The sequence below is a fragment of the Chryseobacterium sp. 2987 genome, assembly GCF_031456375.1.
Lineage (GTDB): Bacteria > Bacteroidota > Bacteroidia > Flavobacteriales > Weeksellaceae > Chryseobacterium > Chryseobacterium vaccae.
The window spans coordinates 57,672-115,342 of sequence record NZ_JAVDUN010000010.1 but is presented as its reverse complement, the minus strand read 5'-3'; the positions used below and the strand labels follow the sequence as shown (position 1 = coordinate 115,342).

Below are 57,671 nucleotides of genomic sequence, written 5' to 3'. Positions count from 1 at the left end.
GGCGGGTGAAAATTTTCAGACTACCGACGATCTGGGATTTGTCATTATGCATCGATGCGGCCAAAACTATCTTCTGCTCGTCTGTACATGGAGAAGTGAAAACGAACTCTGGGAAAGCGTTTATTATGACGGATCCGGAAAATTTGAGATCTGGGACCGCAATAAAACCCATCTCCCTACCTACTGTGTCTGGGAAATGGGTATCGTATACCATGAATCCCGGGCATGGAAAAGTTTTTTAGGAACAGACAGGAATGAAAACAGCAAACAGGATTATTTGAATGATTTTTTTGAAGGAGAAGTATAAATTCATAAAGTTGCCTCATGTTGGAAAACGCAAAGTCGCAAGGCTTTCTTGAATATTGCAATGTGTATTAAGGCACGAGAAAATCAAAGATTTTCAGCCAGTTAAATTCCATATTTACAATAAAAAAGCCTGTGCTATCTGAGGGATCTGTGGGAAACTTTTTTTACCACAAAAGATTTTACACTTTAGTGATTTTTTAAGTTAAAGACTTTACGCATAGAAGTTCACCTAAGTTTCTGAAAATATCCGATTTTTATTGGAATGAAAATAAATCTGCACAATCTGCGAGACAAAAAATACCAGCAAAAATTTCAACTAAAAACCGTTCAATGTAGCCCGTAGAATTTATTCAATAGAGGTAGACTTTAGTCCACCCCACACAACCTCATAAATAAACATTCATTCGGCTTTAGCCAAAATCTATCCATTTTAATTCGCCCTGTACTTCTCATCAAACTTCACATTACGGTCCGCTCCTTTTACCTTCTTGTTTCCGAAAGTATAAGTTACTGATAAAGTAAGTCTTCTTGCATCATAATAATTATTGTAATAATGAGTTCCTGTTGTATAATAAATTTCTCCCCTGCTTCTTGACTGTTTAAAAATATCTGAAACAAACAAATTCATCTGCAGACTTCTTTCCATAAGACTCAGCTTAAGCCCTGAAGTGAAATTCCCGGCAAAATCCATGTATACATTTCCGGAATTGGAAGGCAGGCGGAACCAGTAATTGAAAATAAGCTGTATTGTTTTACTTTTATTAAGCGACAGGTTGTTCTGAACATTAAAATCATAACTGGTTCCTTTACGGGAGGCAGCATCTGTAGCATAAACCTCTGTATTCATATAAGACAGATCTGCAGAATAATTGGCTTCCCAGAATTTAAAGAAGGTATCAGAATAATTTAGAGAAACTCCCATGCTGTTCTGGTTGTAAAAATTAGCAAAAGTGCTTATCCTGTTTTCACCCTGAAGATTGGCTAACTGGTCGAATGCATCTATCGTTCTCTGATAATAAGCTGATGCAGACAGTTTCCCTTTATAAACGTATGAAAGCTCAAAGTTGTGATTCACGGACGGTTTCAGGAGCGGGTTTCCCGTAAAATAAGAATTCACATTAATATACCAGCGGTAAGGATTGATGGCACGGAATCCCGGTCTGTTGATCCTTTTAGAATAATTCAGGCTAAAGGTATTATTTTCGTTGCTTTTATATGTTACATACGCCGTAGGAAAGAACTTTCCGTAAGAATTTTCAGTCTGTTGTCCGGAGGTCAAAGAATTCCCGTTGATCGTGGAATATTCATAACGAAGCCCCGCTTTAGCAGACCATTTTTCGCTGAACTCTTTTTCAAAGCTGAGGTAAGCAGCATAATTTTTTTCATTATATTCAAATACATTACTTTTTACAGGATCTTCAACATAGTTCCCGTTGAGCAGATCCAGATAGGCAATATCAGAATTGTTATCAAAATTGGTGAACTTTACTCCGGCTTCTGTCTTAGCGAACTTATAGGGTAACGTAAGATCGGCCTGCCCTGAATAAATTTTATAATCCACGGTAGAAGGTGTTCTCACAACAAAACTTTGTCCTGAACTTTCCGTAGTAATGAAATCTATTGTACTTTCCGGAATATTGGAAAAATAATTTCCTGTGAAACTCAGCTTATTATCCTGTTTTCCGAATTTAAGATCATAATAAGCGCTTACTGTCTGTTGCTTGCCTTTAGAACGATGCTCCGCGTAGGTCGTCAGAGTGTTAGTATGATTTCCATTCTGAAAATAGTCTGAACGGTTATCAATATCCATATTGGAATGCCCAACTCCATAATCATAGATAAGCCCGATGTTAGACTTTGTATTAAGCTGATAATCCAGGCTCAGATTCGCCCCCAACCCATCTCCAAAATCTCTTCTGTCATCGGAACTTTTCACCCCTTCCACTCCTTCCATTCTGTAATTTTCAAAGGAATGTTTTTCATATTTGGATTGTCTTAATTTTAGTGATGAACGAAGCTTTTCATTCTGATAATTAATGGTTGCACTGTTGGAAGTTCCGGTATAGGTCTGCTGCTGAAGGCTTGTAGTAAGGCTTCCATTCCAGCCAAGATTCTGATTTTTCTTCAGAACAATATTAATCAGTCCGCTGTTTCCCTGTGCTTCATATTTAGCAGGAGGCGTTGTGATCACCTCAATTTTTTCAATATTCTCAGATCTCAGGCTTTTAAGATAAGTTACCAGTTCGCTTCCGGAAAGGTTCAGCATTCGTTCATTAACCATCACGGCTACTCCACTTTTTCCTACAATCGAAATCCCTGAGTTGTCATCCACCTTCAGTAAAGGAGTTGTTGCCAAAGCTTCGGCACCATCCATTCCCTGTGAAGCCACAGAATTTGATACGTTAAAGATCAGACGGTCCGCTTTTCTTTCGATCATTTTTTTTCTGGCGGTGAGGGTAACTCCTTCAATCTGCTTTTCCTGCTTTTTATCAATAGAAAAGTCCTTCTTCATATCACCATTTACCGTAATATCAGATGATAACATTTCTGCTCCATCCTGTATAAGCCTGATCGTATAATTTCCATTTTCGGGAAGCTTCAGTTTAAAATTTCCTTTTTCATCTGAAATAGCGGTTTGCTTCTGTTCTCCTTTTGAAGCAATGATCTCAATATATGAAACGGTATTTCCTGTCTGGGTAATTTTTCCTGTAATCTGCTGCGAGAAAGCAAAAACCGGCAAAAGAATGAGTGCCGAAAGTAATATTTTTTTCATATATTCTATAGTAGTAATTTTTAGTAAGACAGTCTTACTCTTCCTTTTATTACATTTTGTTCTGCTGTTTTTTCAATATATTCGCTGACATAAAATTATGATATGAAAAAAAGCCTTGCTGTATTGTCTTTATTCATTGCACAGATCATTTATTCTCAGAATTATGCGCAATATGTCAACCCATTCATAGGGACGGGGGGACATGGCCATACTTTTCCCGGAGCGACGGTTCCTTTCGGAATGGTTCAGCTTTCTCCGGATACCAGAATAGATGGGAGCTGGGATGGCTGCAGCGGCTATCATTATTCAGATTCCGTGATTTATGGCTTTTCTCATACCCACCTCAACGGAACCGGAGTTTCAGATTACGGGGATATTATGCTGATACCTACGATGGGAAATCCAAGCCTAAACAATAAAGACTATTCCTCAAAATTTTCTCATAAAAATGAAAAAGCGGCGGCAGGATTTTACTCCGTTAAATTAGATAAGAACAACATTGATGTACGCCTGACCACCACCCAAAGAGTCGGCTATCACGAATATACCTTCAACAATTCAGGTAAAGCTAATATCATTCTGGATCTCAACCATCGTGACAAACTTCTGGAGGGTGAAGTGAAGATCATTGATGATAAAACCATTGAAGTCTTCAGAAGAAGTGAAGCCTGGGCAGTTAACCAATATGTATATGCCAGAATTGAATTTTCAAAACCCATGAAAATTTCAAAAAAAGAGGTTAACGGAAAACAGGAAGATCAACTTTTCACAGGAACAAAACTGGCATTGGCCTTCTCTGCTGATGTAAAAAAAGGTGAAAAGATCAATGTGAAAGTTGCGCTTTCCCCCACAGGCTATGAAGGTGCAGGAAAAAATATGCTGTCAGAAGGAAAATCCTCAGATTTTGAAGCCATAAAGAAACAGGCAGAAACAGACTGGAATAAAGAACTTTCAAAAATTGAAGTAAAATCTGATGATAAAGGTAAATTATCCGTATTCTACACCGCCATGTATCATGTTTTCACCCAACCTAATATCAATATGGATGTGGATGGAAAGTACAGGGGCAGGGACAACAAACTGTATACAGTAAAAGATTTCGGCTATTACACGGTATTCTCACTTTGGGATACCTTCAGAGGCGCGCATCCGCTGATGACTTTAATCGACAGAAAAAGAACTGCTGATTTCATCAATACCTTCATTAAACAATATGAACAGGGCGGAAAGCTTCCGGTATGGGAACTGGCTTCCAACGAAACGGAATGTATGATCGGCTACCATGCTGTTTCTGTTATTGCCGATGCTATGGCTAAAGGAATTAAAGGATTTGACTACGAGAAAGCATTCGAAGCCTCTAAAAATTCTGCCATGCTGGATATTTTCGGCCTCAATGCTTACAAACAGAACAATTATATCAGCATTGATGATGAACATGAAAGTGTTTCCAAAACGGTGGAATATGCCTATGACGACTGGTGTATCGCCCAGATGGCTAAAATTTTAGGTAAGAAAGAAGATTACCAGTATTTCATGAAACGTTCCCAGAACTGGAAAAATCTTTATAATCCTAAAACCGGTTTTATGCAGCCAAGAAAGAACGGAAACTGGCTGGAACCATTTGACCCAAGGGAAGTCAATAACAATTATACGGAAGGAAATTCATGGCATTATTCCTATTCGGTACAGCAGGATATTCCGGGACTGATTTCAGCCCATGGCGGAAAAGAAAAATTTGAACAGTTCATTGATGCTATTTTTGCAGCATCCGATAAAACGACAGGCAGAGAACAGGTGGATATTACCGGACTGATGGGACAATACGCCCAGGGAAATGAACCTAGCCACCACATCGCCTACCTGTACAATTATGTAGATAAACCTGAAAAAACAGATGCAAAGATCCGATATATCCTTGACCATTTTTATAAAAATACCCCGGACGGACTGATCGGAAATGAAGACTGCGGCCAGATGAGCGCCTGGTATATCTTAAGCTCGATGGGTATTTATTCTGTTACTCCGGGTCTTCCGGAATGGCAGACCACTACCCCTTATTTTGACGAGGTTACCATTCATCTGGAAGACGGAAGTACAAGGGTTATCAATAAAAACACAGGAAAGGCTGAGCTTAAAAAGCTGGGATTTGAGAATATCCCGCAGACAAAAGATTTTAAATATACCCAGCAGACCGCTTCTCCTGTAATATCTTCAGACAGGATCTTTGATTTTTCAGCAAAAGTAGAAATCACCCCGCTGAATCCTGAAGACAAAGTATATTATATGACTCTTGATGAAAGTGATGCCAACAAAAGAAAAACATTCTCAACCTACAAAGGTCCTTTCACCATAAGTAAAACCACCCAAGTTCAAGCCTTTGCGGAAAGAAAAGGAGAAAAAAGCTCGGTAACGACTGCCCTTTTTAACAGAAGGCCTAATTATTGGGATATTTCAATCAGTTCAACACCTACCCCACAATACGCTGCCGGCGGAAAGCTGGCATTGATTGACGGAATCAGAGGGGATGTTAACTGGAGAAAAGGCGAATGGCACGGGTATCAGGGACAGGATTTTGAAGCTGTTATCGACCTGAAATCGCCACAGCAAATTACTAAACTATCTTCAACTTATCTGCAGGACAGCAGATCATGGATTCTGATGCCTAAAAAAGTAGAATATTACGCCTCCATCAACAATAAAGATTTTATTCTTCTGAAAACGATAGACAACACTATTGATCCAAAGGATGAAAAGGTACAGACCAAAGATTTTGAAACAGAGATTCTTCCTACTGAAGCACAATACATCAAAGTAAAAGCTTATTATTTCGGGAAACTTCCGGAATGGCATCAGGGAGCAGGCGGTGAAGCTTATATTTTTATTGATGAGATTTCAGTAAAGTAGTCACAGACTTTTCCCTGTGTTAATCATAGGAATCTTTTGACAAACTTTTTAAACCATAACAGACATAAAAGATTTTGACACTTTAGTAGAATGAAGTTTACTGCATAAAAGTTCACATAAGAGCACTTTAAAAATATACGATTTCTATTTATCATAGAATAAAAAATCTGCTCAATCCGCATGATGAGCGAGACCATAAAAATCTCTTCTAAAAATGATCCCTATCAAACCTTATAGGTTTTTGAAACCTATAAGGTTTAAACAACACAATATCAAATTCCGGAGCCAAAATAGTTCGAGTATTTTCTGAATTCCGAAAGTACATTCTCTACCTTCCGGATTCTTTCTTCAAGGCTTCCTGATAACAGGATATAAGGAATATTCCGTTCTTTAAGGTCCGCAATAATCTGCTTCTGAAAGATTTCCCTTTTCTGGTCACCGCTTCTGTCCCAGGTATCATCATAAGGAATATCAATATCACACAGGAAAAAAAGATCGTATCTTTTATAATTCAGATCTGCGGTTTTTCTTAAAAAATCAGGAGCTTTTCCATGATAATCCAGAGCAAACATATAGGTGGTAATAGCATTGGTATCTACAAAAAAGTACTGATTGGCATTGGCTATTTCACGGTCTTCAATTTCGATATGTCTTTTGGCAATCACATCAAAATCTTCAAAACCGATCCTCCGGTCAACATGATGTTCCGTCCAGTATTCTCGTCCGTATTCGGGAGCGAAAGCAGTATTGAATTTCTTAGCCAGTGCTTCCGTAAGGGTAGATTTCCCTGAAGACATGGCTCCCAGGAAAACAGCTTTTGTGATCAGATCTTTGTATACAATACTGCTCACATAGTCTTTATAAGCAAAACAATTTTCCCGTATTTTCGTTGCAGAAACCGGAACAACTGTTCTCGCTTCATCCACCCTCCGGTCTACAGCATTCAGAGCTTTGCTTACATGATCTCCGTAAAATTCACTGGAATAAAAATGGGTGATTTTTCTGCCGTTAAGCATTTTGATAATGTACTCCTCTTGTATGATCTCAAACCACCTTTCATTGGAGTAGCCGTCCGGACCGTCCCAACATTCGATTACTTCAGCCTGTGGATAGAGATTTCTGATCCAGCCTGCCCGGATGTGCAAAGGAGTTTCGATGACATCGGTATCATAGATCAGTACTACCAGTTCATCTACTTCACTTAACGCAGTATCAAAAACAAACTGATGTCCTTTGTGGAACGGCGCATATTTTCCTAATGTAAGTCCTGTTTTTTTCATTGTTTTTCTTCTTTACTCCCTTTATTCCAATTGTAATACCCGTATACTGCATTGATTAAAAAGGCCGACCACATGGCTATCATCATGATTCCGCTTTCACTTCCGTCCAGGGTTCTTATAATCCAGATGATAACAGTAACAATATTTAAAATAATGTACAATAACCATTGTTCTTTATAGCGGAGAATCATCAGAATGGTAGCGGTAATTGAAATGATGGTAGACATCCCGTCCAGATAAGGAGTGTTCTGCCCTCTTACCGCAGACAGCAAATATCCCAGAACAGCGCAGCCCAAAGCTGTAAGAACGAAAACCGCCAGCAAAGATTTCAACTGAAGGGATTTCATTTCCACAATATCATTTTTTATATGCTTTTTCCACATAAAATAACCGAAAATATTCATCGGTAGGAAAAATATCAGATAAAGCCCGAGTTCTCCGAACAAACCGTTCTGATAAGCTACAAAAGCATAGGCGGCCGTATTTAAAGTTCCAATAACATAGTTCCAGATACTTCCTTTTGCAGCCAGCACTACACATAAAATTCCGGACACCAGCACAAAGAAATTAAGCCAGTTATCTTTATTAATAACGGCAATTCCGATACTGAGCAGTGAAAATGAAAGAAGCCAGATGATTTCAAATGGCTTCCATGATTTTAAAATATCGTTCATTATTTTTTATTAATTCAGTCTTTCCGACCAACGCAGTTCTTCCGGAAGTTCCATATCAGAAAATTCAATATGAATCACTCTTCGCCTCCTGCCGTCGTTAGTCCGGTTGGAGCCGTGAAGAATAAGGGGTTTCATGATCATAATTCCACCTTTTTTCACGCTGCATATCTCTTCAGTTTCTGTAGCCCAGTCAATGGTTTCCGGTCTGTAAATTCCTTTGGCATGTGATCTGGGAACAACTTTCAGAGCTCCGTTATTTTCATCGGTATCATCCAGATGAATTCTGATGGTAAAGATGTTTTCCAGAATCTTTAGAGGAGGCTGTACTGCAAACTGATTCTTTTTTGTGGTCCAGGGTCCAAATCCGTCAAGCTCCAGTTTTTTATCCACCGAAATAGTCAGATCCTGATGATAGGCTACATACCAGTTTGAAGTTTCAGGTTTATCAAAATAAATGCTTTTCACAGCAATATATTTTTCTCCGAAAATTTCTCTAATAACGGTTTTAATACGGTTATTGAAGATAAGATCCTTTACTTCGGGAACTTCTTTTAAAAACTGACGTACTGCAAAAAGATCATCCGATTTTCTAAAATTTGAATTGGAGGTATCTGTATTCAGAATTTTCTCGCTGATTTTTTCAATTTCCTCATCAGAAAACAGATCATTGATTACGGTAAAACCCTTTTCATGAACATCTTCTTTATGGCGTTGAAGCCCCATCATATCCATTACACTTCCTGCGGTGTATTTTCCAGCTGTCCTTCCCATTTGGAAACAGCAGAAGTGGCTAATGCATTTCCTAATACATTGGTCATACTTCTTCCCATATCACAGAAATGGTCGATAGGCAGGATAAGGGCAATTCCTTCAGGCGGGATTCCAAACATGGAACATGTTGCCACAATAATTACCAGAGAAGCTCTCGGAACTCCGGCAATCCCTTTTGAGGTAAGCATTAATACTAAAAGCATGGTAATCTGCTGTCCCAATTCCATTTCAATTCCGTAGATCTGGGCAATAAAGATGGAGGCAAACGTCATATACATCATACTTCCGTCCAGGTTAAATGAATATCCTAAAGGCAGAATGAAAGACACCACCCTGTTGTTACATCCGAATTTTTCAAGCTCTTCCACCAGTTTCGGGAAAACGGCTTCTGAACTTGTTGTAGAGAAAGCAATCAGCAACGGAGCCTTGATTCTTTTAATTAATTCAAAAAGACGGTTCCCAAGAATTAAGTATCCTACCAGTAAAAGTACCATCCATAGAACAGCTAATGCGAAGAAAAAGTCTCTGAGATAAATTGCATACACCTTGAATATTTCAAAACCATTCACGGCTACTACAGCAGCAATCGCTCCCAAAACCCCAAGCGGTGCAAACCACATGATGTATCCAACCATTTTCAGGATGGCGTGAGCAATAATATCAAAAAGCTTCACCACCGGCTTTGAATATTCTTCGCCCAGATTCGCAAGCGCAACTCCGAACATAATGGAGAATACTACAATCTGAAGCACTTCATTGGTAGCAAAGGCTTCAAATAAACTTTTAGGAATCATATGCTTTACAAAATCTTCCATAGAAAAACTTTTACTGCTTTTCAGAAGATCTTCTGCTGCTGCGGCATCCTGAATCGGCAGTTTAGTCACGTGTCCCGGCTCCAGCCAGTTCACAAGGACCAGTCCTATAAAAAGGGAAACCAGTGATGCTGAAATAAACCACAGCATGGCTTTCGTTCCTACTCTTCCGATCATTTTGATATCACTCATCTTGGCAATCCCTACAACAAGAGTAGTAAATACCAATGGTGCAATAATCATCTGTACCAGCCTGATGAAGACCGTTCCCAGCAGTTTTATGTTTTTGGAAAAAGGTTCGGCACTTTCAGGATACTGTATGTGTACCACACCTCCGATTCCTACTCCCAAGATAAGCGCAATAATAATGCCTATAAAAAGTTTATTTTGTCCTTTCATATATATTGTTCAATTGCCACAAATATAATAGTTTTTGAATTGGCACAAGATTTTGTTCTATGCGGGTTAAGTTTACTTTAATTTTATGATCCATTAAAATTAAATTCCTGGTTTAGAAAATATTGCAAAAAATTAATAAAACATTTATTGAGTTTTTATTCTTTTGGTACAAATTTTATTATTACATTTGATTGTATTAATAACATTAATAAATATACAATATGAAAAAAACTATCGCAATGGCTGCTTTGGCTATAGCTGTATCTTTCGGCGCAGTTTCATGTAAAAAGAAAGTTTCTGATGCTGATCTTCAGACTCAAGCTACAACAGTGGTAACTTCTAATCCCAATGCTTCTGTAGAAGTAAAAGAAGGTGTAGCCCACTTAAGCGGAACTTTCGCAGACCCGCAGTCTAAAGATGCCATGATTGCTAAATTAAAAGCCATCAACGGAATCAAGGAAGTAATGGACATGGCAACTGTAGCAGCACCTCCTGCACCGGTTGAAACAACTGCTGCTGTAGATCCTGCGGTTCAGAAAAAAGTTCAGGATGCTGTTAAAGATTTCCCTTCTGTAAAAGTAGAGGTTGTAAACGGAGAACTTACTCTTACAGGAAATGTTTCAGGCCTTCAGGCAAGAAAAATCAAAGAATCAATCGACGCTTTGAAAATCGGAAAGTATAACAATAACCTAGTTGTAAAATAATTTAAGATGAGTACATTACAAGATAAATATTCAAGCGTAGTTTCAGCAGCTCAGTCTGCAGGAATTTCAAACCTTCAGGTTCAGGAGCAGGACGGTATCCTTTATGTTTCGGGAAATGCTTCCAATACAGCAGCAAAAGATGCGGTATGGAATGCTTTAGGAGCTATTGATTCTACCTATTCAGCTTCAGATATCAATATTGACGTACAGGTTGCAGGACTGGCTTCAGGAGCATCTTTAACGGTAGCTACAGAAGAGTCTAACTTAAACATCAGACAGGAGCCGTCTACAGAGGCTGCTGTTGTAGGAAAAGCTGCAAAAGGTTCTTCCGTTACTCTTATCGAGCAGACTTCTGATGACTGGTGGAAAGTAAAAACAGATGACGGTCAGGAAGGCTATGCTTACTCAAGATATTTAAGAGCGTAATTTTAAAAAAAGTTAAACTTTAACAAATATTTGCCAAACATCTCCGAAAGGGGATGTTTTTTTTATACTTTTACGCCTTTAAAAAAAGTGATTAACCATGAAGAAATTATTATCGGTGCTGATGCTGGCATGTACGGTTCTGATTTTGCATGCTCAAAGCCTGCATATTGACGGAAAAGTATCAGATCCCGACAAAAAAGCCGTAGAAAATGCAACGGTTTATCTCCTGAAAGAAAAAGATTCATCCATTATTAATTATACGGCTACCAATAAAGAAGGTAAGTTTTCCCTGAAAACGGATGCTGTGAGCGAGCCTTCTTTTCTAAAAATTGATGCTGACAAACTTCAATCTTACTCAAAAAAACTCGAAAAAATCAGCCAATCCCTGGCATTAGGGGAAATAGAACTGGAAAAAGGCAAAGTAACGAGCATTGATGAAGTAAAAATCACCGTTTCTCCAGTAAAAATAAAAAAAGACACTATTGAGTTTAATGCTTCTGCCATCAAAGTACGTCCCGACAGTAAAATTGAGGAGCTTCTGAAGCAGATTCCCGGTGTAGAAATTAACAACGAAGGAAAAATCACGGTAAACGGAAAGGAAGTAGATCAGATCATGATCAATGGAAAACCTTTCTTTGATAAAGACGGTAAAATTGCCCTTCAGAACCTTCCCGCAGATATTATTAAAAATATCCAGTTTACCACTACCAAATCCAAAGAAGAGGAACTGAGCGGAAAGACAGCAAAATCAAATAACACGACTATTAATTTTAATATTGACGAAAAGAAGAACAAAGGCCTCATCTCCAGGCTCACTGTAGGATACGGCTCTGATAAACGATACGAAGGCAGCGCCCTTTTAAGCTACTTTAAAAAAGACACGAAAATAAGCCTACTTGCTGCTTCCAATAACATCAACTCCCAGGGATTTTCCAATGATGAGGTTTTTGACAGCATGGGACACGGCCGTAATTCATGGCTGATGCAGGGAGGATCTGTTTCCACTGTAGGAAATACCACCTATTACAGCTCGGGTGGAAATACTAAAGGGATACAGAAGTCAACGACGGTAGGATTCAATTACAGTGACAAACTCGGAAAGGATGCTGATCTGGATACGTTCAGCTTAATGTATGGAGACTCTGAACTTGAAACAAGATCTAAGGTTTCAAGAACTACCCTGCTTCCCGAATTTACGCTGAAAACCAATTCTGAAAACAGCGGCGAAAGTGAAAATAAGCAGTACAGCTTTGATACTTCAGCAAAAATCAGGCTGGATTCTCTTAGCAGTATTTACATTTCACCAAGATTTAACAGCTCCAGAACTTTCAGCTTTAACAATTCAAGATCGTCTACTTTCCAGGACAATAGTCTTCTGAACGAAAGTGACGCGTACACCAGCACGGAAACGATAAATAATTCCTTCAATCCTTATATTTATTTCTCCAGAAAATTCAGTAAAAAAGGACGTTCCCTGAGTGCTAAAATGAATAGTGCCATCTCTGAATCCAGAAGGGATAATTTTAACCGCTCAGAAACGGTATTTTTTCAAAACAGTAACGTGACCACTCCGGTGAATGACAACAGAAATCAGCTTGCAAAAAACAAGAACCAGAGCAATGAATATAATTTCGGACTGGGATATTCTGAACCGATTTCAGATTCTGCGTCCGTTAATTTTGAATTGAACTACAGCTCAAAAATAACCCGTGATCTGAGAGATGTTAATGATTTTGATGCCGCTACCGGGCAATATACAGACTATAATACTTCCCTTTCCAACAGCATGAGGCAGAAAATCAACAAGCTAACTCCTGAACTTACTTTCAGCCTCAATAAAAAGAAAGTAAATATCTGGGCTTCTCTGAACCTTGATGTTTCGGATATGAATGTTAATTCCGTTTTCAACGGACAGCAGTACAATCTTCAGAAAAGTTTTGTTCTTCCGGGCTATAATGTCAATCTTAATTATGAGCTTTCTCAAAATAAAAGGTTAAGCTTCTATCATTATGCAGATTTCAACATTCCCGGCGCAGAGCAGCTTACCCCTTATGAAGATACTTCTAATCCATTGGTGACTTATACGGGTAATCCCAACCTTAAAAATACCTGGACCAATAACAGCTACCTGTATTTCAATAATTACAATATGGTAAAAAATATGAGTTATTATCTGAATATCGGGTTTACGTACAGGGATAATGATATTATTAATTATTCAAAGTATGACAGTGCAGGGAAACAGCTTGTTACGTACGATAATATAAGTGGTAATAAAAATATCAATGCGGGAGCCGGTTTCAGCAAAAGCTTCAAATGGAAAGAGAATAAAGTGACCATCAGCCCAAGGTTCAATATGCAGTATAACTTCAATAAAGGGTTTATCAACGGACAGCTCTTTACCAGTGATTCATACAGCATCAATCCGGGGCTGAATCTTACTTATGAAATTAAAGACAAGGTGACCATTAAACCATCATACAGACTTGGATATAATTTTTCAAAATACACCAATTACAGTATCGACCAGATAAATACTACCAGCCAGGCCCTGAAGCTGGAACTGACGAATTATCTTTTCAAGAGCAGGCTGGTTTTCGGAAATGATTTTGAATACAACACCAATTCTAATATCGCTCCCGGTTTTAAAAGAGCTTTCTACTTCTGGAATACGAGTTTAGGATATTCTTTCTTCAATAAACAGTTTACGGCAAAAGTAAAGATTTATGATGTTCTGAACCAGAATCAGAGTGTAAGAAGAACGATTTCCAACGCTTATTTTGAGGACCGTGAAGATCTTATCCTGAAACGCTATGTGATGTTTTCCATCAGCATGAAACTGAATAAATTTGCAGGAAAAAAAGCACAGGGAAAATAACTCCCTTATCATATTCATTCAATGGCCGGAATTTTTCCGGCTATTTTTTTTGAATTGAGCCCTTAATTATTTTAACCACAACAGGCACGAAAGATTCTGCACTTATTTTTAAGTTAAATGCTTCCGTATATAAGCTCACTTAAGGTTCTTAAAAATCTACGATTTTATAAAAGATCTCCACTATCTGCTTGATATGCGAGATAATAAAATATCCACAAGATCTATGCGATCTGAGGAATCTGTGGGAAATTCAATTTGTATGGAAAACATTTCAATCATTAAAATTTTTGCGACTTTGCGTTAAACCAACAAAAGACATTAACAAAATATGGAAATATTTTACGATGAATTAATTTTCAAAGAAGAATTATCTGATAAAATATCAGAAAAGCATTTTTATTTCTAAATTAGCCGCAAATTTTATGTATGAAGATTCCGGTTTCAATTTTATTCATTTTTCTTTTCATTTTTGGTAATGCCCAAAACAAAGATCAGAAAGATACTTTTGTAAAAGATAATTTCACTAAAAAGGAAGTTTACATCCCTATGCGTGATGGAACGAAGCTTTTCACCGCCATCTATATTCCGAAAGATATTTCTAATAAAAATAAATATCCGTTCCTGATGCAGAGAACCTGCTATAGTATTGCTCCATACGGGGAAAATGAATATAAAGCTAAAGTGGGACCTAACTCATACCTGATGAAAGACAAATATATTTTCGTGTATCAGGATGTCCGCGGAAGATATATGAGTGAAGGAACATTCACCAATATGACCCCTCAGGTAGACCGTAAGACAAAGAAAGATGTGGATGAAAGCACAGATACCTACGACACTATTGAGTGGCTTTTGAAAAATGTAAAAGACAATAACGGTAAGGCAGGTCAATACGGAACTTCTTATCCTGGCTTTTACACTGCTGTAGGAACACTGGCGCAACACCCTGCTTTGGTTGCCTCTTCTCCTCAGGCTCCGATTTCTGATTTCTGGAATGATGATTTTCTTCATAACGGAAAGTTTATGCTGGGGTATTTCAAAACATTTCCTGTTTTCGGAGTACAGAAAACAAAGCCTGAAAATAAAGCATGGTATACATATTCTATGATTAAAGCCACTTCGGAAGACGGTCTTAAATTTTACAGAGACATGGGAACTTTAAAGGATGGGTATGAAAAGTATTATAAAGACAATTTCTTTATGACTGAGATTATGAGCCATCCCAATTATGATGAATTCTGGCAGAAAAGAGGCCTGCTTCAACATTTAAAAGATATAAAACATGCGGTAATGACTGTTGGAGGCTGGTTTGATGCAGAAGATCTTGCAGGTCCTTTAAATATTTATAAAACGATTGAAAAGACAAGTCCGAAAGCCAAAAATACCATTGTAATGGGACCTTTCTCACACGGAGGCTGGTCGCAGGAACAGGGAAAACATTTCCACCACCAGACATATTTTGGGGACAGCATTGCTACCTATTATCAAAAAAATGTTGAAACTAGGTTCTTCAGCCATTATCTGAAAGGAAATACTAAAGAAGATGCAGGACTTCCTGAGGCTTTAATGTATGATACGGGCTCCAAAGAATGGAGAGAATTTACATCTTATCCTCCAAAAAATGCTCAGAAAATCAATTTTTATTTAGCAGGAGGAACATTGAAAAAATCAGCAGGACAGGGCTATTCAGAATATTACAGCGACCCGAACAATCCTGTATTAAGCTCTGATAACCTGAAAGATTTCAACGGTTTTACCCCAAGAAATTACATGTCGGAAGACCAGAGATTTGCAGAAGGCAGACCTGATGTACTGACCTTCACAACCGATATTTTAACGGAAGATATTACTTTCGGAGGTGAGATCATGGCCAAACTGAATATTGCCTCTACTTCTACTGATGCTGACTTCGCTGTAAAGCTGATTGATGTTTATCCTGAAGATTTCAAACCGAAAGAAAAGAAAGATGGTGTAATCTACGGAAATTACCACCAGATGGTAAGAAGCGAAATTATGCCGGCAAGATTCAGAAATTCTAAGGAAAAAGGAGAAGCACTGGTTCCCAATCAGAAAACCGCTGTGAATTTCAGGCTGCAGGATGTAATGCATACCTTTAAAAAAGGCCATAGAATACAGATTCAGATCAGCAGTACTTGGTTTCCCCTGTTTGCTTTAAATCCGCAAAAGTTCCTTGAAAATCCAAATTTTGCAACAAAAGAAGATTATACGAAAGCATTCATTAAAGTCTATGATGACAGTTCTATTGAAGCTGATATTCTAAAATAAACAATTATAAAGGTGGCTGAGATTTTCAAAGCCACCTTTTTTGATCTGTTGTTAAATTTTGGCTAAAGCCAATGGATTCATTTTTATTATTTAGGCGGACTAAAGTCCACCTCTATTGAATAAATTCTACCGCCTAACATAAAAGATTTTCACTAAGAACTCGTTGGTGTTTTTTTATTGTCTCGCAGAATCCATTCCGGAGTAAATAAAAATCGTAGATTTTTAAAGAACTTAGGTGAACTTTTATGCTCTAAGCTTTTAAACTTATTGATACTAAAGCGTTAAATCTTTGTGCTGTTGTGGTAAAAAAAAATTCCCGCAGATTTCTCAGATAACACAGATCTGTATGGATATTTTTTATCACACAAATTTCACAGGTGATTGGCATTACATTGAGACAGCATCATTATTCTTCAATGGTTCTGAATGTAAGATTTACTCTTGGTGTTTTTATTTTTGTAGTGGGTGGAAGGCGGTGGAGCCAGTTTTCCTGGGTTATTCCTTTCATAACCAACAGGCTTCCGTTTTCCAGAAATATTTCTACTTTTTCCTTTGTTGTTTTATGTTTAAAGAGGAACTTCCTCTCTGCACCGAAAGTCAAAGAAGCGATGGCTCCGTGTTTTTTGAGGTCCTTCTCTCCGTCGCTGTGGTAGGCCATCCCTTCACTTCCGTCATGATATAAATTCAGGAGACAGGAATTGTAGGTTTCACCTGAAATTTCCTCACACTTTTGTTTCAGTTCCAGTAGTTCAGGAGTCCAGGGTTGGGCATATTTTGTCCGTTTGGAATAGGTATATTCAAAAGCTTTTTCACCAAACCAGGCTACTTTTCTTTTGGTTAAAATCAGTTTTCCGAAAATTACCGCTTCATCATTTTCCCATGGAATCTGGTTAAACAGATAATCGTAAAAGGCATCCGATTTTTCTTTAGAAAATACTTTTCCATAGTAATGAACTGTTCCGTCATTTGGAAGGATATTTAAGGGATATTCTGATAGTTCTTCGAACAGGTTCATCATAATTCAGGAAATTTAGTAATGGTTTAATGTATATATGATTTTTGCACCATTATTATTCATCTTCACTCTGATGATGAATATCATATTCAATAGAAACCAGGCCTTTACCATTTGTAATTTTAAAATTCATTGATCTTTACTCTAATCTGAAGATTTCCAGATTTTAAAGGTAAGATAAAATACAAATACATGGATAGTTTTCTGACAAATGAATCATCAGCAGAAATAGATTTCAGCTTGTCCAAGAATGGCTGCCAGCCCAAATTTTAATATACTTCCGGGCTACCATTTACATTCTTTCAGGTTTATAAGCCCACTGGTATTTAACTGGGTGAGAAAGCTTCTCCTCCCTATCCCTTCACAGTTAAGGGTCTCAAGTGCACTAAGGCCTGTTACATTAACTTTCCGTAAAGGATTGTCATTAAGGTTAACAGATATGAGTTGGGTAAGGGTTCTCAAATCAATTTCTTCTATCAGGTTTTTATTGAGTTTCAAATCTTTCAACTCTGGTGAACCATTGGCTTTGAAACTGGTAATTTGATTATCCCATAGCCATGCCTTAACCAACTCAGGTGTATCATTTAGATCAACCCTTTGTAACTTATTCCAGTTGATATCAATTTCTCTTAATTTTGTAAGCCCGTTTAAATCAATGGATGATAATTGATTGTTATCTAAAGCAAGAATCTCCAGGTTTGAGCATCCCTTTAATTTTATCTGGGTAATTTCATTTCTGAAACCATAAATAAATTTTAGGGTTTTCATGCCTTCAAGATCAACTGTTTTTAGTTTATTTTCGTAAAACCCAAGATCTTCCAGACTGGTAAAGTTTTTGATTCCTGCCAATGAGGTAATACCAGCCTTCCCCACATACAATTCTTTGACGTTCGCCACTTCTGATTTTTGGATGTTCCCATCTTTATTGGTATCGAGGCCTAATTCAATCAGCGCATCTTTAAAATTTTTATCCGGGAATGATATGGTTTGCGCTTTCACATCAACAGCGGCACAAACAAATACCAAATTGACAAGAACGATATATAGTAATTTCATTTTCTGCATTTTTATTAATTTTTATCTTGCCATGTTTACCTTAATTACCTTACGATCACCCGCCACCTCAACAAATTCACCTATTTCTTCTTCAACCCCCCTTGAACTATACTGTGTTTCTGTTGGTACATAACCTCCTCCCATTTGTTGTCCAAGCATATTGTAATTCGCAACAACAGGTCCGGACTGTACCTGAGAACTCGTTACTTTTTCCCAGGCAACCCAACTCACGATATAGTATTTCCCTGGTTTTAAATTAACAAATTCAAAATTGCCTTTATCATCCAAGGTTTTCGTTTCTATTTTTGCCATAACCGCTTCTTTTGTCAGAGCCGCCTGCTTTCTTTTACTGTTATATTTTTTCCGCAGTTCTAAATACTCCAAAAGATGAGGCGTTATAGGAAAGAGCAAAACCTTATCCGTATAATGCGGATAATTGGTATACCCTCGTTTTTTAAATGAAACATTCCCCTGAATAGTATTGGTTCCTTCTTCAAGCATTTTATATGCTTCCTGTTTATTGAATTCTGCTGTGGGAAGAACATATTCTATTTTCTTTTGTGCCCTGGCCATAAAGGAAAACCCAAGCAAAAAAGCAATAGTTCCCCATAAATACTTTTTTATACTGTTGTTCATGATAGTAAATTTACTGATGTTAAATTACTTAGAAATCAATCAGTAGAAAATACCTAAATTTAGCTATTTTTATATAAAATCCTCATTCTCAGATTAGAGACACATTTCTTAATTGTATGCTTTTGATTAATGGGATTGATTGTATAGGCCAGTTTGGGATAAGGTTTTCTATTTACAGAGCTTGGAAGCTGGTAGATGGAATAGATAGGTTCTGAAGGTCATCAATAATAGATTGCCATCTTTTTTAGCTAATGTGATTTTACAGAGATTATCAATAGGTATAACCATGAGTAACTTCCAGCTCCCTTTTTCCGGCCATTAATACTAGTTTTCTTAGCTCGAACTCTCAGGTTATTTCAGGAATATAGGTGTGAACTTTCCCAGCCCACAATAAGTTGTTTTCTATCACTTCCCCATTTGTAGCCTCCGATGTTTCCTGTAGACTGAATCACCCGATGACACGGAATAAGAAAGGCTACCGGATTATTGCCGATTGCTGTTCCGACTGCTCTTGAGGCTTTTGGATTTCCTATTTTCTCTGCCAAACTGCCGTAAGTAGACAGTTTTCCCATAGGAATGGTTAATAAACTTTCCCAAACCTTAAGTTGAAAATCGGTGCCTTTTAAATGGAGTTTAATGGTGTTGAGCTTTGTCCAGTCTTTATTGAAAATAGACAGAGCATTCTGCTGAAGCGCATCTTGTTTTTCAAAAAAAGAAGCATTGGGAAATGTATGTTTCAAATTCCCCAATGCTGTTTCTTTATCGTCTTCAAAAGCCATATAGCAAATCCCCTTTTCCGTAGAAGCGGTCATTACAGATCCAAAAGGACTTGGAGAAAAACTGTAATTGATGCTGAGGCTTTTTCCGCCGTTTTTATATTCTGCCGGAGACATTCCTTCTACCTTCACAAAAAGATCATGCAACCTGCTTGTGCTGGAGAAACCTGTCTCAAATGCAGTATCGAATAAACTTGCTTTTTCTTCCTTCAGTAAATTTTTAGCATGTTCAAGACTGATGAACTGCAAAAATTTTTTCGGACTTGTCCCTGCCCATTCCGTAAATATTTTCTGAAAATGAGCCGGGCTCAGGTGAACTTTCTCTGCCACTTCATCCAAATTAGGCTGAAGCCTGAAATTGCTTTGGATATATTCTATCGCTTTGGCAATTCTGTTATAATCAATCTGATTTTGTGTGGACATAATATTTTGCTTTTATTTACCTCACAAATTTCCAAAGAATATACGGCTGAAAAAATCCGATTCCTGCGGAATATTAGTTATTGTTATAAATATCGTTGTAAGCAAGCATTTTGTAATATAACTTCGCTGCCAGGAAAGCAGTTGGTTTAGCCATTGGAGAATCCATTAATTCTACAATATCAAAAGCTACCACATTACATTTTTCAAATACTTTTCTTAACAGTTCCAATGTTGGATACCATGCTAATCCACCAGGTTCAGGAGTACCTGTAGAAGGGGCAATTGAAGGATCAAAAGCATCAAGGTCAATTGTGATATACACATTCCCTGAAACTTTTTCCAACACATCATTTACCCAATTTTCATTGTTAGCAATCTCGTGAGCAAAAAATACTCTTCCTTCCGGCAGATATTGTGCTTCTTCTGCATCCATAGAACGGATTCCCACCTGCACCAGGTTATGTTTCTGATTTGCTTCAAAAACAGCACAGGCGTGGTTGGAAGTAGAACCATGGAACTCAGGACGTAAGTCTGTGTGAGCATCCAGCTGAAGAACCGTTAAATTTTCAAATTTCTCTCCTACTGCACGGATAGAACCAATAGAAACAGAGTGCTCACCACCAAAAAGAGTGAATACTTTACCTTCGTTATTCAAAAGCTCTTTTGTTTTCTGATAAACCGCCTCTGTCATCGCTTCAGGACTAGAATCTTCAGAAACTTCTCCTGCTAAATAAACTCCCTGAAGATAAGGTTCTGTCTGTGTTTCAATATCATAAAGCTCCATATTTTCAGAAGCATCTAAGAATAATTCAGGACCTTTATCTGCTCCTTTTCCCCATGTGGAAGTTCCGTCATAAGGAACCGTTACCAGCATTACTTTCGAGTTCTCTAACGTTGCGTTTTCTTCAGGAATTCCTGCGTATGTTCTCATGTTTTATTTAAAAATTTAAATGATAAAAATTGAAATATTTACCGCAAAGATACAAAGAAAAGTGATGTGTTGAAGTTCAGAATTTAAGGTTTAAGGTTCAAGGTTCAGAGTTTAATGTTTAGAGTTACAGCTTACAACCGATCTATCATCTGTTCGTCTATCATCTTTCTATCTGTCCTCCCCTTTCCTCCTACCAAATAAATACCTATTTTTGTGCAAAACTCAGAATATGTCCTTAAAAGCTGTTCTTTTCGATATGGATGGGGTGATTGTAGATACAGAACCATTGCATAGAAAAGCTTATTTCAAAACGTTTGATGAACTGGAAATCGCTGTTTCCGAAGACCTGTACACCTCTTTTACCGGAGCCTCTACCAAGAGAGTCTGTGAAACATTGATTCAGCAGTATCATTTACCTCATACCCACGAAGCCATTGCGGCCATCAAAAGGGCTCATTTTAAAGATTATTTTGATAATGATGATGAGTTTGACTTAATTCCCGGGGTAAGAGAACTGATTATGCATTACCATGAAAACGGGGTTAAACTGATTCTTGCTTCCTCGGCAACAATGACTACCATCAATATGGTTTTTGAAAAATTCGGACTTGAAAAATACTTTAGCGGAAAGATAAGCGGTGCCGATTTAAAAGAATCCAAACCTCATCCTGAAGTTTTCCTATTAGCCGCTGAAATGGCTGGTGAATCCACTGAAAGCTGTATGGTTATAGAAGACTCCACGAACGGAATTCTTGCCGCACACAGAGCAAAAATCTTCTGCTCGGCCTACAGAAGTCCCCATTCCAAAAATCAGGATTACACATTGGCTGATGTTGTGGTTTCTGATTATGAAGACCTTCAGATTGATAAAATTTCAAAATATTTTTAAGTAACCCAAGTTCGGTCAATGAATTTATTATAAATGGCTGGGAGATGGAAGAAGGAGGCTGGAAGTTACTTTTAGTTATGGCTGAAAACCTCTTCCATCTCCCAGCTTCAAAACTCTATAAATTAAAAATTCTTATTCCGAACTGAGGTTAAATAATAAAAAGCTCTCAACATTTTTGAGAGCTTTTATTTTGTATCTATTTTGGCTAAAGCCAGCTGATTTATTATTTATATCCAAGAAGTCTTAAAACGTCTTCCGGTTCCTGTTTTTCACGGAAAATTTCATACTGAAGTTCTCCGTTTTCATCTTTCTGGATCAGGACGTGTCTTGGCTGAGGCATCAGGCAGTGGTGTACTCCACCGTATCCTCCAATGGTTTCCTGATAGGCCCCTGTATGGAAAAACCCGATATAAAGAGGCTTCGTATCACTGAAAACAGGAAGATAAATGGCGTTGGTATGCTGTTCAGAGTTATAATAATCATCAGAATCACAAGTTAATCCACCTAAAAACACTCTTTCATAAGTATCTTCCCATCTGTTCAGCGGAAGCATAATGAAGTGTCTCGAAATAGCCCACGTATCAGGAAGTGTGGTCATGAATGAAGAATCAATCATATTCCATTTCTCTCTGTCGTTCTGACGCTTCTGGGAGATAATCTTGTATAGGTTCGCACCACTCTCCCCAACGGTAAAGCTTCCGAATTCCGTATAAATATTAGGTTCTTCTACCCCTTCTTCCTCACAGAATTTTTTGATCTGAGATACAATCTCTTCTACCATATACTGATAGTCATAATCAAAATTCAAAGAAGTTTTAATAGGGAAACCTCCACCAATGTTCAGGGAATCCACTTCCGGAGCAATCTTCTTAAGACGTGCATATACACGAAGACATTTATACAATTCGTTCCAATAGTAAGAAGTATCTTTGATTCCTGTATTGATGAAGAAGTGAAGCATCTTCAGTCTTGCGTTAGGATGTTCAGCAATTTTCTGGCTGTAATAAGGGATAATGTCCTTATATCCGATTCCTAATCTTGAGGTATAAAATTCGAATTTAGGTTCTTCCTCAGACGCAATTCGGATCCCGATATTAAAAGTTGAATCAATACTTTCCGTAAGTTTATCCAGTTCACGATAATTATCCAGGATCGGAGTAATGTTTTCAAAACCACTATTGATCATATCTGAAATCTTGGTCAGATAATCATCTGTTTTGAAACCGTTACAGATCACTTCAATATCTTTGTTTACCTTTCCTTTATTGTAAAGAGATTTTACGATATCCATATCGTAGGCGGAAGACGTTTCTATCGAAATATCGTTTTTCAGAGCTTCTTCAAGAACAAAATTGAAATGACTGGACTTGGTACAGTAGCAGTAGGTATAATTCTTTTTATATTCGGTTTTCTCAAAAGCTTCCTTAAACCAGCTTTTCGCCTTCTGGATATTTTGAGAAATTCTCGGCAGGTAGCTAATCTTTAGCGGAGTGCCAAATTTTTCAACGACTTCCATCAAAGGAATATCGTGAAATAACAAATTGTTCTCAGAAACATTAAATTCTTCAGTAGGAAAATATAATGTCTGATCAATAAGTTCCGAGTACTTTATTTTCATTTCTAAACAAGTGAATTAAGAAATGCAAAATTGCTAAAAAAGTTTGATTTTTAAGCGTTAAATTTATTATAATTTTCTATAATCCCCAAAACACCGTATCCCGAAAATTTCTGCTCTGAAAATCAATAGGTAAACTTCTCAATATATTTTTTTCTTTTATCTTCGGAAATACCCAGAACCTCTTTTATATACACATCCGTTGACCCATATTTTTTATTGATCTGATCAAATGCACTGTCTAAATATCTTTTTTCTACCCAGCTCAGTTTTTCCAGCACCTGAATATCCATCTTCGGATAGAGAAAATGGAGGGTATAGGCAAGATCTAATCTTTTCCTCACAAGGCTTTTCCTATAGTTATTGGATAAAAGATATTCGTTGTAAATGGTCTGTTTATCAAATTTCAAAATAGTCAGAATCAAAGCGCTAACAATTCCTGTTCTGTCTTTTCCGGCTGTACAATGATAGAGAACCGGCTGATCAGACTCCATGATTTCGGTGATGATTTTTCTGATGATTTCAGGATTTTCAGTAACGTATTCCTTGTAGAAATCCATCATTCTTTTATCTGCATCAGAACCATTCACTTTTCCTTTTAACACCAGTTTTTTGGCCTGATCCAGCTGATCGCCCTCATCTTCAAAAGCTGAATAATTTTTATAAATGATTTCATCCGGAAGATGATCTGGTTTCTGAGCAATTTCTTTGGAATTCCTGAGATCAATAACATCTTTTATTCCCAGTTTCTTAAGTTGTTCGAAAGAGTTTTTCTTAAGCTTATGAAGATGTCCGCTTCTGTATAACAGGCCTTGTTTTAAAGTTCTTCCCTCTGTATTTTTGATATTTCCGGTCGTCCTGAAATTGACGACTTTTTTTATAGTAAAACTTTTTTCAGTTCCGATAATTCCATAATCCGGGTTCTCAAAATGCTGTGTTTTACAGGAGAAAACACAGAATAATGAAACCGTGAAAACTGATATTTTGATTAATCTATTCAATAGTTTTTAATAAACTTCTTTAAGCTTTTTAGCAGGATATTAAAGTATAAAATAAGTCTGTTTAAATTCATTTTTAAGTTTAAACAGCTTTAATATATCTTTGGATAGTCTATCTCATTAATTCCCACAAAAAATAACACATCCCCTGATTCATATTCTACAGAAACCTCATCTTCAATCGCAAAATTCCGGGTTCCTATTCTTGAGGTAATACTTAAACTTCCATTAGTCAAAGGCCAGTTGAGCCCTTTGGTTGTGATATTGTTTACTAACGGAAAAGGATAAAGTGAGATCATTCTGTTTTTTACTCCTTTCAGTTTAAAGTTATTAGAAATAAAGTAATATTCCGAAAATTCATCATAAAATCGGATCTTCATCTGGTCTTTAAATGCATAGGCTACCGTAAGATTCCCAAGGAAATGATCCTGTTCTCCGCCGCTGCCTCCGAAGACATCAATCTCTGAAAAACTTTTTTCCAGGATAATTTCTAATGCCTTATGAAAATCTGTTTTGTCCTGATCCAGTGTATGGATAAATTTCCCTTCGTAAATATTTTCATCTGATCCGGAATGTGAATCAAAATCACCGGAAATAAAATCCAGCTTATCCAGAGGGAAACCCATTTTTTTCAAATAATGAAAAGCTCCGTCCGTACAGGCAATCAGCCCATAATTATTTAAGTCCGGAAAAGATTTTGGAGCGTCTCCGTTAATGAAAAGTAATGCTTTATCTTTCATTCGGGTTCCAGTATTCTTCCGGTTCGTTATTCAGTTTGGAAACATATCTCGCCAAAACAAAAAGGTAGTCTGAAAGTCTGTTCAGGTATTTGATCAGCTCAGGACGAACCTCTTCTGACTCATTTAAGAAAACAAGGGAACGTTCTGCTCTTCTGCAGATAGTTCTTGCTGCGTGTAAAAATGTTGCTGATTTTCCTCCTCCGGGAAGGATAAAATATTGAAGAGGTTCCAGTTTTTCATCAAAAGTATCCATCCATTGCTCCAGTTCTTCAATTTCTGCTTCAGAAATAATTAATGGCAGGCGCGATTTTCCGTTAGCCAGCATAAGTTTATCAACCGGTGTAGCCGCTTCTGATCCTACGGTAAAGAGATCAAACTGAATTTTCTTTAACTGCTTCAGCACTTCTTCATCCTGAATATGACTTTTAGCAATCCCTATGAATGAATTCAACTCATCTATATTTCCGTAGCTGTCCACTCTTGCACTGGCTTTGGATACTCTTGTTCCGCCGTATAAAGCGGTTTGGCCTTTATCTCCTGTTTTTGTATAAATTTTCATAGGTACTAAAATACCTTTTTTTGCAGAATGTAAAAAGGATTCGTGCAAAAAGAATGACCGGTAATCTGCCTATGCTATTGTCATCGTTATTTACTGATTTCTACGTATTGTATAACAGTCTGGTTTTTGGGATTATAGATAATGGTACTGTTGTGAGGAAACCTTTTCAGCTTATAGTATTCTATATTTTTATCATTTTTGATATCTTCAAGGAAGCTTGTATCAAAGGTATTTTCGGGAAGAAATTTAGACATAAAACTTATTTTATCAATAATGCTCTGCCCATCAATTTTACGGGCTGTTTTATCAGATTTGCTTTCATCAGTGGAAGGTCTGCTTTCCAGAAAAGGGAGCAATACTGCCAGATCTGACTTGTATTTAAAGATATAGCCTTCAGAACCGTTGGGAAATTTGAACTTCTTTCCACTGTCTTCCGTTACGATTGCTTTTTCTGCCCCGGGAAATACTTCATTGAACTTTACATCCTGCGAGTTGGTTAAAGAATTAATAGATTCATTTACCGTTTTCTTCACAGTTTCTTCTACTGCCTGCTGTGCTTTCTGCTGCACGGTTTCTGTTGTTTTCTGAACAGTCTGATCTATTTTTTCTTCTATTTTATTACAGGATACTAATAAAAAAACAGGAATAACTGACAAAATATACTTCTTCATTTTTTAATTCTAAATTGGAATTGATTTTTTTATGACTACACTTTCATACCTAACGCAAAAATCGGTCCGCATATTTTTAAAGAAAATAAAAATATTTTTCACCTTCAAAAACACTACTGACAAACTGTTGTCATAACCCTGTCTTACCTTTGTATCAACAATAACAAACAAAAACGATACAATTATGACAACTACAGCAACAGCCACAAAACAATTCATGTCATCTGAGCAATTATTAGAGCACTGGCAGGGGCACAGAAACCTGACAAGAAGAGTAATCGAAGCTTTTCCTGAAAAGGAATTATTTGAGTTTTCAGTAGGAGGAATGAGACCTTTTGCCAAATTAGCCGTAGAACTGATCAGTATTGGCGGACCTGCCCTGAAAGGAATCATTGAAAAAAATATGGAGGCTTACAACGAAGAAGGTTTCAATCCTAAAACAAAAGAAGACCTCTTAAAAAAATGGGATGAAGAAACAGAAGTAATCAACCAATATTTCAGCCAGATTACAGAAGAGCGTTTTCAGGAAACATTCAATCTGTTTGGACAGTACGAGTTCCCGGTATATCAGAACATCCTTTATTTTGTAGACAATGAAATCCACCACCGCGGACAAGGGTATGTTTACCTGAGAGCTTTAGGAATTGAACCTCCTTTCTTCTGGGAAAGATTCTAGGATCATAAAAGGGAAGGCGAAAAGTAAACGGGTTGGTAAAACTGTTTATTCTTCAATAATAATCATATCAAATTAAACTGCGACAAAACTCATTTTATGGTTCTTCCTGCCGCTTTACGATTTTGCCTTTTCCTTTTTCATCAAATATTATTCAGCTAAATCATTATTGCCTTAAACCTCAGCACCTCTGTGTTGGGGTTTTTATTGATGCTTAACCGAAATTCTGGTAACAAGATCATTTATTTTTAGTCTGAGGCTATCCGGTTCCAAAACAGTGGCATAATCGGCAAACGTGATCAGCCAGCGAGGGAATCCTTCTTCAATCCATTCTGTTTCAAAAGTCAGTTCCACTCCATCTTCTCTTTCTGCTTCTTCGGTTAGACCATAATATCTTTTTGAATTGACCAGATGTCCCATAATTTTTTTATCAACCAAAAGCTTCACTTTGGTCTTATTTCCATTTCCGTTTTTCCTGTAATCATTGATCTGGCCGTATTCCTGCAGAAATGGTGTCTGGGTTTTTAAGATCTGAAGAATCCTGTCAACACGGAACTGCCTGAAATCTTTTCTCAGCGTACAGAATGCCATAATGTACCAGTAGTTGAATTCAAAGAATACTCCTACAGCTTCAATCGTTCTGTTGGTAACCGTTGAATCTACTGTTTGATATTCAATGATCAACTGGGTTTTATCAGCAATACTTTCCAGGATCGTGGGCAGCACATTTTTAACATGATCCTCTGCCCCTGCATGATGGCTGAAGACATCGATCTGTTTTTCGATATTCTGAATCAGGTTTTTATCCGAATTTCTTAATACGGAACGTACTTTCACCATCGCTGCCTGATAATGATTCCCCAAACTCTGATGGGAAAATTTCTGCATCAGTTTTTCAGCAGTGATAAAACTTAATACCTCTTCTTTGGTAAACATAATGGGTGGAAGCTTATAGCCGTCCATCAGGGAATACCCGTTTCCGGCCTCCCCAATAATTGGAATTCCTGCATTTTCCAGAGTTTTCACATCACGGTAAATCGTTCTGATGCTGACATCGAATTTTTCAGCCAGATCCTGTGCCCGGATCATCGGCTTCGATTGTAATTGGGTGAGAATAGCTGTTACCCTGTCGAGTTTTTTAAGATAGTGATCGTTCATAATTGCTCCGGCAAATCTATTATTCTTTTTGGTCTTCAGCGGATAAAATCAGTCATTTTTTTTTAAATTTCTGATCAGGATCTGCTAATTCTCTTTATAGGTGTTCACCAGCTTATCAAGATTCAAACTTCTGGCTGATGCATCAAAAATTTCCCGGTAGGTTCCGTTGGCTATTACGAGTTCATCATGAGTACCGCTTTCCACCACTCTTCCTTTTTTCATTACATAAATTGTATCAGAATCCAGGATCTGGGAAAGTGAATGGGAAATAATGATCACAGTACGACCTTCTTTAATGGCATCCAGTGAGTTTTTGATCTGTTCTGTAGCAATGGCATCCAGACTGGCGGTAGGTTCGTCAAGAAAAATAACCGGAGGATTCTTCAGAAATAACCGGGCAATGGCAATTCTCTGCTGCTGCCCTCCTGAAAGCTGTGTTGCATCATGCTGATAACCGTCCGGAAGATCCAGAATCTGATCATGCAGGTAAGCTTTTTTAGCGGCTTCCTGAATTTCTTCAAAGCTCGCATTCATATCTCCATATCTGATGTTGTCTTCAATGCTTCCCTGAAAAATATGATTTCTCTGGAGCACCAGACCGAGATCATTCCTCAGGAAAGTATTGTTATACTCATTTAAATTCACTCCATCCAGCAGGATTTCTCCGGAATCGGGAAGGTAAAATTTACACAAAAGATTGATTACAGTTGATTTTCCTGCACCGCTCAGTCCTACCAATGCCGTAGTTTTCCCGTTTTCAAATTTCATGGAAACCTCATGCAGCGCTTTTGTACCATTCGGATAGGTGAAATCCACATTTTTTAATTCGAAAGTTCCTTTGATTTCTTTTTCTATAAAAGTTCCGTTCTGTTCAGTTTCATTATCAGCATTCAGAATGTCGAAATACCCTTCCGCATAGATCATGGCATCATTCATATCATCATAAATCCTGTGAAGCTGGCGGATTGGAGCCGAGACGTTATTGAATAACATAATGTGAAGCATGATCGCGCCGATGGTCATCTGCTGATCCAGTACCAGATACACCGTCAAAAGAATAATCAGAACCACTCCAAACTGTTCGATAAAGGTTTTTAATCCATCGTAAATAAAGTTGGTTTTCCGGGTGAACATCTGGCTTTCCATCAGTTCCATCTGAAGGTCATACTGTTTTTTACCTTCAAATTTTTCACGGACAAAACTTTTAATGACCATAATTGAGTTGATCAGATTCAGAAGTCCTGAGGTTTTCCTTTCTCTCTGATTTCTTAGCTGGCGTCTCACCCCACCCAGTTTTTTGGCCTGCAGTGAGCTAATATAAAAATAAATGGGAACAATGATGGTGGAAACCATTCCTACATAAACATTCTGCATATACATAATGATGAGGGCAATGATGGCATTGGAAAAAAGCGGGAGAATATCAATGAAGAAATTCTGAACCAGTTTTGTCAGACTTTCAATGCCGCGGTCTATCCTGATCTGAAGTTTTCCGGATTCGTGATTTTCATCATTAAAATAAGCTACCTTGTATGTAAGAATCTTATCAATCGCTGACTGTGCCAGAACAGAACTCACATTGATCCTGATTTTTTCACCATAAAATTTCTGTCCGAAATTGATGAAAATATTCAGTAACTCCTTTCCCAGTAAAATAACAGAAATCACAATAAGAATATGAATTCCTTCCGACATCGGATGGGGAAGATGGGTAAGATTGGTAACCTCATCCACCGTATATTTCAGTACAATGGGATTGACCTGTGCCGCCAAAGCTCCCAAAAAGGTAAGAAATAAAGTTCCATAGATCATTAAACGGTAAGGTCTGATGAAAGGAACAAGCTGTTTATAAATTCCGAATAAAGTAACTGTTCTGTTAAAAGGTTTTGCCATAGAATGTATGTTAACTGAAAAACGTACCGTTTCTGAGAGAAAAGGTACGTTTTATTCTATTTTTCAGCAAATGATCTACTTTTTTTAACAGTCAAATTTTATCCTTCGTAGAAATATGTGGTCAGGTAATGCAGTTCCGGTCTGCTGGCAGCTTTGGATTCTGCTTCGGCTTGTTCCAGAGAATACATGGCTGTTAATTCTTTTCTTTGGAAAACAAAAGAGTTGTTGGCATTTTTATCAACTACATCATTGAAGATATGTTCAATCTCTGAATTGCCTAATGAAGCAAAACCGATGTCTTCAAAACCATACATTAATCTTAGATCATCAAACTGGCTGAAATTGTTATCTACAAACCCCTGTAACTGGGTTTTAGAATCAAAATTTCCCGCCCAGATATTGTAAATATATTTTTTCTTCTTTGGTTTGTCCAGAATACTCTGATAGACGAAGTTTTCTCCAAGATAAGCCTCTCTTACCTGCGGATCATTGGCCAGATCTTCAGGAAGTCCTTCTTTCAGGATCTTGCCTTCAAACATAATGTAGGTTTTATTTGTAATGGCCAGGGTCTGCTGTACATTGTGGTCGGTAATAAGAATTCCGATATTTTTATCTACGAGACTTCTTACGATCTTCTGAATATCTTCCACTGCAATGGGGTCAACCCCTGCGAAAGGTTCATCAAGAAGAATAAAGTTCGGGCTTGTAGCGAGACATCTTGCAATCTCGGTACGGCGTCTTTCTCCTCCGGAAAGAAGATCTCCGCGGTTTTTACGAACGTGCTGCAATGAAAATTCTTCAATCAGCTCATCACATTTGACCTGCTGTTCCCGCTTTGAAAGCTTGGTCAGCTGTAAAACGCCCATGATATTTTCTTCTACAGACAGTTTTCTGAAAACGGAAGCCTCCTGAGCCAGATATCCGATTCCCTTTTGGGCTCTGCGGTACATGGCATCTGTGGTGATCTCCTGTTTATCAAGGAAAATTTTTCCTGAAGTAGGCTTAACCAGTCCTACGATCATATAAAACGAAGTGGTTTTTCCGGCTCCGTTCGGGCCTAATAAACCAACAATTTCTCCCTGTTGAACCTGTACAGAAACGCCTTTTACTACTTTTTTAGGACCATATTCCTTGATCAAATTTTCTCCTCGTAAAATCATAGCGCAAATATATAAAAGTAAACTAATAAAGTAAACTCCTTTAGTAACATTTAAATTCACCAAAGACAGCATGATGGAGTATCATCTTAGTCTTTCCTCTTTATTCAATATTGGACTGAATAGAAAAAACACCTCAAAACAGAGGTGTTTTTAATTGTATATGCAGTTATTGCCTATTTATTTAAAATCATGGCTGCTTCTTTGGCAAAATAAGTGAAAATCATATCTGCTCCGGCTCTTTTGAAGCAGGTAAGACTTTCGATAATCGTTTTGTCATTATCCAGCCATCCGTTTTGTGCTGCTGCTTTCACCATGGCATATTCTCCGCTTACGTTGTAAACAGCAATTGGAAGATCAATAGCTTCACGTACTTTGGAAACGATGTCCAGATAAGGAAGTCCCGGTTTGATCATAATGATGTCTGCCCCTTCTTCAATATCTTTATAAACTTCGTTTAATGCTTCGCGGGAATTGTGGAAATCCATCTGGTATGTTTTCTTGTCTTTCGGAATCTCCATATTATCTTTCGGTGCACTATCCAGAGCACTTCTGAACGGTCCGTAGAATGAGCTTGCATATTTTGCGGAATAGCTCAGAATCCCTACATCGGTAAATCCGCTTTCCTCTAAAGCTTCACGGATCACCTGTACCCTTCCGTCCATCATATCACTTGGTGCCACAATGTCAGCTCCTGCTTCTGCGTGTGACACAGACATTCTGGCTAAGGCATCATTGGTGGCGTCATTGATGATTTTTCCGTTTTCTATAATTCCGTCATGCCCGTAAATGGAATAAGGATCCAGTGCTACATCAGGCATTACAATCATTTCCGGAATAGCATCTTTAATCGCTCTGATGGTTTTCTGCATCAGCCCGTCTTTGTTCCAGGCTTCTTTTCCGGTATTATCTTTTAAATGTTCGGACACTTTCATGTACAGATTGACAGATTTCACCCCCAAAGAAAATAATTCCTTACATTCTTTCACGGTCAGATCGATGCTCCTCCTGAAAATTCCTGGCATCGACGGGATTGCTTCCTGCTGGTTTTCGCCCTCCATTACGAAGATAGGCATTACAAAATCATCCGTTGTAAGAATATTTTCTCTTACTAAACTTCTGATAGATTCATTAATTCTAAGTCTTCTGTTTCTTGAATGTATCATTTTGGAATACTTTTTGAATAAGTTTATGCAAATTTACTACAAGTTCAATAAAAAACTATTGCATGGAATTGTAGAATTTGTTATTTTTGTTTTAATACATTCGAGAAATTATAATATTGATGAAAAAACTTTTACTTTTATTTATATTTTTAGGCACTTTTGTTGGTTTTTCCACCAATTTAAAAGCTCAGTTGAGAGAGCCGGGATCCCTATCACAGAAAGCTGATGATGGTGTACTGGTTGCTTATCCAAATCCTGCTAAGGATTACCTGCTGATTAAAGCTAAAGATTCTTCCCTGAAGATCAAAAGCGTAACCTTTTATTCTATTTTAGGAATGCAGGTGGCCAGTTACAGTGTCAACATGAATTCAGGGGAAATCAATATTGAAAAATTGAAACCCGGAAAATATTTGATTCGCTATATTTTAAGCGATAATACCCAAAAGGTAACTCAAATTGTAAAACAATAAAAATTTAAATCCTGATAATCATCAGGATTTTTTCTTTTGCATTCATTCTGTTTTAATAATTCCGTAACTTACGGAACTTTTGTAGAATTAGGAATAAAAATTGAGAACAAGGCAGAAAGTTTAATCTAAAACCTGATTAAAAATTATATTTACCACAAATATTTATATAATTTTCCCAGTTTTTCAACTTCCTTTTTTTATACACTCATTGTAAAAAACAATTTAATGCTAAAAGCTGAACATATCAGAAAGACCTATAATGCAGGAAAAAAAGTAGCATTGGATGATTTCAGCATCCATGTTCCGAAAGGCAGCATTTATGGTCTTCTAGGTCCTAACGGAGCCGGAAAAACTTCTTTCATCCGTATTATCAACCAGATTACCCAGGCCGATTCCGGAGATATCTGGATCAACGGAGACCGCCTTAACCCCAACCACATCAGAGACATTGGTTATATGCCTGAAGAAAGAGGGCTGTATAAGAATATGACTGTTGGAGATCAGCTTCTCTATTTCGGGGAACTGAAAGGGATGAGCAAAAATGATGCTCTGAACGAAGCAAAAAAGTGGTTTGATAAGCTGAATATCGATCAATGGTGGAAAAAGAAACTCTCTGAACTCTCCAAAGGAATGGCGCAGAAGATTCAGTTCGTAGTAACAGTCCTTCACAGACCTCATCTTCTGATTCTGGATGAACCGTTTTCTGGTTTTGACCCTGTGAATGCCAATCTGATTAAAGACCAGATCATTAATCTTAAAAATAACGGAACGACCATTATTCTTTCCACCCACAGAATGGAAAGTGTGGAAGAAATGTGTGATTATGTGGCTTTGATCAATAACTCAAAAAAGATTATTGACGGAAGAGTTTTTGATGTCAGAGAGAAATTTAAAAAGAATATTTTCGGAGTTACGCTTTCGGAAGTTGACGAAACTAAGTTTGATAATTTCAAAACTCAATATGAAATTTTCAATTTCTCCAACGAAAACAATCTGGTTTCTTTCGAGCTAAAAAATGAAAGCGGACAAAACGATATTCTGATGGATCTTGTACACATTGGAAAAGTAAGATCTTTTGATGAAAGAATCCCAAGTATGAATGAAGTGTTTATTAATGCCGTAAGTAACCATTCCTAATTTTATGAACAATATTTTTTTAATTACAAAAAGGGAGTTTCTTACGCAGGTTAAGAAAAAATCCTTCATTATACTAACGCTTCTGGCCCCTATTCTTCTGGCTGCCTTTGGTACTGTAATCGGACTTATGTTTAAAGCCAATGAATCTCACAGCGTAATTGAAGTCGTGGATAAAAGCGGACTGTTTAAAGATCAGCTTAAATCCAATGACAAGCTCAATTATATATTTGTTTCTGCGGCAGATGAAAAATCAAAGATTAATAACCTGAAAGACAATGAATCTCTGGATGGTATTCTGATCCTTCCGGAATTAACCGGACAGAATTACGATGAGCTTCAGAACAGTTCAAGACTTGTTGTAAACAGTAAGATAGGCTTTGATACGAAACAAAAGATTGTCTCTGACATTACAGATGTTATCAAAAAAGAAAAGATCAAGCAGCTGGGTATTCAGGAGACACAACTGAATGATCTGGACAAGGGCTTTACTTTAAAGACCATTAATGTTTCTGAAAACAATAAGGAAGATTCTGATCTTGCTTTTGGGGTAAAGAGTGGGCTAAGCATCCTTCTGATGTATGTTACCTTTATGTTTATCATTATTTATGGAGTAAGGGTGATGAGAAGTGTTCTTGAGGAGAAAAATAACCGTGTGGTAGAGATTATTATCTCATCAGTGAAACCTTTTGAGCTGATGATGGGTAAAATCCTTGGAGTAACACTTGTTGCCCTGACCCAATTTGTGATCTGGATCACGATGTCTGTCATCGGAGCATTGATTCTGAATACTGGTTTTTCTTCCATTCAGAAAAATATTCCGGGTGGCAGTGAGGAAATTGCCAATAAACTGGATTTTGCACAGATTGCCACTCAGGTTTCCCACAGCCTGCTGGAACTGAATTTCCCGCTTATCATTTTTGTATTCATTGTATTTTTCCTTCTGGGATATATTTTTTACAGCTCTATTTATGCTGCCATTGGTTCTGCCGTGGATAATGAAACAGAAACTCAGCAGTTTACTTTATTTGCTATTTTACCACTTTCTTTAGGAATGTACGGGAGCTTTTCTTTAATGAATAATCCTGATGGTCCTCTGGGATTCTGGCTGTCTATTATTCCGTTTACTTCCCCGGTAGCGATGATTGCAAGGATACCGTTTGGTGTTCCGGCCTGGCAGATTGCCTTGTCTATTGCATTATTGCTGGGAACAACGGTTTTTATGATCTTTTTAGCCGGAAAAATTTACCGTGTGGGGATTCTGATGTATGGTAATAAAGCCACGCTGAAGGAGATCTGGAAATGGATCAAGGGATAAAAGAGATCAGTTTTAAAAGAATATTATTTTATCTTTAAATAATTTAGATTTAATGCCAAGATTTATTTATAGGCAATGTTGATTTTAGGGAGCAAAGATGGGAATCAAATTCGTTGATTCGATGAAGCGAGTGGATAAGCATACATCTTTATAAGCCCTACTTTATTACCTTCTTAATTTCCTTATAAATTGGGTATAAAAAACAAATTAACTAAATCTCCTATATCGAAATAAAAAGTCCCGGAAATTAAAATTTCCGGGACTTTTTTATGGTGAATAATTATTATTCTATTTGAAGATATAGCTTAAGCTTACGCCTAAAACCTGCTCAGATTTCTTTTTATTGGTTCCTCCTTTTTCTTTGGCAAGATCAGGATAGGTATCTGAAAGACCTAAATCATATCTTAGGGTTACTTCAAGCTGTCTTTTGTAACTGTAACCGACTCCTAATCCCAATGCGAAATTGAAGCTTGATGCTTTTCCGCTTACTGCAGGGTACAAAGGGTCTGTTACATCTGGATCATAGTAAGGTCTGTTTGCCGGAGCATTTTTAACGTTCTGGTTTAAGAGAAAGTTAAATCTTGGTCCTATCATTCCGAAGAATTCCGATTCAGCTTCTGAAAAGTATCCTTTGAAATAAACAGGTACGCTCAGGTAATTGTTGGCATATACCGCATCATAACCGTCCTTTCCTTTAGCTTCTTTATCTTTTCCGGTTTCTCCCGCACCATAGTACGTTACTTCCGGCTGTAAAAAGAACTGGTTGGCCTTTCCGATCGGGATAAGAGCTAGAGCTCCACCCTGAAATGCAAATCTGGCACCAGAAGGGTTATGGGCATTCCTTACACGGGAATAGTTACCTCCGGCAGTGACACCAAATCTTGTGCTTCCAAAATCAATCTGGGCAAAAGAAAGGGTTGAAACAGCCAAAGCAGAGGTTAATAAAAGTTTTTTCATATTGTATTGGGTTTTGTAGCTTATTATCCAAGGATTTTTGCAACGGTAGCACCGATATCAGCAGGAGAATCTACAACGTTGATTCCGTTTTCTCTCATGATCTCCATTTTAGCCTGAGCTGTATCTTCAGCACCTCCTACGATAGCACCAGCGTGTCCCATTGTTCTTCCTTTAGGAGCAGTTTGTCCTGCGATAAATCCTACAACCGGTTTAGTAGATCCGCTTGCTTTGTACCATCTTGCAGCTTCTGCTTCAAGACCACCACCAATTTCACCGATCATCACAACAGCTTCAGTTTCAGGATCGTTGATGAATAATTCAAGAGCTTCTCTTGTAGTTGTTCCGATGATTGGGTCACCACCGATACCGATAGCAGTAGAAATACCGTAACCAGCTCTTACTACCTGATCAGCCGCTTCATAAGTAAGGGTACCTGATTTTGAAACGATACCTACTTTCCCTTTTTTGAAAACGAATCCTGGCATGATACCAATTTTAGCTTCTTCAGAAGTAATGATTCCCGGACAGTTAGGACCGATTAATCTGCAGTCTCTGTCAGCGATATAAGATTTTACTTTTACCATATCTGCTACAGGAATACCTTCAGTAATACATACGATAACTTTGATACCTGCTTCAGCAGCTTCCATAATTGCATCAGCAGCAAATGCAGGTGGTACGAAAATGATACTTACGTTAGCTCCAGCTTTTTCAACAGCGTCTGCTACTGTATTGAATACCGGCTTTCCTAAGTGCTCAGATCCTCCTTTTCCCGGAGTAACCCCACCTACTACGTTTGTTCCGTATTCAATCATCTGACCAGCGTGGAAAGTACCTTCGTTCCCTGTAAATCCTTGTACAATTACTTTAGAATCTTTGTTTACTAAAATTGACATTTTATTGTTGTTTTAATTTATTTAAATATTTTATTAATGCTCACAAATTTACTTAAATTTCTTTGATTTTGGATAAAACCTTCGGAATTGTTTATTTGAGATTTCTCAGTTTTACCTCTTTTTTAAGATAACCTTTAAAATCTTCTGCAAACATCCCGATATAGGTTCCTTTTTTAAGGTCCCGGTTCACTCCGGTCTTCCCAAGAATGACAGATCCGCTTTCAATGGTATTACCGGAAGCTATGCCTACTTGTCCCCAAAGTGTTACCTCATCTCCAATGATACAACATCCTGCTACTCCAACCTGTGAAGCGATCAGACATTTTTTCCCGATCACGGTATCATGTCCTATCTGAATCTGGTTATCTAAAACTGATCCTTCTCCTATGATGGTAGAATCTGTAACTCCACGGTCAATGGTACATCCATTTCCAATCTCTACATTATTTTCAATGATTACATTTCCTACGGAGATCAATCTATCAAAATTACCATTCAGTTTTCTGTAATAAAAGGCATCTCCACCCAGTACAGTATTGGACTGGATGATTACATTATCACCGATTACCGTTCTGTCTCCTATAACTACATTAGGAAATATCAGCACATTGCTTCCGATCGTCACATTGTTTCCGATCACAGCTGAAGAGTGAATCTTCGTTCCCTCTCCTATTTCAACATCATGAAGCTCTTCTTTAAAGTTGTATATTCTGGTAAAGTGTGTGTTGATTTTATTAAAGTCCCTGAAAGGGTCATCAGACACCAAAAGTGCTTTTCCTTCCGGACATTCTACTTCTTTATCAATCAGGATGATTGTAGCTGCGGAATGTAAGGCTTTATCGTAATATTTAGGATGGTTAACAAACACAATGTCTCCCGGTTTCACTCTATGAATTTCATTGGTTCCCAAAACTTCAAAGTCTTCAGGACCAATGAATGTAGAGCCTATTAAATCTGCTATGGTTTTAAGTTTCTGTGGAGAATGGAATTTCATAACAATTGATTTTCTTATAAAACAAAATTCGGACTGCTGATGCAAACCGAATTTATGTGGATTTTTATTATTTTACTCTTTCTAAGTAGCTTCCGTCTTCCGTGCTTACTTTAATTCTGTCACCTGGTTCGATGAATAAAGGAACCATTACTCTCGCTCCTGTTTCAACGATTGCGTTTTTAAGGGCGTTGGTTGCTGTATTTCCTTTTACTCCCGGATCAGCTTCTATAACATCCAGATATACTGACTGTGGAAGTTCAGCAGAAAGAGGAGTTTCATCAACTTCTTTCAAAATGATTGTTACTTCTTCACCAGCTTTCATAAACTGAGCGTTTTCAATCATTTCTTTGTTCAGGTATAATTGAGAGAAGTCATCATTATTCATGAAGTGGAATCCGTTTTCATCATCATAAAGATACTGGAACTTTCTGGTGATTACTTTTACTTCTTCAATTTTGTGTCCTGCAGAGAAAGTATTATCGATTACTTTACCGTTGGTTACTGATTTTAATTTGGTTCTTACAAAAGCAGGTCCTTTCCCAGGTTTTACGTGAAGAAATTCAATTACTTTATAAATATCATTGCTGTACTCAATGCACAGCCCTTTTCTGATATCGTTACTTGTTGCCATTAATGTATATTATTCTTATTTTGTTTTAAAAATAGGTACTTGTACCTGCATAGTGCCTGGTCCTTGCTGCCCCACCGGATTCACAACTTTGCCGTTTGGCGAAATATATGAACCATTAGTCGTATTGTTAAACATTGTGTTATTTTGGTTCAACTGATTCACATTATTCTGAACGTTTGAATTATTCTCATATTTTTTAAAGTATGAATCGTTGTTCATGCTTTTTTTCAAAGCATTATTCACATTGCTTTTGGCAATACTGTCATTTTGCAGTGTACGGCTTTTTTCTATAGTCTGCTTCTTAGAAGACGAATCTTCTGTTTTAGCATTTGACGGTTTAGTTTCCTGCCCGGCTACGATAGCTGAGAACAAAAAGGATAGTGTTAAAAATAAATTTTTCATAAGTGTGTAGGTGTTTTTATTGTTCTATTTTAGCTGCTTTCTTTACCAGTTCCGTATCCTTTTACAATTCCTCTCGGAGAGTTTTGGATAAACTGTAGAATTTCGTCTCTTTCAGCGGTAGGAAGCATTTCTTTTTCAATGTGAGAAATAGCCTGAGAAACGTTCATTTTCATCTGAAAAATAGCTCTGTAGATCTTTTGGATCTCAAAAATCTTCTCATTGGTGAAGCCTCTTCTTCTTAATCCTACTGAATTAATTCCTGCATAAGACATAGGCTCTCTCGCTACTTTTACGTAAGGTGGAATATCTTTTCTTACCAGGGTACCTCCGGAAATCATGACATGCTTACCAATTTTGCCAAACTGATGAACAGCACTAAGGCCACCCATTACGGTATAATCACCGATTTCTACATGTCCGGCAATACCGCAGCCGTTAACAATGATCACGTGATCTCCTATCACACAGTCATGGGCAATGTGCGAAGTAGCCATGATAAGGCAGTTGGCCCCTATTTTAGTATATCCTAAGGCTTTTGTTCCTCTGTTTACGGTAACACATTCTCTGATTGTAGTATCATCTCCTATGATTACCTGTGTATCTTCGCCATCAAATTTTAAATCCTGAGGGATTGCAGAGATTACAGTTCCGGGAAAAATCCTGCAGTTTTTTCCTATTCTGGCTCCATCCATGATGGTAACATTAGGACCAATCCAGGTTCCTTCTCCGATTTCTACGTCCCCTGCAATTGTAGTAAAAGGTTCTACAATAACATTTTTGCTGATTTTCGCACGTTTATCTACGGCTGCTAATTGATGGATCATTTAATCAACTTTATTTTTTGCAACTTGAGCCATTAGCTCCGCTTCTACTGCCACTGTATCTCCTACATATCCGTATCCCTGCATATGAACGATACCTCTTCTGATAGGTTCTATCAATTCAATTTTGAAAATAATAGTATCACCAGGAACTACTTTTCTTTTGAATTTTACTTTATCAATTTTAATAAAATAGGTAGAATAATTTTCAGGATCCGGAACGCTTGCCAGAACAAGAATACCCCCTGTCTGAGCAAGAGCTTCTACCTGAAGTACTCCCGGCATTACAGGTTCTTTAGGGAAATGTCCTACGAAGAACGGTTCGTTCATCGTTACATTTTTTAACCCTACTACATGAGAATCTGAAAGTTCAAGAATTTTATCAATCAATAAGAACGGAGGTCTGTGCGGCATAAGCTTCATGATTCCGTTGATATCAAAAACCGGTTCTTTAGTCAGGTCAAAATCAGGAACATTTTTCTTTTTCTGAAGTTTCCACTGACGGTTCAGTTTTTTAGCAAACTGAGTGTTTACATAATGGCCAGGTTTGTTGGCAATTACTTTTCCTTTTATTTTAACTCCTGCCAGGGCAAGGTCACCTATCACATCCAGTAATTTGTGTCTTGCAGCCTCATTAGGGTAGTTTAAAGTTAGGTTATCAAGAATTCCGTTCGGTCTGATAGATACATTGTCTTTTCCGAAGGCTTTTTTCAGCTTTTCTGTAGTTTCAGGAGTAAGATCCTTGTCTACATATACAATGGCATTAGAAATATCTCCACCTCTGATCAACCCGTGATCCAGAAGCATTTCTAATTCATGCAGGAAGCTGAATGTTCTTGCCGAAGAAATTTCGTCTTTGAATTCTGAAATATTTTTAAGGGTAGCATTCTGGGTTCCCAGTACTTTGGTTCCAAAATCTACCATGGTTGTTACTTCATACGTATCTGAAGGAATAATGGTAATTTCTGATCCGGATGCAGGATCTGAATAATTCAATACTTCTTTCACCACAAGATATTCTCTGGCTACATTCTGTTCTGCTATTCCTACGCTTTCAATAGCTTCAACAAAGAATTTTGAAGATCCGTCCATAATAGGAGGCTCGGAAGCATCCATTTCCATGATAGCGTTGTCTATATCACATCCTACTAAAGCAGCTAACAAGTGTTCGCAGGTTGTAATCTTTACACCTAATTTTTCTAATGTTGTTCCTCTTTCTGTTGCTACAACATAATTAACATCAGCTTCAACCTGAGGATGCCCCTCAAGATCTGTTCTTACGAAAACAAAACCTGTATTTTCTTTTGCAGGTTTAATGGTAAGTTTTACTTCTTTACCAGTATGAAGGCCAATTCCAGAGAGTGTTACTTCTTCCTGGAGTGTTTTTTGCATATCACTCATTAGTATTATCTTTTGAGGTATTCTCAAGATTATTTATTCTCTTTACAATTTCAGTGAAATTTCTGAAATGAACATAGTTTCTAAGATAGTCATTATAGCTGATCGCAGGGGATCCGTACAAAGTTTCTTTATCATTAACGCTTGAATTCACACCACTCTGGGCCTGAATTTTAACCTGATTTCCTATTTTGATATGCCCTACAACACCAACCTGTCCGCCAATCTGGTTCCAGTCTCCAATAGTGGTGGATCCTGCAATACCAGCCTGAGCTGCGATCACGTTGTTCTGCCCTATTTTCACATTATGGGCAATCTGGATAAGATTGTCAATTTTTGTTCCTTTTCCGATAATGGTAGAACCGATAGTAGCTCTGTCTATACTACAGTTTGAACCAATTTCCACATCGTCTTCAATAATTACATTACCTAGTTGAGGAATTTTTTTGAATCCTTCCGGTGTAGGCTGGAAACCAAATCCATCACCCCCGATTACCGTGTTGGAATGAATTACACAGTTATCCCCAATGATACAGTAGTCATAAATCCTGGCACCACTGTCTATTTTACAGTTTTTACCAATTTTTACTCCTTTACCAATATATACATGCGGATAGATCTGAGATCCTTCACCGATTTTTGCTTTTTCAGAAACATAAGTAAATGCTCCAATATAGGCTTTGTCACCAATCACTGCAGTATTGTGGATGGAAGAACCGTTTTCAATTCCTTCTTTTCTTCCCTGCATTTCCTGATACAGATTCATTAAGATCTGAAAAGAGAGATAGGCATCCTTTACCACAATGAGGGTAGGATTATAAGTATTATTAGCCAGAAGCTTTTCCGAAACAATAATAACAGAGCATTTTGAGGTATCTAAAAAATGAGAAAATCGATCTTGTGCTATAAAAGAAAGATGTCCCGATTCTCCATTTTCAATTGGTGAAACCCCTGTAATAACCGCACTTTCGTCGCCTATTATTTTTCCGTCGATAAAACTTGCAATTTGCGAAGCTGTAAATTCCATATTCTGCAAAGATAAGAAATTCTGTAATTCGCAAACATTTTTTGGTTTTCGGAACGTGAATTTTAATAATATTTATGAAATTATCCGGGAGAGATCTCTTGGAAAGGTCAAAATATACCGTTTAGTCTTGTTTACCATCAACCCTGATAAAAGCTGGTCCTGGGATTCTTCTAACCGTATTTTCATTCCGTCTTTCTGCAGTAGATAAATGGGCTGTTTTTCGGTATCATAAGGCAATAGTTTTCGTTTAATTTCATGCACAAGCTCTTTTCCATTATCAATTCCGAAAAATTCATTAGTTTTTTTTATTTTTTCTTCAATAAATTCCGCTTCAAACGGGTGAGATGAAATAACGGTTTTCGGAAGGTTTCTCTGGGTTACACATTTACACCAGTAGGAAAGAATAAAATCGTCGGCACCCTGCCACAGTTTCATGGCCTGAATCACATCGTTATCATCAAGTTGGGTAAATCTGTAAATATCTTCATCAGTCGCTGCGCTTTTTGCGCGGTATAGGAAATACTTCAGATTTTCACCCGCCGGAAGATCAACCCCCTGTGAAACAAGATATTTTGCCCGCTCCAGGATCTTTACTAAAAGAAATTCAGCTAAAGCCGATGTTTTATGATAGTACACCTGCCAGTACATAAACATTCTTGCGGTAAGAAAATTTTCAATGGAATAAACACCTTTTGCATCAATTACCAATTCCCCTTCCTTACAGACATTCATCATCGAAATAATTCTCTGGGTATTAATATTCCCTTCTGAAACTCCTGTAAAAAAGCTGTCCCTTTTCAGATAATCCAGTCTGTCTACATCTAGCTGGGATGAGATCAGCTGATTGAAAAACTTTCTGTGATATTTTCCCTGAAACATTTCAATGGCTACTGACAACTGCCCGTTAAATTCATCATTTAGTTTATTCATCAGCAACAGTGACAGTTTCTCATGATGCCAGTCATCCATCAGCATACTTTCCAAAGCATGAGAAAACGGACCATGACCGATATCGTGCATCAAAATAGCCAGCATCGCCCCTTTTTCTTCCTCATCAGAGATCTCCACTCCTTTTTGTTTCAGAGTTTCCAAGGCTGTAAACATCAGATGCATAGCTCCTAAAGCATGATGAAATCTTGTATGGGTGGCTCCCGGAAAGATCAGATTCAACAGTCCGGTCTGCCCGATTCTTCTGAGTCTCTGAAAATAGGGATGTTCAATAACGTCAAATAAGATTTCGTAAGGAATTTTAATGAAGCCGTGAACCGGATCATTGATGATTTTAAGCTTGTTCTGCATTGGAAACGTCGATATTAGTAAACAAAGTTAGGGATTTTAATTTTTAATTTTGATTAATTTAGCATTAACAACGGACCGAGTTTATCCACGTCTGTTTTTATTATTGAAGATTATCTGAGCAGGTAGAAGAGAAACTATCTATTCATTGCCACAAATACCTGATTTTATTGATTAACTGTATAGGTTTTGGCTAAAGTCAATGGATTATTTTTTTATTATTTAGGCGGACTAAAGTCTACCTCTATTGAATAAATTCTATGGATTGAATTACCAGGCCTTTCATGAAGAGAGCTTTGAAGATTTTTATTGTTGTGAAGATTTTTCAAAGAATATGAAAGATGTTTTTGTATTATGTATGGGTAACATCTATCTTTATGGTTTTAATAACTTATAGCCTTTAATGAGAAAACGTTCGCTTTTCGTCCTGATTTTCACTGTACATTTTTTTTCTGCCCAGATGTTATCTGAAACCGAAAAGCTGGAATCGCTATGCCGGGTCTGGGGGTTTTTAAAATATTACCATCCCCATGTTGCGAAAGGCAATCTTGATTGGGATCAGCAGCTGCTTAAAAAAATAGATGAATTGGAAACGGTTCAGGATAAAGCCCAGTTAAATAGCCTGTACTTTCATTGGATTAACAGCCTTGGAAAAATTGAAGAATGTAAACAATGTTCAAAAACGGATAAAAGCAAGACTTATTTCCTTAAAAATTTTGATCTAAGCTGGGTTCAAAATCCTGTTATTTTTAATGAACAAGTAAGCCGGCAGCTTCTTTATATTGAAGCCAACCGAAATACCGGCAACAATTATTACATAGGAAGGTCCGGCAGAAAAGGATTTTTCAGAAATGAAGTTTCTTACGGATCAAAATATACCTCGAAATATATCAGTCTTCTGGAACTTTTCAGATACTGGAATTTTGTAGAATATTTCTTTCCTTATAAATATGAAACGGATCAGGACTGGAATGATGTTTTAAAGGAAATGATTCCAAAATTCACCCATGTAAATAATGATGAAGATTATCACCTGGTCCTTGCCGAACTGGTTGCAAAAGTAGATGACTCCCATGCTTTTTTATTTTCACCATTGATCACTAAAAACCTTTACGGAAGAAAAAAGCTCCCTGTGGAATACCAATACGCAGAAGGAAAACTGGTGATTACAAAAATTAATAAAAATTCTTTTAACGAAGAAACTCCGCTGCAAACCGGAGATGTCATTTATAGTATCAATGGACTGACGATTCCGCAAACAGTCAACAAACTCGGGAAATATATTCCCGCTTCCAATTCCTGGGGGAAGATTTTGAAAATGAGAAGTTATTTTCTTTTAACCAACGAAGACTCCCTTACTGTCAATCTTGAAAGAAACGGACAAAATATAGCTCTAACAGCAAAAACATATCTTCTTAATGCTATCACCAGAGAAAAACCTTCCCCTCAGGAAAAGTGGAAATTTTTGGACTCAGATAAAAAAACAGGGTACGTTCATATGGGAATCATTGAAAAAAGCGACCTTGATGATATGTATAAAGAGCTGCAATCTGCCTCTTCTATTATTTTTGACCTCAGAAATTATCCGAAACAGACCATCATTCCTCTCAGCCGGATGATCCTTCCGAAAAGAACACCTTATTACCGGTTCAATTTTCCGGAAACTTATTATCCAGGAAAGTTTTATACTGCAGTCAACAGCATCGGTAAAAAAAATTCTGATTATTATAAAGGAAATGTTGTAGTTTTAGTAGATGAAAATACCCAGAGCCAGGCAGAGACCACCGCAATGATGTTTAAGCAGCATCCGAGGGTAAAGGTGATAGGAAGCAATACGTCGGGAGCCAACGGTGATATTACCATGTTTAAAATTGCCGGGCTGGACACGTGTTTTTCAGGACTGGGAGCTTATTATCCAGACGGAAGAGAAACACAGAGAATAGGCATCGTTCCTGAAATTATTGTAAAGCCTACGGTAAAAGGTATTCAGGAAGGAAGAGATGAAGTTCTGGAAAGGGCTCTGGAATACATAAAGACCGGACGTTAGTAAATGGAGAGAGCGATTATACCCCCTCTATTTTCATTTAACTAATATTTAACTTTTAATCTTTTGATTTTGGGAGATTTTAAAAGGAATTGGTCAACATTTTGATAGAATAATCATGTAAAAAATAAATTATGTCGGAAAAGATATTATGGATAGATGATGAAATAGATTTACTAAAGCCCCATATCGTATTTTTAGAAAAAAAAGGTTATCAGGTAACGCCTGTTAACAATGTTAATGAGGCTCTGGAACTTATGGATTCAGAAAAATTTGCATTAACATTAATTGATGAAAATATGCCCGGAATTTCCGGACTGGAGGCTATTCCTATGATCAAAGAGAAAGATAATGCTCTGAAGATCGTTATGGTAACCAAAAGTGAAGAGGAACATATTATGGAAGAGGCTATCGGGTCGCAAATTGCAGATTATATTCTAAAGCCTGTAAACCCGAACCAGATTCTATTATCATTAAAAAAGAATCTTCAGCAGGAAAATCTGGTGGAGCAAAAAACAATTTTACAGTACCAGCAGGAGTTCAGAAACCTGTCTATGGAACTTTCTTACCTGAGAACCTATCAGGAATGGGCAGAATATTATAAAAAGATATTAAGCTGGGAGATTAAGTTTGATAAGGTAACAGACAATGAATTTGCCGATCTTTTACAGTCTCAGAAAGAGGAGGCTAACATTCAGTTTGCTAAATTCATTGAAAACAATTACACAGACTGGCTTACTGATTCTGACAAACCCATTATGAGCCACACACTTTTCAAAGAAAAAGTAAAGCCTGAAGTAGAGAAAGAAAAAGTTCTTCTGTTAATGGTGGATAATCTCCGTTATGATCAGTGGAAGGTTATTGAACCTCTGTTTACAAAATATTACAATAAAGTATCAGAAGATTATTATTACAGTATTCTTCCTACAGCAACACAATATGCAAGAAATTCATTCTTTGCCGGGCTGATGCCTTCTGAAATTGAAAAACGTTTTCCGGACAAATGGTTCAATGATAATGAAGAAGGAAATAAAAACGAATTTGAACGTGATTTCTTAGAAGATCAGATGAAACGAATTGGACTGGGCTCTAAGTCTATGAAATATCTTAAAGTCCTGAATGCGGATTTTGAAAGAAAGATCTACGATGATTTTAATCAACATAAAAACAACGACCTTCTGGTGATTGTTTACAATTTCATTGATATTCTTTCTCATGCCAAAACAGATAACCATATTGTAGATCAGCTGATCCGTGATGATAAAACATTCAGATCTCTTACCTATAACTGGTTTGAAAATTCTTCTTTGCTGAAAATCGTCAAATTAGCTGCAGAAAACGGGTATAAATTGGTGATCACTACTGACCACGGAACTGTTTACGTTAAAAAGCCAAGCAAAGTTGTAGGCGACCGTGAGACTTCTACCAATATCCGTTACAAAACAGGGAAAAGCTTAACGTATGATGACAGCGATGTATGGGCTATCACCAATCCGGAAAAGCTATTCCTTCCTAAAGGAAATTTAAGCTCGAAGTATATTTTTGCCAAAAACAATATTTTCCTGGCTTATCCTAAGAATTATAATCACTTTGTGAATTATTATAAAGAGACCTACCAACATGGCGGAATATCACTGGAAGAGTGTATTATTCCGATCAGTATTTTAGAACCCAAATAGTTTTTTTCATAGTTTATTTAATTTTGGGTCTGAGGGCGGAAAAAAATCGAATGATTTTTTTCCGCTTCTTTTTTTGCCATTACTTTTAATAGTCTGTCAGAGTTCCTATCTTAGCAGAAGACAATGTTTATTTTTTCGCTGACGTATAAAGTTCCTGAACACAATGATTTTCCGGAAAAATATGATCATTCAGGAGATTTCCCTTCCGGAAGAAAAGAGCCGAGAACAGGTGGTATTATTCTTTGTAATGCCCTTTTTATATTCATCAGACAGCGGATTATAATATTGTGGAATTTATTCCTTCTAAATATGATGAACATTTTAAATTTTTTATAAAAGACGCATGAAGTTAATTACCTATAATGTCAACGGAATCAGAGCAGCATTTACCAAAGATTTTTTAGGCTGGCTGAAAACCGCTGATCCGGACATCATCTGTATTCAGGAAAGCAAAGCAGGAAACGACCAGATTGATATTGAAAGTCTTGAAAAATTAGGCTATCACAGTTATTGGCATTCCGCAGTAAGAAAAGGCTATAGTGGCGTGGGAATTGCGTCCAAAATCAAACCTTCTCATATTGAATACGGATGCGGAATAGAAAGCTATGATAATGAAGGCAGAATTATACGCGCAGATTTTGACGGTTACTCTGTTATTTCCGTGTATGTTCCTTCTGCCAGCAATATTGAAAGACTGGATTTTAAAATGCAATTCTGTCATGATTTTCTGGCTTATATCAAGGAATTAAGAAAAACCATTCCGAATCTTATTATTTCGGGAGATTTTAATATCTGTCATCAGGCGATTGACATTCATGATCCGGTTCGTTTAAAGAATGTTTCAGGCTTTCTTCCGATGGAAAGGGAATGGATGACCAGTTTTATAGAGGAATGCGAGCTGATTGACAGTTTCAGGTTTTTCAATAATGAACCGGACAATTACACCTGGTGGAGTTACAGGCAAAATGCAAGAGCCAATAATAAGGGCTGGAGACTGGATTATAATTTTGCTACTTATTCTTTAAAAGATAAGCTTTCGCGTGCTGTGATTTTAAAAGAAGCCGTACACTCTGACCACTGCCCTGCTCTTCTGGAGCTTGATGTATAAAACAAGGAATAAGGTTACATACAAAAAGCCAGCTGAATCAGCTGGCTTTATTAATTTAAATCATAAATTTAGTCGACAATTTCATATTCAACCGGAATTGTACCGTGATCGATATCTCCGATTTCATCGAACGCTGCTTTAGAAATATCTAAAGCTCTTGACGCATGGAAAGGTCCTCTATCATTAATCTTCACTATTACCTGTTTTCCATTGTTCAAATTGGTAACTCTAACGTTAGTCCCAAAAGGAAGCGTTCTGTTTGCAGCGGTAAACTTTGAATTATCAAAGATCTCTCCGCTTGCTGTTTTTCTACCATTAAACTTATCGTGGTAGTACGATGCATAACTTGTTTTTTTCGCATCTGAGGCATTATTCGTAAATGAATAAACTCCTAAGGTTGAAATCATCATTATGATTACGAGAATGAATCTTTTCATCATCTTGAATTTTATTGGTTTTGACGGAGCAAAAGTATCAGGAATCTTTTAAAGTCCATAAGCGATTTGTTAAAAACCGTTAACTAAAACCAAAATATATGTTAACAATCTCTGTAACTTCCTATGATTAGGTCTTTTAAACAACACTGTTAAAAAATGTTAAAAAAAACACCAAAACGTTAATTTAATTAACTAATTCATGCATAATTTCAAAAAACAATATTTTTAAATAGTTGAAAATCAGTAATTTATAAAACAGCCGGAAAAGTAAAATAAAAAAATATAAAAAGCACTGATGCCGATTATGTTAAATTTTAAGTTCATTCATAGGTCTCTCAAAATCTAGGCGAAACAGCATTATCACAAGGGATCAGAGCAGGATAGCCTTTCAAGAGCCTGTTCTTTTTGACAGTTTTAGGTCTAAATTTAACAGGTTACAACCATTCTATTTTATATATTTAATTCTTTTTCAGGAATATATTCGAATTGGTTCATTTAAAACTATCGTCATTCTGACCAACTTATTCATCTGCTTATAGATCTTTTTAGGCTGATCAAAGATAATATGTAGGATTAAAATTTCCATCTTATGGTTATATATCTTTTAATTGATGCTGTTTAGTCAAAATAGAAACCCAATCAATCCAATTGCTTAGGAAAGTCGGGAGGGGCTCCCTTTTATATAAAGCATTGTTTAGGAGCTACAAATATCCCATAGCATCAAAATGTGTTTAGATTCCCTAAGTCGTGCTACCGATAACACAGATGCACTAATTTACATCCAATAAAAATGGACTATATAAAGTTGGGGCAAATAATTTTTTATTAATCACTAAGAGATCAATAAAGCTGCTTCGCTTCTCTTTGAAATACAGGCTCTTTTTTATTGCTTTGTTAAGTTTACCCTTACTTAAGAACTACGGTCTAATAACCTCTCTAAAACAAAAAAACCAATGAGCTGCCTCATTGGTTTTTATATATATCATTACTATTGATTACTTAGTATACTCTACAATATAATCATAACTTCCTGAAGGATATACTACAGACATACTAGGAGCTCCTGTAACGAAGTTTCCTGTTGTTTTGTCATAAGAATATACGCTATTTGCATAAACATTATTCGTTCCTGCCTGGAAAATAGTTATTCTGTATAAGCTTCCTGTAGATGGGATTACAATAGCTCCTGACGGGAAAGTAGGTGCTGTTGATGTTCCGTTAGCACTAAATGTACCTTTTCTTGCATATACCGGAGATGCAGCAATTGAAGTATTGGTTAACGTTTCAGCTGTAGTGATATTCACTTTCGGATCTCCTGCGATTGGTAACCATCTCCCTGTTGAAGTCGCATAGCTGTTAGCTGCGCCACCCGTAGGATTAGAGAAATAATAGTATCCAGGAGTAACAGCCTGTCCTCCAACACCAGAACCTGAACTAGGAGTATTACCTGTAGCAGAGTTATACACAATCATCCCATCATAAGCAGTAGGGAAAACTCCAGCATTTGTTGTTTGGGTAGTAAATACAAACGTTGTAAGGTTTGTTCTAGGGAAAACAATTCCTTTACCATTACCCACAGAACCATTAAATAAAGGAGCAGACGCATCCAAGAATGCAGATTGTCCAGGAATAGTATTGCTAATTACGTTATTCGATTTAATCTGAGCAAAAGAACTTGCAGATGCAACGATTGCTGAGAACAATATGGTTTTAATATATAGTTTCATAATGTGTCCTTATTTTAAATTAATTATAATGAATTTAAGCTGTACCAGTTATTTCCATCACAAATATATTCCATAGCAACTCCGTTACCAAGAGGGGCTCCGGCAGATGTAGAATGAATTCCGGTTACACTAAATCCTGTACCATCAGACACAGCATTGATAAACATAATACTTTTTCCATTTGTCTTTGTAAGCGTAGACAGATCAAATGTAGTATTACTGGTTACTACAATAGCATTACCTAAATCAGCATCAGAAATTGTATTTCCTGTTTGTGTTCTTACAGTTCTACCTGTTGGCACAACTGCTCCACCACCGATAGGTTTCCATTCAGGAACTACATTATCGAAGTAGTAAAATCCAGCACCAGTAATTTTAGCTCTTCTTGAACCTGATCCTGTTCCTGAAGTAATGTAAACAATTGCTCCGTTCTGAGCAGACGCGTAAGTACCGGATGTGTCATCTTTTGCAGCAAGTTCTGCAGCAGTCATTCGGGGAACTAATAATGCATCGGGTCTAGAATTATCTGCAGTATTGGCTGCTACATCCAATGTTGCTGAAGGTGTGGTGGTATTAATACCTACACGGCCCTGCTGTGCTTGGGAAAACGCCGAAAGGCAAACGAGCATTGTCGCTGTTAATAAAAATTTTTTCATAAGTTTTTAAAGATTTTAATTACATTATTTTCCATCAATATTTCCAAATGGAAGATGCATCCCAACTTGTGCCCAACGTCTAGCCTGTTTAACAATTACTTTAACTAACTGTATATCAACCTATATTATGAGTTACCGTATGAAAGCATTTGATTTTAAAATATTGCTTTATTGCGCAAATTTAAGACATAATTTTCTAATTTATACATTTTATATAAAAAAAATAAATTATATATCTATCAAACAAGTACAATTTACTATAAAACAACAAATTACAAGAATTAAGTATAAATTTAAGTATGTTAAATTTTATTAATCTTTTAAGTAATTGAGCAATTGATTATTTTTCCTAAAGTATTATATTTTAATTAATTAAATAAGTTCTCCGTAGAGGTCAAATTCTTCCGCAGAAGTTATTTTTACCATCGCAAATTCACCTATAGAAATATAAGTATCTTCTGCAGAAACCAGAACTGTATTATCTACATCAGGAGAGTCATATTCTGTTCTTCCAATGAAATAGTTTCCTTCTTTTCTGTCAAAAATACATTTAAAGGTTTTTCCTATTTTTTCCTGATTTTTTTCCCAAGAAATCTGTGACTGAACTTCCATGATTTCTTCTACGCGCGCTTCTTTTACTTCCTGTGGAATATCATCCTCCAGCACATAAGCACCCGTATTTTCTTCATGGGAGTAGGTAAAACATCCAAGTCTGTCAAATTTTTGTTCTTTTACCCAATCTTTCAGCTCCTGGAATCTTTCTTCTGTTTCTCCGGGGTATCCTACGATCAATGTTGTTCTGATCGCCATATCCGGAACTTTTTCTCTGAATTTTGCTAAAAGAGCATTCGTTTTTTCATGGGTCGTTCCTCTTTTCATAGACTTCAATAAATCAGAATTGATATGCTGAAGAGGAATGTCGATATAATTGCAGACTTTAGGTTCTTCGCGGATGATATCCAGAACATCTTCAGGGAATCCGCTAGGGAAAGCATAATGCAAACGGATCCATTCGATACCTTCTACTTTCACCAATTCTTTTAAAAGATCTCCAAGTGCGCGTTTTTTGTAAATATCCAATCCGTAATAGGTAAGATCCTGAGCGATAAGAATCAATTCTTTTGTTCCTTTTTTAGCCAGTTTTTGAGCTTCTGTTACCAGCTTTTCTATTGGTGTAGAAACGTGACCACCTCTCATCAAAGGAATAGCACAGAATGAACAAGGTCTGTCACAACCTTCTGAAATCTTAAGATAGGCATAATGTTTCGGAGTAGTTGTTAGCCTCTCTCCTACCAGCTCGTGCTTGTAATCTGCACCAAGGTGCTTCAGTAATATTGGAAGATCTCTTGTTCCGAAATACTGGTCTACATCAGGAATTTCTCTGATAAGATCCGGTTTGTATCTTTCGGAAAGGCATCCTGTTACAAAAACTTTTTCAACTTCACCTCTGTTTTTGGCTTCTACATAATCAAGAATAGTATTAATTGATTCTTCTTTTGCATTATCAATAAATCCACATGTATTGATTACCACGATATCTCCGCGATCTTCATGTACCACCTCTTTCCCATTGGCTTTCAGCTGGCTCATTAAAACTTCAGAATCATATACATTCTTGGAACATCCAAGTGTAACCACATTGATTTTCTTCTTCCCTACAGATTTTGTGCGCATCTTTTTGATTTTGAGTGTGCAAAGATACGAAATATTAAAGGAGTATTGATTAAAAAATAAAAACCACCTCAGGGAGATGGTTTTCAATATTATATCTAGAAGTTACCTTCAGCGAAAAGGGGCAAAGTTTTGTCTTTTTCTGAAAGTTGTACTACCTCTAAAGGTAATTTCCAGTCGATGTTCAGTTCCGGATCATTCCAGATTACGCTTCCTTCCGATTCTTTATGATAAAAATTATCACATTTATAAGAAAAAATGGCTGTTTCGCTTAATACGGAGAATCCATGAGCAAAGCCTCTCGGAACATACAGCTGAAGTTTATTTTCGGGAGTAAGTTCTACTCCAAACCATTTCCCGAAGGTAGGGGAATCTCTGCGAAGATCAACAGCTACATCAAAAACTTTTCCTTCAAGACATGATACCAGCTTAGCCTGTGCATGCTCGCCTTTCTGTAAATGTAAGCCTCTTAATACACCATAAGAAGATTTTGAGATATTGTCCTGAACAAAATGTCCGTTCATTCCGGTAAGTTCTTCAAATTTCTTTTCGTTGTATTTTTCAAAGAAGTAGCCTCTTTCATCTTCAAAAATTGTAGGTTCGATGATGTAACAATCTTTTAAGGGAGTTTCTTTTATTTTCATTTTTTATCTCTATAAATTATATTCTTTTTTTAAGCTCCATTTTAATCCCAAATAGAGTGTTCCTGCCGGGATAAATATAATCAAAATAACCGCCCAAACCGGAAGTTCTGAATGAATTAAAAATATATTAACAATCAGCTGAGCTACAGCATACACTGTACTTACCAATAAATGTGAAATTTTTTTCTCGTTGGCAAACAGCTGATAAAGGTGTCTTCTATGGGCTTCAAAAATATTTTCTTTTAACAGGATTCTTTCAATGATTGTGAGAACGACTTCCATTCCGTAGATGGCCAGCAGCAGGATGAATTTGTATTCTCCGGTTCTCATGATCAGAAGAGCAATAAGGCCTATGACCCAAAAACCAATTCCCATACTTCCTACATCTCCCGCAAAACATTTGGCTTTTTTCCTAAAATTGAAGAACAGAAATACCAGGCAGGCTAAAACAGGATATATAATAAAATCATTATCTGTGAACTGAATCACCTCCTGATTGATATAAGCCAGGGAAGCCAAGGTAACAAGGCTATACATCCCGGTCATTCCATTAATTCCGTCCATAAAATTGTATGCGTTCAGGGTACCGATTATAATTATAAATAATACCGGCCATACCCAAAAAGGCATCAAAGTAAATGCTCCTGTGAAATATAGCAACAGGATCACCGAAATAAAATGAACAAGCAATCTTATTTTATTCGATAATGTTCTGATGTCATCAATGAAGCTTATGGTACATATTGCAAGAAGACCAAGACCGAATGACCAGTAATTTTCAATCGCTGAATTCAAATTAAATAAACAGAAAACAATGAATGCAACAGGAAAGATAATTCCCCCACCTCTTAAAGTAATCTGAGTATGGGCACTTCTGTGGTTTGGTTTGTCTATAATGTTGTATTTATCGGCTATTTTGAAGTAGATCAAAATTGAGATAAATAAGATCAGGGTGACGAGTATATATTCCATTATTTTTTAAAACTTTTGATGGTCAGTTCTAAACCTTCTCTTGCCGTTAAAGGCAATTCATCAATTTCTAACGCGTTTTTTATCTTTTGATTGGATACCAGTAAATTATTAGTCAGTTTTTTTAATTTTTTTGTATTCAATGGAATCGGTAAAAAATCTCCACACCTTGCAATTGCTTTCACCAGAAACCTGGGAAGACTGATATTGGGAATCTTGAGATTTTCAACTTTTTTAATGACTTCAATAATTTCGTTGGTAGCAACAGTTTCATCATCTGCAATATGATAAATACCGCTGTTTAAATTATTGTATTTCTGAATGATCTGTTCTATGTAAAAGATAAAATTGCCGATGGAGATAAAAGATCTTTCATTGTTGAACGAAGCCAGCGGATAGGGAATTCCTTTTGAAATGATTTTATACAGCAGTCCCAGGTTTCCTTTATCGCCCGGCCCGTGAACCATTGGCGGGCGGATAATAATCAGTTTTTTACCCTCTGGCAAGTATTGTTGTAACAGCCATTCTTCAGCTTTTCTTTTACTTTTTCCGTAAAGAGAAACAGGATTACACTGATCTGTTTCCAGTAATGGTTTAACAGACTCAAACTCTTCCAGTGCAGCCAGTGAACTGATATGAATGAATAATTCCGCATCTGTTTTTTTGAAAGCTTCAAATAGGCTCTGAGCCAGATCAACATTGGCAAAATAATAATCTTTTTCAGTTGCTGTGCCTTTATGGTCGTGTGCTTTTCCCACAAGATTAATGAAAATTTTGGTTTCTTCACTCAGGTTTTTCTCCCATTCAGAGTTTCGTAAAGAAATCTCCTGAACATCAAAATTCTGCTGTAAAGATTTTACTAAATTTTTGCCAATAAAGCCTGAACTTCCAAAAACGGCTATTTTCATAATTTATCTCAGTAGTTTTTTGTATAAGAAGGTTAAAATAGATTTGGGTAATATTCTGAGTGGTAATTTTACAATTCCCGATACTAAAAATTCCTTTCTATTAATATAATTTATTTCTCTTATTTTTGATAAAAATGCCAATTCTTTTTTTAGGTAAGACCAACCACTCCTCCTGCCAATCATATTATTTCCTATTCTAAAATGAAGCAGAGGTTCTGAAATATTTGCAATTTTAAATCCTTTATGTAACATTCTAACCCAAAGATAATAGTCCTCAAACAATGGCATATCTTGGTACGATCCAGCCTCAATAACAGCTTTCTTTCTAAACATCACAGTAGGATGATTCAGAGGATTTCTAAATTTAGAAAACTTCAATAAATCTTCAGAATTTACTGGCAAATTTCTAAACTGATTTAGGTCTCCAGGAATTAAATTAAATTCCTGTATCCCAGTACCTATAACACTAATAGAAGGATTTTTAATTAAAAACTCTATTTGTTTTTTAAATCGATCTTGATAGCAAATATCATCTGTATCCATTCTTGCTATAATATCATACAAAGCATGCTTAAGTCCAGCATTGAGAGCTTTTCCCAAACCCACATTAGCATCTAGGGAGACAATTGTAAATAAATCACTATATTTAGTACAATATATTTCTATACATTCATCCAACTCTTTTGTTAGTTTACCATCTTTGACAAGAATAATCTGACTAGGTTGGAGAGAATTATTTAGAATACTATCTAATGCTTTTTCTAAAAATTCAACTTTTTCTTTAAAATATACCGAAATCAAAACCGAAAAATCCATACCATTATATTTTAAAAATTAATCTCTTATAAATATCAAATAAAAATTCGGCTCTGTATAGTAATTTATACATCCAAGAATTTCTACTTACTCCTGAAACATTATTTGTATGTTGTCTATATAGCACAAATGATTCTTTTATAAATTTAATTTTTTCGGGGTGCTGATACGCCCATAAAATGCCAATCCAATTATCATGTAGTAGAAGTTTTTTTGGAAAAGGCAGTGCCTGTTTTAAGACTTCTTTTTTAAAGCACATACAACAGCCATGAAAAGGCATTTTTTTCATCATTTTATAAAAAGATATATCGATAGGATTTTCTTTCAAGAACTGTAATTCACTTACCTTACCTTCATTATCAATAATATCATAATTTGTAAAAAGAATATCGTATGTTTTTAGGTAATGTAAACATGTCTCAACCTTATTAGTCTTCCATATATCATCTTGATCAGCAAGAAAAATGATATCACCTTTAGCATATGACAACGCATTTTCAAAGTTTTTAGTGACAAGAAAATGCCTAGAATGCTTTCTATTATTGCTTTTAATATTCTGTTTTAAATGAATTCTATTATCATTTAAAGTTTTTATTATAGCTAATGTATTATCTGTGGAACCATCATCAGAAATAATGAGCTCATCATTTGAAGATAATTGATTCAGAATGGATACAACTTGTTCTTTAATGAACCTTTCTCCATTGTAGGTAGCCATACAAACACTAATCATCATTCAAAATTTTTTTAAATTTAGAAAATGCTTCTGCATTATCAAATTTTTTAATATGTTCATATCCTTTTTGGGCTATTGAATATCTGGTTTCGCTATTTTTAATTAATTCAATAATATTATCTGCCATACTTTTAATATCACCGGCTGGGCTAACTTTAGCGGTAGAATTATCTATTGCCATAGCTTGATATCCTTTGTTATCAGTACATACTATAGCACATCCACATTGCATAGCCTCACCTACGGTTAATCCCCAACCTTCTTCAATACTTGTTCCAACAAAAATGGCCGCATCATTGTAAAGCATTCTTAATTTTTCTTTTTCGGGAATTCTATAATAATTATATCCTGTAGGGAGATTTA

51 protein-coding genes and 1 pseudogene (2 of these 52 cut by a window edge) are annotated in these 57,671 nt (G+C 36.8%); 14 read left to right on the top strand and 38 right to left on the bottom strand.

The window, feature by feature from the left end; genetic code table 11:
• Nucleotides 1–307, top strand: the 3' portion of a protein-coding gene (locus J2Y40_RS21650) for a hypothetical protein (protein ID WP_310001282.1). The gene continues 149 nt to the left of window position 1, outside the view; the window shows 307 of its 456 coding nt (coding positions 150–456); its start codon lies off the left edge, out of view; it ends in the stop codon at nt 305–307.
• Between the two features lie 429 nt (nt 308–736).
• Here the strand turns inward: J2Y40_RS21650 and J2Y40_RS21645 are convergent, their stop codons facing one another.
• Nucleotides 737–3,079: an outer membrane beta-barrel family protein gene (locus J2Y40_RS21645; RefSeq protein WP_310001280.1), complete on the bottom strand. Its 2,343-nt coding sequence runs from the start codon at nt 3,077–3,079 to the stop codon at nt 737–739.
• Nucleotides 3,080–3,181: 102 nt separating this feature from the next.
• Between J2Y40_RS21645 and J2Y40_RS21640 the strand changes: the two genes are divergently transcribed.
• Nucleotides 3,182–5,983, top strand: a complete 2,802-nt coding sequence (locus J2Y40_RS21640) for a GH92 family glycosyl hydrolase (protein WP_310001278.1) — start codon at nt 3,182–3,184, stop codon at nt 5,981–5,983.
• Nucleotides 5,984–6,255: 272 nt separating this feature from the next.
• On the opposite strand, the gene J2Y40_RS21635 is transcribed toward J2Y40_RS21640, so the two are convergent.
• From J2Y40_RS21635 to J2Y40_RS21620, 4 genes are read right to left on the bottom strand one after another with little or no spacing between them, the layout of a single operon-like run.
• Nucleotides 6,256–7,263: an AAA family ATPase gene (locus tag J2Y40_RS21635; RefSeq protein ID WP_153394874.1), complete on the bottom strand. Its 1,008-nt coding sequence runs from the start codon at nt 7,261–7,263 to the stop codon at nt 6,256–6,258.
• A complete protein-coding gene (gene pnuC / locus J2Y40_RS21630) occupies nt 7,260–7,937 on the bottom strand; it encodes a nicotinamide riboside transporter PnuC (protein WP_153394876.1) in 678 nt (225 codons plus the stop codon). Before pnuC ends, J2Y40_RS21635 begins: the two co-directional genes overlap by 4 nt.
• A gap of 9 nt (nt 7,938–7,946) precedes the next feature.
• Nucleotides 7,947–8,663, bottom strand: coding sequence for a phytanoyl-CoA dioxygenase family protein (locus J2Y40_RS21625; protein WP_153399849.1), 717 nt, complete (start codon nt 8,661–8,663; stop codon nt 7,947–7,949).
• Between the two features lie 5 nt (nt 8,664–8,668).
• Entirely contained in the window at nt 8,669–9,919 is a 1,251-nt protein-coding gene (locus J2Y40_RS21620; protein ID WP_153394878.1) for a dicarboxylate/amino acid:cation symporter, read from the bottom strand.
• Nucleotides 9,920–10,140: 221 nt separating this feature from the next.
• Here J2Y40_RS21620 and J2Y40_RS21615 point away from each other — a divergent pair, with 221 nt between their 5' ends.
• The 4 genes from J2Y40_RS21615 to J2Y40_RS21600 all read left to right on the top strand — a co-directional run bounded on the left by J2Y40_RS21615 (nt 10,141) and on the right by J2Y40_RS21600 (nt 16,213).
• Entirely contained in the window at nt 10,141–10,623 is a 483-nt protein-coding gene (locus tag J2Y40_RS21615; protein ID WP_153394880.1) for a BON domain-containing protein, read from the top strand.
• A gap of 6 nt (nt 10,624–10,629) precedes the next feature.
• Nucleotides 10,630–11,049 (top strand): SH3 domain-containing protein, encoded by a 420-nt coding sequence (locus tag J2Y40_RS21610; protein WP_153394881.1) that lies wholly within the window; start codon nt 10,630–10,632, stop codon nt 11,047–11,049.
• A 97-nt stretch (nt 11,050–11,146) separates the two neighbouring features.
• Nucleotides 11,147–13,927, top strand: coding sequence for a TonB-dependent receptor (locus tag J2Y40_RS21605; protein ID WP_310001272.1), 2,781 nt, complete (start codon nt 11,147–11,149; stop codon nt 13,925–13,927).
• A 426-nt stretch (nt 13,928–14,353) separates the two neighbouring features.
• Complete coding sequence (locus tag J2Y40_RS21600) at nt 14,354–16,213, top strand: CocE/NonD family hydrolase (RefSeq protein WP_310001270.1); 1,860 nt, start codon at nt 14,354–14,356, stop codon at nt 16,211–16,213.
• Between the two features lie 406 nt (nt 16,214–16,619).
• Here the strand turns inward: J2Y40_RS21600 and J2Y40_RS21595 are convergent, their stop codons facing one another.
• The 5 genes from J2Y40_RS21595 to speB form a co-directional block, all read right to left on the bottom strand.
• A complete protein-coding gene (locus J2Y40_RS21595; RefSeq protein WP_310001299.1) occupies nt 16,620–17,228 on the bottom strand; it encodes an alpha-ketoglutarate-dependent dioxygenase AlkB in 609 nt (202 codons plus the stop codon).
• A 285-nt stretch (nt 17,229–17,513) separates the two neighbouring features.
• The gene (locus J2Y40_RS21590; RefSeq protein ID WP_310001268.1) at nt 17,514–18,284 is read right to left on the bottom strand and encodes a hypothetical protein; all 771 of its coding nucleotides are present in this window, start codon (nt 18,282–18,284) and stop codon (nt 17,514–17,516) included.
• A gap of 21 nt (nt 18,285–18,305) precedes the next feature.
• The gene (locus J2Y40_RS21585; RefSeq protein ID WP_310001266.1) at nt 18,306–18,920 is read right to left on the bottom strand and encodes a hypothetical protein; all 615 of its coding nucleotides are present in this window, start codon (nt 18,918–18,920) and stop codon (nt 18,306–18,308) included.
• A gap of 356 nt (nt 18,921–19,276) precedes the next feature.
• On the bottom strand, nt 19,277–20,119 hold the full coding sequence (locus J2Y40_RS21580; protein WP_153394891.1) for a methylated-DNA--[protein]-cysteine S-methyltransferase: 843 nt from the start codon (nt 20,117–20,119) through the stop codon (nt 19,277–19,279).
• Nucleotides 20,120–20,192: 73 nt separating this feature from the next.
• On the bottom strand, nt 20,193–21,050 hold the full coding sequence (gene speB / locus J2Y40_RS21575; RefSeq protein ID WP_153394893.1) for an agmatinase: 858 nt from the start codon (nt 21,048–21,050) through the stop codon (nt 20,193–20,195).
• A gap of 229 nt (nt 21,051–21,279) precedes the next feature.
• Here speB and J2Y40_RS21570 point away from each other — a divergent pair, with 229 nt between their 5' ends.
• Nucleotides 21,280–21,939: an HAD family phosphatase gene (locus tag J2Y40_RS21570; RefSeq protein WP_153394895.1), complete on the top strand. Its 660-nt coding sequence runs from the start codon at nt 21,280–21,282 to the stop codon at nt 21,937–21,939.
• A gap of 223 nt (nt 21,940–22,162) precedes the next feature.
• On the opposite strand, the gene J2Y40_RS21565 is transcribed toward J2Y40_RS21570, so the two are convergent.
• From J2Y40_RS21565 to J2Y40_RS21545, 5 genes are all read right to left on the bottom strand, one after another.
• On the bottom strand, nt 22,163–23,557 hold the full coding sequence (locus tag J2Y40_RS21565) for an arginine decarboxylase (protein ID WP_153394897.1): 1,395 nt from the start codon (nt 23,555–23,557) through the stop codon (nt 22,163–22,165).
• A 122-nt stretch (nt 23,558–23,679) separates the two neighbouring features.
• The gene (locus J2Y40_RS21560) at nt 23,680–24,555 is read right to left on the bottom strand and encodes a tyrosine-protein phosphatase (protein WP_310001262.1); all 876 of its coding nucleotides are present in this window, start codon (nt 24,553–24,555) and stop codon (nt 23,680–23,682) included.
• Between the two features lie 89 nt (nt 24,556–24,644).
• On the bottom strand, nt 24,645–25,292 hold the full coding sequence (locus J2Y40_RS21555; protein WP_310001260.1) for a thiamine diphosphokinase: 648 nt from the start codon (nt 25,290–25,292) through the stop codon (nt 24,645–24,647).
• On the bottom strand, nt 25,282–25,851 hold the full coding sequence (locus J2Y40_RS21550) for a cob(I)yrinic acid a,c-diamide adenosyltransferase (RefSeq protein ID WP_153394903.1): 570 nt from the start codon (nt 25,849–25,851) through the stop codon (nt 25,282–25,284). Before J2Y40_RS21550 ends, J2Y40_RS21555 begins: the two co-directional genes overlap by 11 nt.
• A gap of 86 nt (nt 25,852–25,937) precedes the next feature.
• Nucleotides 25,938–26,522, bottom strand: coding sequence for a hypothetical protein (locus J2Y40_RS21545; RefSeq protein ID WP_310001258.1), 585 nt, complete (start codon nt 26,520–26,522; stop codon nt 25,938–25,940).
• Between the two features lie 184 nt (nt 26,523–26,706).
• Here J2Y40_RS21545 and J2Y40_RS21540 point away from each other — a divergent pair, with 184 nt between their 5' ends.
• Complete coding sequence (locus tag J2Y40_RS21540; RefSeq protein WP_153394907.1) at nt 26,707–27,198, top strand: DinB family protein; 492 nt, start codon at nt 26,707–26,709, stop codon at nt 27,196–27,198.
• A gap of 201 nt (nt 27,199–27,399) precedes the next feature.
• Here J2Y40_RS21540 and J2Y40_RS21535 read toward each other — a convergent pair whose 3' ends face one another.
• The 4 genes and pseudogenes from J2Y40_RS21535 to hemB form a co-directional block, all read right to left on the bottom strand.
• Nucleotides 27,400–28,353 (bottom strand): YafY family protein, encoded by a 954-nt coding sequence (locus tag J2Y40_RS21535; protein WP_153394909.1) that lies wholly within the window; start codon nt 28,351–28,353, stop codon nt 27,400–27,402.
• 84 nt (nt 28,354–28,437) lie between these two features.
• Nucleotides 28,438–30,165, bottom strand: coding sequence for an ABC transporter ATP-binding protein (locus J2Y40_RS21530; RefSeq protein ID WP_153399853.1), 1,728 nt, complete (start codon nt 30,163–30,165; stop codon nt 28,438–28,440).
• A 515-nt stretch (nt 30,166–30,680) separates the two neighbouring features.
• Nucleotides 30,681–31,406 (bottom strand): annotated as a pseudogene (gene lptB / locus J2Y40_RS21525) (LPS export ABC transporter ATP-binding protein); the annotation flags it as partial.
• Between the two features lie 173 nt (nt 31,407–31,579).
• Entirely contained in the window at nt 31,580–32,569 is a 990-nt protein-coding gene (hemB, locus tag J2Y40_RS21520) for a porphobilinogen synthase (protein ID WP_153394913.1), read from the bottom strand.
• Between the two features lie 119 nt (nt 32,570–32,688).
• On the opposite strand from hemB, the gene J2Y40_RS21515 reads away from it, so the two are divergent.
• The 3 genes from J2Y40_RS21515 (at nt 32,689) to J2Y40_RS21505 (ending at nt 35,491) form a co-directional block, all read left to right on the top strand.
• Nucleotides 32,689–33,039, top strand: a complete 351-nt coding sequence (locus tag J2Y40_RS21515) for a T9SS type A sorting domain-containing protein (RefSeq protein WP_153394915.1) — start codon at nt 32,689–32,691, stop codon at nt 33,037–33,039.
• A 225-nt stretch (nt 33,040–33,264) separates the two neighbouring features.
• On the top strand, nt 33,265–34,176 hold the full coding sequence (locus J2Y40_RS21510) for an ATP-binding cassette domain-containing protein (protein WP_310001252.1): 912 nt from the start codon (nt 33,265–33,267) through the stop codon (nt 34,174–34,176).
• 4 nt (nt 34,177–34,180) lie between these two features.
• Nucleotides 34,181–35,491, top strand: a complete 1,311-nt coding sequence (locus tag J2Y40_RS21505; protein ID WP_310001250.1) for an ABC transporter permease — start codon at nt 34,181–34,183, stop codon at nt 35,489–35,491.
• 288 nt (nt 35,492–35,779) lie between these two features.
• Here the strand turns inward: J2Y40_RS21505 and J2Y40_RS21500 are convergent, their stop codons facing one another.
• The 9 genes from J2Y40_RS21500 to J2Y40_RS21460 all read right to left on the bottom strand — a co-directional run bounded on the left by J2Y40_RS21500 (nt 35,780) and on the right by J2Y40_RS21460 (nt 43,916).
• Nucleotides 35,780–36,448 (bottom strand): porin family protein, encoded by a 669-nt coding sequence (locus J2Y40_RS21500; RefSeq protein WP_153394921.1) that lies wholly within the window; start codon nt 36,446–36,448, stop codon nt 35,780–35,782.
• 23 nt (nt 36,449–36,471) lie between these two features.
• On the bottom strand, nt 36,472–37,344 hold the full coding sequence (gene sucD / locus J2Y40_RS21495) for a succinate--CoA ligase subunit alpha (protein ID WP_002977143.1): 873 nt from the start codon (nt 37,342–37,344) through the stop codon (nt 36,472–36,474).
• 91 nt (nt 37,345–37,435) lie between these two features.
• Complete coding sequence (locus J2Y40_RS21490) at nt 37,436–38,338, bottom strand: LpxD N-terminal domain-containing protein (RefSeq protein ID WP_153394923.1); 903 nt, start codon at nt 38,336–38,338, stop codon at nt 37,436–37,438.
• A 67-nt stretch (nt 38,339–38,405) separates the two neighbouring features.
• A complete protein-coding gene (gene efp / locus J2Y40_RS21485; RefSeq protein WP_153394925.1) occupies nt 38,406–38,969 on the bottom strand; it encodes an elongation factor P in 564 nt (187 codons plus the stop codon).
• Nucleotides 38,970–38,984: 15 nt separating this feature from the next.
• Nucleotides 38,985–39,371: a hypothetical protein gene (locus J2Y40_RS21480; RefSeq protein ID WP_153394927.1), complete on the bottom strand. Its 387-nt coding sequence runs from the start codon at nt 39,369–39,371 to the stop codon at nt 38,985–38,987.
• A gap of 29 nt (nt 39,372–39,400) precedes the next feature.
• Nucleotides 39,401–40,195, bottom strand: coding sequence for an acyl-ACP--UDP-N-acetylglucosamine O-acyltransferase (lpxA, locus tag J2Y40_RS21475; protein ID WP_062701872.1), 795 nt, complete (start codon nt 40,193–40,195; stop codon nt 39,401–39,403).
• Nucleotides 40,196–41,593 (bottom strand): bifunctional UDP-3-O-[3-hydroxymyristoyl] N-acetylglucosamine deacetylase/3-hydroxyacyl-ACP dehydratase, encoded by a 1,398-nt coding sequence (locus tag J2Y40_RS21470; RefSeq protein WP_153394929.1) that lies wholly within the window; start codon nt 41,591–41,593, stop codon nt 40,196–40,198. It abuts the gene before it with no gap.
• Nucleotides 41,586–42,617, bottom strand: coding sequence for a UDP-3-O-(3-hydroxymyristoyl)glucosamine N-acyltransferase (lpxD, locus tag J2Y40_RS21465; RefSeq protein WP_153394931.1), 1,032 nt, complete (start codon nt 42,615–42,617; stop codon nt 41,586–41,588). Before lpxD ends, J2Y40_RS21470 begins: the two co-directional genes overlap by 8 nt.
• A gap of 72 nt (nt 42,618–42,689) precedes the next feature.
• Nucleotides 42,690–43,916, bottom strand: a complete 1,227-nt coding sequence (locus tag J2Y40_RS21460; RefSeq protein ID WP_153394933.1) for an HD domain-containing protein — start codon at nt 43,914–43,916, stop codon at nt 42,690–42,692.
• A 400-nt stretch (nt 43,917–44,316) separates the two neighbouring features.
• On the opposite strand from J2Y40_RS21460, the gene J2Y40_RS21455 reads away from it, so the two are divergent.
• From J2Y40_RS21455 to J2Y40_RS21445, 3 genes are all read left to right on the top strand, one after another.
• Entirely contained in the window at nt 44,317–45,960 is a 1,644-nt protein-coding gene (locus J2Y40_RS21455) for a S41 family peptidase (protein WP_153394935.1), read from the top strand.
• Between the two features lie 131 nt (nt 45,961–46,091).
• A complete protein-coding gene (locus J2Y40_RS21450) occupies nt 46,092–47,636 on the top strand; it encodes a PglZ domain-containing protein (protein ID WP_153394937.1) in 1,545 nt (514 codons plus the stop codon).
• Nucleotides 47,637–47,979: 343 nt separating this feature from the next.
• Nucleotides 47,980–48,744, top strand: coding sequence for an exodeoxyribonuclease III (locus J2Y40_RS21445; RefSeq protein WP_153394939.1), 765 nt, complete (start codon nt 47,980–47,982; stop codon nt 48,742–48,744).
• Nucleotides 48,745–48,812: 68 nt separating this feature from the next.
• Here J2Y40_RS21445 and J2Y40_RS21440 read toward each other — a convergent pair whose 3' ends face one another.
• The 10 genes from J2Y40_RS21440 to J2Y40_RS21395 all read right to left on the bottom strand — a co-directional run.
• Nucleotides 48,813–49,184, bottom strand: a complete 372-nt coding sequence (locus J2Y40_RS21440) for a septal ring lytic transglycosylase RlpA family protein (protein WP_153394941.1) — start codon at nt 49,182–49,184, stop codon at nt 48,813–48,815.
• A 992-nt stretch (nt 49,185–50,176) separates the two neighbouring features.
• Nucleotides 50,177–50,908 carry a hypothetical protein gene (locus tag J2Y40_RS21435; protein ID WP_153394942.1) on the bottom strand — a complete coding sequence of 244 codons (732 nt, stop codon included), beginning with the start codon at nt 50,906–50,908 and terminating at the stop codon, nt 50,177–50,179.
• Between the two features lie 23 nt (nt 50,909–50,931).
• Nucleotides 50,932–51,564: a hypothetical protein gene (locus J2Y40_RS21430; RefSeq protein ID WP_153394944.1), complete on the bottom strand. Its 633-nt coding sequence runs from the start codon at nt 51,562–51,564 to the stop codon at nt 50,932–50,934.
• A 372-nt stretch (nt 51,565–51,936) separates the two neighbouring features.
• The gene (gene rimO / locus J2Y40_RS21425; protein ID WP_153394946.1) at nt 51,937–53,238 is read right to left on the bottom strand and encodes a 30S ribosomal protein S12 methylthiotransferase RimO; all 1,302 of its coding nucleotides are present in this window, start codon (nt 53,236–53,238) and stop codon (nt 51,937–51,939) included.
• Nucleotides 53,239–53,333: 95 nt separating this feature from the next.
• Nucleotides 53,334–53,879 (bottom strand): dTDP-4-dehydrorhamnose 3,5-epimerase, encoded by a 546-nt coding sequence (gene rfbC, locus J2Y40_RS21420; protein WP_153394948.1) that lies wholly within the window; start codon nt 53,877–53,879, stop codon nt 53,334–53,336.
• A 9-nt stretch (nt 53,880–53,888) separates the two neighbouring features.
• Complete coding sequence (locus J2Y40_RS21415) at nt 53,889–54,851, bottom strand: glycosyltransferase family 4 protein (RefSeq protein ID WP_153394950.1); 963 nt, start codon at nt 54,849–54,851, stop codon at nt 53,889–53,891.
• Nucleotides 54,851–55,756 (bottom strand): NAD-dependent epimerase/dehydratase family protein, encoded by a 906-nt coding sequence (locus tag J2Y40_RS21410; protein ID WP_153394951.1) that lies wholly within the window; start codon nt 55,754–55,756, stop codon nt 54,851–54,853. Before J2Y40_RS21410 ends, J2Y40_RS21415 begins: the two co-directional genes overlap by 1 nt.
• A gap of 3 nt (nt 55,757–55,759) precedes the next feature.
• Complete coding sequence (locus J2Y40_RS21405; RefSeq protein WP_153394953.1) at nt 55,760–56,572, bottom strand: glycosyltransferase; 813 nt, start codon at nt 56,570–56,572, stop codon at nt 55,760–55,762.
• Between the two features lie 4 nt (nt 56,573–56,576).
• A complete protein-coding gene (locus J2Y40_RS21400; protein WP_153394954.1) occupies nt 56,577–57,308 on the bottom strand; it encodes a glycosyltransferase in 732 nt (243 codons plus the stop codon).
• On the bottom strand, nt 57,298–57,671 hold the end of the coding sequence (locus J2Y40_RS21395; protein ID WP_153394956.1) for a glycosyltransferase family 4 protein. The gene runs 697 nt beyond the window's last position; only the last 374 of its 1,071 coding nucleotides appear in the window; the start codon falls outside the window, past its right edge — the gene reads right to left on this strand; the stop codon is at nt 57,298–57,300. Before J2Y40_RS21395 ends, J2Y40_RS21400 begins: the two co-directional genes overlap by 11 nt.

Excerpts from the sequence above, each read along its gene's own strand:
- J2Y40_RS21645 (WP_310001280.1), bottom strand. The coding sequence starts at position 3,079 with ATGAAAAAAATATTACTTTCGGCACTCATTCTTTTGCCGGTTTTTGCT.
- J2Y40_RS21640 (WP_310001278.1), top strand. The coding sequence starts at position 3,182 with ATGAAAAAAAGCCTTGCTGTATTGTCTTTATTCATTGCACAGATCATT.
- J2Y40_RS21635 (WP_153394874.1), bottom strand. The coding sequence starts at position 7,263 with ATGAAAAAAACAGGACTTACATTAGGAAAATATGCGCCGTTCCACAAA.
- pnuC (WP_153394876.1), bottom strand. The coding sequence starts at position 7,937 with ATGAACGATATTTTAAAATCATGGAAGCCATTTGAAATCATCTGGCTT.
- J2Y40_RS21625 (WP_153399849.1), bottom strand. The coding sequence starts at position 8,663 with ATGATGGGGCTTCAACGCCATAAAGAAGATGTTCATGAAAAGGGTTTT.
- J2Y40_RS21620 (WP_153394878.1), bottom strand. The coding sequence starts at position 9,919 with ATGAAAGGACAAAATAAACTTTTTATAGGCATTATTATTGCGCTTATC.
- J2Y40_RS21615 (WP_153394880.1), top strand. The coding sequence starts at position 10,141 with ATGAAAAAAACTATCGCAATGGCTGCTTTGGCTATAGCTGTATCTTTC.
- J2Y40_RS21610 (WP_153394881.1), top strand. The coding sequence starts at position 10,630 with ATGAGTACATTACAAGATAAATATTCAAGCGTAGTTTCAGCAGCTCAG.
- J2Y40_RS21605 (WP_310001272.1), top strand. The coding sequence starts at position 11,147 with ATGAAGAAATTATTATCGGTGCTGATGCTGGCATGTACGGTTCTGATT.
- J2Y40_RS21600 (WP_310001270.1), top strand. The coding sequence starts at position 14,354 with ATGAAGATTCCGGTTTCAATTTTATTCATTTTTCTTTTCATTTTTGGT.
- J2Y40_RS21595 (WP_310001299.1), bottom strand. The coding sequence starts at position 17,228 with ATGAACCTGTTCGAAGAACTATCAGAATATCCCTTAAATATCCTTCCA.
- J2Y40_RS21590 (WP_310001268.1), bottom strand. The coding sequence starts at position 18,284 with ATGAAATTACTATATATCGTTCTTGTCAATTTGGTATTTGTTTGTGCC.
- J2Y40_RS21585 (WP_310001266.1), bottom strand. The coding sequence starts at position 18,920 with ATGAACAACAGTATAAAAAAGTATTTATGGGGAACTATTGCTTTTTTG.
- J2Y40_RS21580 (WP_153394891.1), bottom strand. The coding sequence starts at position 20,119 with ATGTCCACACAAAATCAGATTGATTATAACAGAATTGCCAAAGCGATA.
- speB (WP_153394893.1), bottom strand. The coding sequence starts at position 21,050 with ATGAGAACATACGCAGGAATTCCTGAAGAAAACGCAACGTTAGAGAAC.
- J2Y40_RS21570 (WP_153394895.1), top strand. The coding sequence starts at position 21,280 with ATGTCCTTAAAAGCTGTTCTTTTCGATATGGATGGGGTGATTGTAGAT.
- J2Y40_RS21565 (WP_153394897.1), bottom strand. The coding sequence starts at position 23,557 with ATGAAAATAAAGTACTCGGAACTTATTGATCAGACATTATATTTTCCT.
- J2Y40_RS21555 (WP_310001260.1), bottom strand. The coding sequence starts at position 25,292 with ATGAAAGATAAAGCATTACTTTTCATTAACGGAGACGCTCCAAAATCT.
- J2Y40_RS21550 (WP_153394903.1), bottom strand. The coding sequence starts at position 25,851 with ATGAAAATTTATACAAAAACAGGAGATAAAGGCCAAACCGCTTTATAC.
- J2Y40_RS21545 (WP_310001258.1), bottom strand. The coding sequence starts at position 26,522 with ATGAAGAAGTATATTTTGTCAGTTATTCCTGTTTTTTTATTAGTATCC.
- J2Y40_RS21540 (WP_153394907.1), top strand. The coding sequence starts at position 26,707 with ATGACAACTACAGCAACAGCCACAAAACAATTCATGTCATCTGAGCAA.
- J2Y40_RS21535 (WP_153394909.1), bottom strand. The coding sequence starts at position 28,353 with ATGAACGATCACTATCTTAAAAAACTCGACAGGGTAACAGCTATTCTC.
- J2Y40_RS21530 (WP_153399853.1), bottom strand. The coding sequence starts at position 30,165 with ATGATCTATGGAACTTTATTTCTTACCTTTTTGGGAGCTTTGGCGGCA.
- hemB (WP_153394913.1), bottom strand. The coding sequence starts at position 32,569 with ATGATACATTCAAGAAACAGAAGACTTAGAATTAATGAATCTATCAGA.
- J2Y40_RS21515 (WP_153394915.1), top strand. The coding sequence starts at position 32,689 with ATGAAAAAACTTTTACTTTTATTTATATTTTTAGGCACTTTTGTTGGT.
- J2Y40_RS21510 (WP_310001252.1), top strand. The coding sequence starts at position 33,265 with ATGCTAAAAGCTGAACATATCAGAAAGACCTATAATGCAGGAAAAAAA.
- J2Y40_RS21505 (WP_310001250.1), top strand. The coding sequence starts at position 34,181 with ATGAACAATATTTTTTTAATTACAAAAAGGGAGTTTCTTACGCAGGTT.
- J2Y40_RS21500 (WP_153394921.1), bottom strand. The coding sequence starts at position 36,448 with ATGAAAAAACTTTTATTAACCTCTGCTTTGGCTGTTTCAACCCTTTCT.
- sucD (WP_002977143.1), bottom strand. The coding sequence starts at position 37,344 with ATGTCAATTTTAGTAAACAAAGATTCTAAAGTAATTGTACAAGGATTT.
- J2Y40_RS21490 (WP_153394923.1), bottom strand. The coding sequence starts at position 38,338 with ATGAAATTCCATTCTCCACAGAAACTTAAAACCATAGCAGATTTAATA.
- efp (WP_153394925.1), bottom strand. The coding sequence starts at position 38,969 with ATGGCAACAAGTAACGATATCAGAAAAGGGCTGTGCATTGAGTACAGC.
- J2Y40_RS21480 (WP_153394927.1), bottom strand. The coding sequence starts at position 39,371 with ATGAAAAATTTATTTTTAACACTATCCTTTTTGTTCTCAGCTATCGTA.
- lpxA (WP_062701872.1), bottom strand. The coding sequence starts at position 40,195 with ATGATCCATCAATTAGCAGCCGTAGATAAACGTGCGAAAATCAGCAAA.
- J2Y40_RS21470 (WP_153394929.1), bottom strand. The coding sequence starts at position 41,593 with ATGAGTGATATGCAAAAAACACTCCAGGAAGAAGTAACACTCTCTGGA.
- lpxD (WP_153394931.1), bottom strand. The coding sequence starts at position 42,617 with ATGGAATTTACAGCTTCGCAAATTGCAAGTTTTATCGACGGAAAAATA.
- J2Y40_RS21460 (WP_153394933.1), bottom strand. The coding sequence starts at position 43,916 with ATGCAGAACAAGCTTAAAATCATCAATGATCCGGTTCACGGCTTCATT.
- J2Y40_RS21455 (WP_153394935.1), top strand. The coding sequence starts at position 44,317 with ATGAGAAAACGTTCGCTTTTCGTCCTGATTTTCACTGTACATTTTTTT.
- J2Y40_RS21450 (WP_153394937.1), top strand. The coding sequence starts at position 46,092 with ATGTCGGAAAAGATATTATGGATAGATGATGAAATAGATTTACTAAAG.
- J2Y40_RS21445 (WP_153394939.1), top strand. The coding sequence starts at position 47,980 with ATGAAGTTAATTACCTATAATGTCAACGGAATCAGAGCAGCATTTACC.
- J2Y40_RS21440 (WP_153394941.1), bottom strand. The coding sequence starts at position 49,184 with ATGATGAAAAGATTCATTCTCGTAATCATAATGATGATTTCAACCTTA.
- J2Y40_RS21435 (WP_153394942.1), bottom strand. The coding sequence starts at position 50,908 with ATGAAACTATATATTAAAACCATATTGTTCTCAGCAATCGTTGCATCT.
- J2Y40_RS21430 (WP_153394944.1), bottom strand. The coding sequence starts at position 51,564 with ATGAAAAAATTTTTATTAACAGCGACAATGCTCGTTTGCCTTTCGGCG.
- rimO (WP_153394946.1), bottom strand. The coding sequence starts at position 53,238 with ATGCGCACAAAATCTGTAGGGAAGAAGAAAATCAATGTGGTTACACTT.
- rfbC (WP_153394948.1), bottom strand. The coding sequence starts at position 53,879 with ATGAAAATAAAAGAAACTCCCTTAAAAGATTGTTACATCATCGAACCT.
- J2Y40_RS21415 (WP_153394950.1), bottom strand. The coding sequence starts at position 54,851 with ATGGAATATATACTCGTCACCCTGATCTTATTTATCTCAATTTTGATC.
- J2Y40_RS21410 (WP_153394951.1), bottom strand. The coding sequence starts at position 55,756 with ATGAAAATAGCCGTTTTTGGAAGTTCAGGCTTTATTGGCAAAAATTTA.
- J2Y40_RS21405 (WP_153394953.1), bottom strand. The coding sequence starts at position 56,572 with ATGGATTTTTCGGTTTTGATTTCGGTATATTTTAAAGAAAAAGTTGAA.
- J2Y40_RS21400 (WP_153394954.1), bottom strand. The coding sequence starts at position 57,308 with ATGATGATTAGTGTTTGTATGGCTACCTACAATGGAGAAAGGTTCATT.